Source organism: Bradyrhizobium sp. cf659 (genome assembly GCF_900113725.1).
GTDB lineage: Bacteria > Pseudomonadota > Alphaproteobacteria > Rhizobiales > Xanthobacteraceae > Bradyrhizobium.
In genome coordinates this window covers 1-56462 of the sequence record NZ_FOQJ01000007.1, presented here as the reverse complement: position 1 = coordinate 56462, position 56462 = coordinate 1, and the positions used below count along the sequence as shown (strand labels likewise).

General features: G+C 67.0%; 54 protein-coding genes and 3 riboswitches (1 of these 57 running past the window's edge). Of the genes, 36 read left to right on the top strand and 18 right to left on the bottom strand.

The genetic code is table 11. The features are described 5' to 3' along the window. Positions 1–258 carry the end of a ShlB/FhaC/HecB family hemolysin secretion/activation protein gene (locus BM118_RS26090; protein WP_092188710.1) on the top strand. Its footprint begins 1437 nt before the window's first position, so 258 of the gene's 1695 nt are visible here — the last part of the coding sequence; its start codon lies off the left edge, out of view; its stop codon occupies positions 256–258. A gap of 129 nt (positions 259–387) precedes the next feature. Here the strand turns inward: BM118_RS26090 and bluB are convergent, their stop codons facing one another. Genes bluB through cobU form a run of 3 tightly spaced genes read right to left on the bottom strand, consistent with a single transcriptional unit; the run spans position 388 to position 2307 of the window. After that, entirely contained in the window at positions 388–1020 is a 633-nt protein-coding gene (bluB, locus tag BM118_RS26085; RefSeq protein WP_092188708.1) for a 5,6-dimethylbenzimidazole synthase, read from the bottom strand. A gap of 4 nt (positions 1021–1024) precedes the next feature. Beyond that, the gene (gene cobS / locus BM118_RS26080) at positions 1025–1807 is read right to left on the bottom strand and encodes an adenosylcobinamide-GDP ribazoletransferase (protein ID WP_092188706.1); all 783 of its coding nucleotides are present in this window, start codon (positions 1805–1807) and stop codon (positions 1025–1027) included. After that, entirely contained in the window at positions 1804–2307 is a 504-nt protein-coding gene (gene cobU / locus BM118_RS26075) for a bifunctional adenosylcobinamide kinase/adenosylcobinamide-phosphate guanylyltransferase (RefSeq protein ID WP_027549028.1), read from the bottom strand. The genes cobS and cobU overlap by 4 nt, the downstream gene beginning before the upstream one ends. A 127-nt stretch (positions 2308–2434) precedes the next feature. On the opposite strand from cobU, the gene cbiB reads away from it, so the two are divergent. Beyond that, entirely contained in the window at positions 2435–3376 is a 942-nt protein-coding gene (gene cbiB, locus BM118_RS26070) for an adenosylcobinamide-phosphate synthase CbiB (RefSeq protein WP_177234696.1), read from the top strand. An 11-nt stretch (positions 3377–3387) separates the two neighbouring features. Then, positions 3388–4353 (top strand): threonine-phosphate decarboxylase CobD, encoded by a 966-nt coding sequence (cobD, locus tag BM118_RS26065; RefSeq protein ID WP_177234695.1) that lies wholly within the window; start codon positions 3388–3390, stop codon positions 4351–4353. Here the strand turns inward: cobD and BM118_RS26060 are convergent. Next, positions 4342–5790 (bottom strand): cobyric acid synthase, encoded by a 1449-nt coding sequence (locus tag BM118_RS26060; protein WP_092188700.1) that lies wholly within the window; start codon positions 5788–5790, stop codon positions 4342–4344. The two genes, cobD and BM118_RS26060, sit on opposite strands and share 12 nt — an antisense overlap. Positions 5791–5801: 11 nt before the next feature. Further along, positions 5802–6437, bottom strand: coding sequence for a cob(I)yrinic acid a,c-diamide adenosyltransferase (cobO, locus tag BM118_RS26055; RefSeq protein ID WP_092188698.1), 636 nt, complete (start codon positions 6435–6437; stop codon positions 5802–5804). A gap of 40 nt (positions 6438–6477) precedes the next feature. Further along, positions 6478–6697, top strand: a riboswitch (cobalamin riboswitch). Between the two features lie 96 nt (positions 6698–6793). Here cobO and BM118_RS26050 point away from each other — a divergent pair. The 7 genes from BM118_RS26050 to cobJ are packed head-to-tail and all read left to right on the top strand — an operon-like array spanning position 6794 to position 14715. Further along, entirely contained in the window at positions 6794–7168 is a 375-nt protein-coding gene (locus BM118_RS26050) for a DUF1636 family protein (RefSeq protein WP_092188696.1), read from the top strand. Further along, positions 7165–8214 (top strand): cobalamin biosynthesis protein CobW, encoded by a 1050-nt coding sequence (cobW, locus tag BM118_RS26045; RefSeq protein WP_092188694.1) that lies wholly within the window; start codon positions 7165–7167, stop codon positions 8212–8214. Before BM118_RS26050 ends, cobW begins: the two co-directional genes overlap by 4 nt. Beyond that, positions 8214–11462 (top strand): cobaltochelatase subunit CobN, encoded by a 3249-nt coding sequence (gene cobN / locus BM118_RS26040; RefSeq protein ID WP_092188692.1) that lies wholly within the window; start codon positions 8214–8216, stop codon positions 11460–11462. Before cobW ends, cobN begins: the two co-directional genes overlap by 1 nt. Beyond that, positions 11459–12622: a precorrin-3B synthase gene (cobG, locus tag BM118_RS26035; protein WP_092188690.1), complete on the top strand. Its 1164-nt coding sequence runs from the start codon at positions 11459–11461 to the stop codon at positions 12620–12622. Before cobN ends, cobG begins: the two co-directional genes overlap by 4 nt. Further along, positions 12622–13251, top strand: coding sequence for a precorrin-8X methylmutase (locus tag BM118_RS26030; protein WP_092188687.1), 630 nt, complete (start codon positions 12622–12624; stop codon positions 13249–13251). Before cobG ends, BM118_RS26030 begins: the two co-directional genes overlap by 1 nt. A gap of 1 nt (position 13252) precedes the next feature. Then, entirely contained in the window at positions 13253–13984 is a 732-nt protein-coding gene (locus BM118_RS26025) for a precorrin-2 C(20)-methyltransferase (RefSeq protein ID WP_092188685.1), read from the top strand. Continuing rightward, positions 13981–14715 (top strand): precorrin-3B C(17)-methyltransferase, encoded by a 735-nt coding sequence (gene cobJ, locus BM118_RS26020; protein ID WP_092188683.1) that lies wholly within the window; start codon positions 13981–13983, stop codon positions 14713–14715. The genes BM118_RS26025 and cobJ overlap by 4 nt, the downstream gene beginning before the upstream one ends. Here the strand turns inward: cobJ and BM118_RS26015 are convergent. Continuing rightward, a complete protein-coding gene (locus tag BM118_RS26015; protein WP_092188681.1) occupies positions 14691–15437 on the bottom strand; it encodes a cobalt-precorrin-6A reductase in 747 nt (248 codons plus the stop codon). The two genes, cobJ and BM118_RS26015, sit on opposite strands and share 25 nt — an antisense overlap. Here BM118_RS26015 and cbiT point away from each other — a divergent pair. The 8 genes from cbiT (at position 15436) to cobT (ending at position 22638) form a co-directional block, all read left to right on the top strand. Further along, positions 15436–16617 (top strand): precorrin-6Y C5,15-methyltransferase (decarboxylating) subunit CbiT, encoded by a 1182-nt coding sequence (gene cbiT / locus BM118_RS26010; RefSeq protein ID WP_092188679.1) that lies wholly within the window; start codon positions 15436–15438, stop codon positions 16615–16617. The two genes, BM118_RS26015 and cbiT, sit on opposite strands and share 2 nt — an antisense overlap. After that, positions 16614–16982: a cobalamin biosynthesis protein gene (locus BM118_RS26005; RefSeq protein WP_177234694.1), complete on the top strand. Its 369-nt coding sequence runs from the start codon at positions 16614–16616 to the stop codon at positions 16980–16982. Before cbiT ends, BM118_RS26005 begins: the two co-directional genes overlap by 4 nt. Then, positions 16979–17761 carry a precorrin-4 C(11)-methyltransferase gene (gene cobM / locus BM118_RS26000; protein WP_092188675.1) on the top strand — a complete coding sequence of 261 codons (783 nt, stop codon included), beginning with the start codon at positions 16979–16981 and terminating at the stop codon, positions 17759–17761. Before BM118_RS26005 ends, cobM begins: the two co-directional genes overlap by 4 nt. After that, positions 17761–19071 carry a cobyrinate a,c-diamide synthase gene (locus BM118_RS25995; protein WP_092188673.1) on the top strand — a complete coding sequence of 437 codons (1311 nt, stop codon included), beginning with the start codon at positions 17761–17763 and terminating at the stop codon, positions 19069–19071. Before cobM ends, BM118_RS25995 begins: the two co-directional genes overlap by 1 nt. Further along, entirely contained in the window at positions 19068–19799 is a 732-nt protein-coding gene (gene cobA, locus BM118_RS25990; RefSeq protein WP_092188671.1) for a uroporphyrinogen-III C-methyltransferase, read from the top strand. The genes BM118_RS25995 and cobA overlap by 4 nt, the downstream gene beginning before the upstream one ends. Positions 19800–19844: 45 nt before the next feature. After that, a riboswitch (cobalamin riboswitch) is annotated at positions 19845–20064 on the top strand. A 37-nt stretch (positions 20065–20101) separates the two neighbouring features. Then, positions 20102–20779 carry an energy-coupling factor ABC transporter permease gene (locus tag BM118_RS25985; RefSeq protein WP_092188669.1) on the top strand — a complete coding sequence of 226 codons (678 nt, stop codon included), beginning with the start codon at positions 20102–20104 and terminating at the stop codon, positions 20777–20779. Positions 20780–20825: 46 nt separating this feature from the next. Further along, a complete protein-coding gene (gene cobF, locus BM118_RS25980) occupies positions 20826–21575 on the top strand; it encodes a precorrin-6A synthase (deacetylating) (RefSeq protein WP_092188667.1) in 750 nt (249 codons plus the stop codon). A gap of 10 nt (positions 21576–21585) precedes the next feature. Beyond that, on the top strand, positions 21586–22638 hold the full coding sequence (gene cobT / locus BM118_RS25975) for a nicotinate-nucleotide--dimethylbenzimidazole phosphoribosyltransferase (RefSeq protein ID WP_092188665.1): 1053 nt from the start codon (positions 21586–21588) through the stop codon (positions 22636–22638). A 6-nt stretch (positions 22639–22644) separates the two neighbouring features. Here the strand turns inward: cobT and BM118_RS25970 are convergent, their stop codons facing one another. Beyond that, positions 22645–23217 carry a histidine phosphatase family protein gene (locus BM118_RS25970; protein WP_177234693.1) on the bottom strand — a complete coding sequence of 191 codons (573 nt, stop codon included), beginning with the start codon at positions 23215–23217 and terminating at the stop codon, positions 22645–22647. 72 nt (positions 23218–23289) lie between these two features. After that, positions 23290–23491: riboswitch (cobalamin riboswitch) on the top strand. 113 nt (positions 23492–23604) lie between these two features. Between BM118_RS25970 and BM118_RS41715 the strand changes: the two genes are divergently transcribed. Both BM118_RS41715 and BM118_RS25955 read left to right on the top strand, forming a co-directional pair. Further along, on the top strand, positions 23605–25962 hold the full coding sequence (locus BM118_RS41715; RefSeq protein WP_177234692.1) for a TonB-dependent receptor: 2358 nt from the start codon (positions 23605–23607) through the stop codon (positions 25960–25962). Positions 25963–25974: 12 nt separating this feature from the next. Continuing rightward, complete coding sequence (locus BM118_RS25955; RefSeq protein WP_092188659.1) at positions 25975–27396, top strand: PepSY domain-containing protein; 1422 nt, start codon at positions 25975–25977, stop codon at positions 27394–27396. Positions 27397–27550: 154 nt separating this feature from the next. Here BM118_RS25955 and BM118_RS25950 read toward each other — a convergent pair whose 3' ends face one another. Then, positions 27551–28918, bottom strand: coding sequence for an amidase (locus BM118_RS25950; protein ID WP_092188657.1), 1368 nt, complete (start codon positions 28916–28918; stop codon positions 27551–27553). Beyond that, positions 28899–30089 carry an MFS transporter gene (locus BM118_RS25945; protein ID WP_092188655.1) on the bottom strand — a complete coding sequence of 397 codons (1191 nt, stop codon included), beginning with the start codon at positions 30087–30089 and terminating at the stop codon, positions 28899–28901. The genes BM118_RS25950 and BM118_RS25945 overlap by 20 nt, the downstream gene beginning before the upstream one ends. A gap of 26 nt (positions 30090–30115) precedes the next feature. On the opposite strand from BM118_RS25945, the gene BM118_RS25940 reads away from it, so the two are divergent. Further along, positions 30116–30451, top strand: a complete 336-nt coding sequence (locus BM118_RS25940) for a hydroxyisourate hydrolase (protein WP_177234736.1) — start codon at positions 30116–30118, stop codon at positions 30449–30451. On the opposite strand, the gene BM118_RS25935 is transcribed toward BM118_RS25940, so the two are convergent. Genes BM118_RS25935 through BM118_RS25920 form a run of 4 tightly spaced genes read right to left on the bottom strand, consistent with a single transcriptional unit; the run spans position 30452 to position 34318 of the window. Continuing rightward, on the bottom strand, positions 30452–31267 hold the full coding sequence (locus BM118_RS25935) for an ABC transporter permease (protein ID WP_177234691.1): 816 nt from the start codon (positions 31265–31267) through the stop codon (positions 30452–30454). Next, the gene (locus BM118_RS25930; RefSeq protein WP_092188649.1) at positions 31267–32130 is read right to left on the bottom strand and encodes an ABC transporter permease; all 864 of its coding nucleotides are present in this window, start codon (positions 32128–32130) and stop codon (positions 31267–31269) included. Before BM118_RS25930 ends, BM118_RS25935 begins: the two co-directional genes overlap by 1 nt. A gap of 19 nt (positions 32131–32149) precedes the next feature. Next, positions 32150–33196, bottom strand: coding sequence for an ABC transporter substrate-binding protein (locus BM118_RS25925; protein WP_092188647.1), 1047 nt, complete (start codon positions 33194–33196; stop codon positions 32150–32152). Positions 33197–33226: 30 nt separating this feature from the next. Next, a complete protein-coding gene (locus BM118_RS25920; RefSeq protein WP_092188645.1) occupies positions 33227–34318 on the bottom strand; it encodes an ABC transporter ATP-binding protein in 1092 nt (363 codons plus the stop codon). A gap of 88 nt (positions 34319–34406) precedes the next feature. On the opposite strand from BM118_RS25920, the gene BM118_RS25915 reads away from it, so the two are divergent. After that, entirely contained in the window at positions 34407–35786 is a 1380-nt protein-coding gene (locus BM118_RS25915) for an amidase (protein WP_092188643.1), read from the top strand. Here BM118_RS25915 and BM118_RS25910 read toward each other — a convergent pair whose 3' ends face one another. Together BM118_RS25910 and BM118_RS25905 are read right to left on the bottom strand one after the other, a co-directional pair. After that, positions 35787–36536 carry an aspartate/glutamate racemase family protein gene (locus BM118_RS25910; protein WP_177234735.1) on the bottom strand — a complete coding sequence of 250 codons (750 nt, stop codon included), beginning with the start codon at positions 36534–36536 and terminating at the stop codon, positions 35787–35789. A 2-nt stretch (positions 36537–36538) separates the two neighbouring features. Continuing rightward, complete coding sequence (locus tag BM118_RS25905) at positions 36539–37273, bottom strand: GntR family transcriptional regulator (protein WP_244550256.1); 735 nt, start codon at positions 37271–37273, stop codon at positions 36539–36541. Between the two features lie 174 nt (positions 37274–37447). On the opposite strand from BM118_RS25905, the gene BM118_RS25900 reads away from it, so the two are divergent. The 5 genes from BM118_RS25900 to hydA are packed head-to-tail and all read left to right on the top strand — an operon-like array spanning position 37448 to position 42225. Then, positions 37448–38452: an ABC transporter substrate-binding protein gene (locus BM118_RS25900; protein WP_092188637.1), complete on the top strand. Its 1005-nt coding sequence runs from the start codon at positions 37448–37450 to the stop codon at positions 38450–38452. Further along, entirely contained in the window at positions 38436–39287 is an 852-nt protein-coding gene (locus tag BM118_RS25895; RefSeq protein ID WP_092188634.1) for an ABC transporter permease, read from the top strand. Before BM118_RS25900 ends, BM118_RS25895 begins: the two co-directional genes overlap by 17 nt. Continuing rightward, positions 39287–40063: an ABC transporter ATP-binding protein gene (locus BM118_RS25890; RefSeq protein WP_092188632.1), complete on the top strand. Its 777-nt coding sequence runs from the start codon at positions 39287–39289 to the stop codon at positions 40061–40063. Before BM118_RS25895 ends, BM118_RS25890 begins: the two co-directional genes overlap by 1 nt. 3 nt (positions 40064–40066) lie before the next feature. Then, a complete protein-coding gene (locus BM118_RS25885) occupies positions 40067–40804 on the top strand; it encodes a maleate cis-trans isomerase family protein (RefSeq protein WP_092188630.1) in 738 nt (245 codons plus the stop codon). An 11-nt stretch (positions 40805–40815) separates the two neighbouring features. After that, complete coding sequence (gene hydA, locus BM118_RS25880) at positions 40816–42225, top strand: dihydropyrimidinase (RefSeq protein WP_177234690.1); 1410 nt, start codon at positions 40816–40818, stop codon at positions 42223–42225. A gap of 25 nt (positions 42226–42250) precedes the next feature. On the opposite strand, the gene BM118_RS25875 is transcribed toward hydA, so the two are convergent. Continuing rightward, positions 42251–43291, bottom strand: coding sequence for a Bug family tripartite tricarboxylate transporter substrate binding protein (locus BM118_RS25875; RefSeq protein ID WP_092188626.1), 1041 nt, complete (start codon positions 43289–43291; stop codon positions 42251–42253). A 212-nt stretch (positions 43292–43503) separates the two neighbouring features. After that, on the bottom strand, positions 43504–44475 hold the full coding sequence (locus BM118_RS25870; protein WP_177234733.1) for a LysR family transcriptional regulator: 972 nt from the start codon (positions 44473–44475) through the stop codon (positions 43504–43506). 174 nt (positions 44476–44649) lie between these two features. Between BM118_RS25870 and BM118_RS25865 the strand changes: the two genes are divergently transcribed. The 9 genes from BM118_RS25865 to BM118_RS25825 all read left to right on the top strand — a co-directional run bounded on the left by BM118_RS25865 (position 44650) and on the right by BM118_RS25825 (position 55946). Next, complete coding sequence (locus tag BM118_RS25865) at positions 44650–45267, top strand: UbiX family flavin prenyltransferase (RefSeq protein ID WP_092188622.1); 618 nt, start codon at positions 44650–44652, stop codon at positions 45265–45267. A gap of 25 nt (positions 45268–45292) precedes the next feature. After that, positions 45293–46714 (top strand): UbiD family decarboxylase, encoded by a 1422-nt coding sequence (locus BM118_RS25860; protein WP_092188620.1) that lies wholly within the window; start codon positions 45293–45295, stop codon positions 46712–46714. 124 nt (positions 46715–46838) lie between these two features. After that, entirely contained in the window at positions 46839–47678 is an 840-nt protein-coding gene (locus tag BM118_RS25855) for a helix-turn-helix transcriptional regulator (protein WP_092188618.1), read from the top strand. 143 nt (positions 47679–47821) lie between these two features. Beyond that, complete coding sequence (locus BM118_RS25850; RefSeq protein ID WP_177234689.1) at positions 47822–50839, top strand: xanthine dehydrogenase family protein molybdopterin-binding subunit; 3018 nt, start codon at positions 47822–47824, stop codon at positions 50837–50839. Further along, positions 50836–51651, top strand: a complete 816-nt coding sequence (locus BM118_RS25845) for an FAD binding domain-containing protein (protein WP_092188613.1) — start codon at positions 50836–50838, stop codon at positions 51649–51651. Before BM118_RS25850 ends, BM118_RS25845 begins: the two co-directional genes overlap by 4 nt. Continuing rightward, the gene (locus BM118_RS25840; RefSeq protein ID WP_092188611.1) at positions 51648–52166 is read left to right on the top strand and encodes a (2Fe-2S)-binding protein; all 519 of its coding nucleotides are present in this window, start codon (positions 51648–51650) and stop codon (positions 52164–52166) included. Before BM118_RS25845 ends, BM118_RS25840 begins: the two co-directional genes overlap by 4 nt. After that, positions 52159–53703: an AMP-binding protein gene (locus tag BM118_RS25835; RefSeq protein WP_092188609.1), complete on the top strand. Its 1545-nt coding sequence runs from the start codon at positions 52159–52161 to the stop codon at positions 53701–53703. The genes BM118_RS25840 and BM118_RS25835 overlap by 8 nt, the downstream gene beginning before the upstream one ends. 28 nt (positions 53704–53731) lie before the next feature. Next, complete coding sequence (locus BM118_RS25830) at positions 53732–54538, top strand: enoyl-CoA hydratase/isomerase family protein (RefSeq protein ID WP_092188607.1); 807 nt, start codon at positions 53732–53734, stop codon at positions 54536–54538. Between the two features lie 76 nt (positions 54539–54614). Next, positions 54615–55946, top strand: a complete 1332-nt coding sequence (locus BM118_RS25825; RefSeq protein ID WP_092188605.1) for an MFS transporter — start codon at positions 54615–54617, stop codon at positions 55944–55946. Positions 55947–56176: 230 nt separating this feature from the next. On the opposite strand, the gene BM118_RS25820 is transcribed toward BM118_RS25825, so the two are convergent. Beyond that, a partial coding sequence (locus BM118_RS25820; RefSeq protein WP_143099525.1) for a transposase occupies positions 56177–56462 on the bottom strand: 286 nt, incomplete at its 5' end.

Below are 56462 nucleotides of genomic sequence, written 5' to 3'. Positions count from 1 at the left end.
ATCTTCACCGACTGGGGCGCGGTGTATTCGACATTCCCCGGCGTCACTGAACTCGGCTCGGTCGGCGTCGGTTTCTCCTGGACCTACGCGCCATTCATGACGTTCGAGGCAAATTATGCGACGCCGCTGAAGATGGCGGTCTCGACCCAGAACCATTATGAGGCCTATGGCCGCGTCATCTTCCGGCCGCTGTTGATGTTCCAGAAGCAGGAAAGCGCTGCGCCTGTGGCGGCGGTTGCCGGCAAGAGCAAGTCGTAGCGGGAGGCTGCGCCGCTTCTCTCCGTCGTCATTGCGAGGAGCTCTTGCGACGAAGCAATCCAGACTACCTCCGCGGCAGAATTCTGGATTGCTTCGCTGCGCTCGCAATGACGGAGGAGGGCGCGTTTGTCAGCGCCGCAGCGTGAATTCCTCCGCGCCGCGCCGGTGCTCCCACTTCGCCTGCTCCAGCTCGGGCTGGTCGCATTCGGTCTCGGGATAGCCGATGCAGAGATAGGCGATGAATTTCCAGGTATCAGGCACGTCGAGAATGGTGTGGATGCGATCCGGATGCAGGATCGACACCCAGCCGAGCCCGATGCCCTCGGCGCGCGCGGCGAGCCACATCGCGGTGATCGCGGCAACCACGGAATATTCCGTCGTCTCCGGCATGGTCGCGCGGCCGAGGCCGTGCCCGATGTCGCTGGTCTTGTCCGCGAACACGGCGAGGTGGCCAGGGGCCTGTTCGAGGCCCGACAGTTTCAGCGTCGCATAGCGCGCCGCGCGCTCGCCGGAGTAGCAAGCGAGCGCATCGGCGTTGCACGCCCTGAAGTCATCGATCACGTTGCGGCGCCGTGCGGCATCGTCGACGGTGACGAAGCGCCAGGGCTGGCTCAGGCCGACCGAGGGCGAGAGGCAGGCGGTTTCGACCAGGCGTTCCACGGCGCCGTCCGGCAGCGGATCGGTGCGAAAGCGGCGTACGTCACGGCGCCACACGAACAGCTCGCGCAGATGTCGGCGGAAGGTGTCGTCGAACTCGACCATGGGGTCAGTGTCCCATCTGGAAAGCCGCGGCAACGAGCAGGATCACGATCTCGCCGGTCTGCTCGAAGGCGCCGAGGATGTCGCCGGTCTGCCCGCCGATCTGGCGGATGGCAAGCCGTGCCAGGATCAGGCCGGCGAGCGACAGCAGGATCAGGCCGACGAGGGCCTTGCCCGGTCCAAGTGCGAGGGTCAGCGCGAGAGTTCCAACGGCAAAGGCGATGGCGACGCTGCGGCCCGGCGGCGCTCCGGCGCTTGCCGACAGACCGTCAGGCCGCGCCGGCGGTACCAGCGACATGAAGGCCGGCACGCCCGCGCGGGCTGCGCAATGCGCAGCGCACAGCGCCAGCGTCACCAGCCACGGATTGGCGATCGTTGCGAGCGCGCTCCAGCGCAGGCCGAACGACAGGATCAGCGCGCAGATGCCATAGGTTCCGATCCGGCTGTCGCGCATGATCTCCAGCTTGCGCTCGCGCGTTCGGCCGCCGCCGAGCCCGTCGGCGGTATCGGCGAGGCCGTCCTCGTGCAGCGCGCCGGTGATGAGCGCGGTCGTGGCCAGTGCGAGCAGGGCGGCAAGGTTCGGCGTCAGTCCGAGCCGGCTGGAGATCTTGTAGACCAAAGCGCCTGCAAGTCCGACCAGCAAGCCGGCGACCGGCAGCGCCCAGGTCGCGCGCGCGATGGCGCCGTCGGCCGCAGGCTTTGACGATCCGACCGGCAGCAGCGTGACAAACGACGCCGCGATCCTGAGATCGGCGATGACATCCCGGATTGTCTCGGCGCCCGGCATCATTTCAGCTTCATCGGCAGCCCGGCGACCACGAACTCGACTTCGTCGGCAACGCCGGCGAATGTCTGGTTCATGATCCCGGCAGCATCGCGGTAGGCGCGCGCCAGCGCGTTGTCGGGCACGATGCCGAGGCCGACCTCGTTGGTGACCATGATGACCGGACTCCGCAAGCGAGGGAGAACCTCAGCGAGGTGCGTCACCTCGCGCGACCAGTCGCGCTCGGAATGCAGCAGGTTGGACAGCCAGAGCGTCAGGCAATCGACCAGTCTCGCGCCGCCGCCCTCGGTTTCGACCAAAGCCTGCACCAGGTCGAGCGGAACCTCGCGCTCGATCCAGTCGGCTCCGCGTCGCGCGCGATGCTTTGCGATGCGATCCTCCATTTCGGCGTCGAGCGCCTCGGCCGTGGCAATGTAAACGGGCCGCCCGGGAAAGGCCTGCGTGCGCGTCTCCGCCCGCCGGCTCTTGCCCGATCGCGCTCCGCCCGTGATCAAGATGACGGCCATAAAAGTCTCCTGCCGGCCAGCACTAATCACCAAACGGGGCCAAAGACAAAGCCGAAATCAGGCGGGCAGGGGCTTGCGCTCGGCCGGGGCTTTGCGCAACAGGGGCGGAGCGAGACGGGAGATTTGCGTGGGCTTTGCGGGTGCGATGGCGGTGGCGATGGCGGTGGATGCCCTGTTGGGCTGGCCGGCGCCGCTGTTCGCGCGGATCGGCCATCCCGTGACCTGGCTCGGCCGGCTGATTACGAGGGTCGACACCGCCTGGAATCGGCCGTCAGATCCGCCGGCGTTCCGCCGCGCTGCGGGCGTTGCCGGCGCGCTCGTGGTGATTGCAGTCTCTGCCGCTATCGGCTGGGTCCTTCAGTCCGTGCTCGCGCTGGGCTGGATCCAATTCGTGCTGGTCGGCATCCTGGCGTGGCCGCTGGTTGCGCTACGCTCGCTCGATGATCACGTGGCCGCCGTCGCAGGCCCCTTGCAGGCCGGCGACATCGCCGGCGCACGCGCGGCAGTCTCGCGCATCGTCGGCCGCGATCCCGCGACGCTCGATGAAGCCGGCATCGCGCGCGCGGCGATCGAGAGCCTCGCCGAAAACGCCTCCGACGGCATCGTGGCGCCGGTGTTCTGGGGCGCGCTGTTCGGCCTGCCCGGCATCTTCGGCTACAAGGCCATCAACACGCTGGACTCCATGATCGGCCATCGCAGCGAGCGACACGAAGCCTTTGGCTGGGCGGCGGCGCGGATCGACGATGTCGCCAACTTCATTCCGGCGCGCCTGACCGGGTTTCTGTTCGTGCTGCTGGCGCCGCGCCGGACGGAGGCATTGTCGTGCATGACGCGCGATGCGCGCCGGCACCGCTCGCCCAATGCCGGCTGGCCGGAAGCGGCGATGGCCGGCGCGCTCGGCGTGCGGCTCAGCGGTCCCCGGATCTACCACGGCAGCATCACCAACGAGCCCTGGCTCAACGAAGGCGCGCGCGATCCGCTCGCCGCCGATATCACGCAAGGGTTGACCGTCTACCGCCGCGCCATGCTGCTGCTCGCAGGCCTCCTTGCGATCCTCGGCTTCGCGTGAAAGAACAGGACATGCGTGAGCACGGTGGAAATCTCGATCTGGCCCAGCAGCGTTTCGGCGGACATGCCGAGGACTGGATCGATCTGTCGACGGGGATCAACCGGCTGCCTTATCCGGCGGGCGAGGTCAGCATGCGCGCGTGGAGCGCGCTGCCGTCGCGTGCCGAGATCGACGCCCTGCATCAGGCGGCGCAGCACGCTTACCGCACCAACGCGGCGCTCGTTGCGATGGGCGGGGCGCAAGCCGCCATTCAATTGCTGCCGCAACTTGGGCCGCGCGGCCACGCCCGCATCCTTGCGCCGACCTACAACGAATATTCCGGGGTCCTGTCGGCTGCGGGCTGGGACGTCCAGGAGGTCGCGGATCTTGACGCGCTGGCGGACGCGGACCTCGCTATCGTCGTCAATCCCAACAACCCCGATGGCCGGTGCCATACGCCGAAGGACTTGCTGGCATTGCTGCCGCGCGTCGGCCGTCTCGTCATCGACGAGAGCTTTGCCGATGCCGTTCCGCAGCTGTCGCTTGCGCCGGAAGCGGATCGAACGGGGCTGCTGATCCTGCGGTCCTTTGGGAAGTTTTATGGTCTGGCTGGCCTGCGGCTTGGGTTTGCGATCGGTGGCGCGGCCGACATCGCAGGGATCGCCGCGATGTCGGGGCCATGGCCGGTCTCGGGGGCGGCGATCGCGATCGGCTGCCGCGCATTGCGCGACGATGCCTGGGCGAAATCCACCTCAGCGCGGCTTGTGCGCGACTGTGCCCGTCTCGACGACATGGCGCACGTAAAAGGCTGGACGCTCGTCGGCGGCACGCCGCTGTTTCGTCTTTACGAAACGCCTGATGCGCTGGCCGCGCAGGAGAAGATGGCGCGTGGCCAGATCTGGTCGCGCGCCTTCACGCAAAAGCCGACATGGCTGCGGCTCGGACTTCCCGGCAGCGAAGCCGAATGGACGCGCCTTGCCGAGGTCCTAGCGCGCTAGCGAAAGCAGGCCTTCGACGTCGAGATGCTTTTCGATGTGGTCGGCGAGCGCATCAAGCGCGCTCTCGACCCTGGCATGATAAGGCTCGTCGCCTGCGGGAATGTCGAGCTTGGCCAAGTACGCCTTGCGGAAATCATCCGACGTGAACAGGCCGTGCAAGTAGCTGCCCTGCACACGGCTATCGCTGGAGATCGCGCCTTCCGGCTCGCCGTTCAATGTCGCGAACGGCCGCGCGCGATCGGGCCCGTCGGTGCGGCCGATGTGGATCTCGTAAGCCTCGATCGGCTGGTCCGTGGCGGCGTGCACGGCCGCAACACGCGTCAGCGTCTTCTGCGGGCTCATCACCGTCTCGACATTCAGGAGTCCGAGGCCCGGCGTGTCGCCGGCAGGGCCTTCGATGCCGTCAGGGTCGGCGACACTGCGTCCGAGCATCTGATAGCCGCCGCAGAGGCCGAGGATGTGGCCGCCGCGGCGATAATGCGCCAGGAGATCAATGTCCCAGCCCTGCGCGCGCAGGAAAGCGAGGTCGCCGCGGGTCGATTTGGAGCCGGGGACGATGACGAGACGCACGTCGCCGGGGATCGCTTCACCCTGGCGCACCATCACGAGATCGACGCCGGGTTCGAGCTTGAGCGGATCGAGATCGTCGAAATTGGCGATCCGTGACAACGCGAGACAGGCGATCTTGCATTGGCCCGGCTTTCGCGCGTCGCTGAGGCCCAGCGCGTCCTCGGCCGGCAGCTCGCCGGCGCGCGCAAACCAGGGCAGCACGCCAAAGCCGCGCCAGGACGTCTTCTGCTCGATCAGCTTGTAGCCGTCATCGAACAGCGTGGGATCGCCGCGAAACTTGTTGATGACAAAACCCTGGATCATCGCGGCATCGTCGGGGTCGATCACTGTCTTGATGCCGACGAGCTGGGCGATGACGCCGCCGCGGTCGATGTCGCCGACCAGCACAACCGGCACATCAGCCTTTCGGGCAAAGCCCATATTGGCGATGTCGGCCTTGCGCAGGTTCACCTCGGCGGGACTGCCGGCGCCTTCGACCAGCACGAGATTGGCCCGCGCCTTCAGCCGCTCGAAGCTCTCCAGCACGGAGCCCATCAGCTGTGGCTTCATCGCCGCATAGTCACGCGCACGCGCAGTTGCGATGCGCTTGCCATGCACGATGACCTGCGCGCCGACATCGGTCTCCGGCTTCAGCAGTACCGGATTCATGTCGGTGTGTGGCTCGACGCCGGCGGCGAGGGCTTGCAGTGCTTGTGCGCGGCCGATCTCGCCGCCATCGACGGTCACGGCCGCGTTGTTCGACATGTTCTGCGGCTTGAAGGGAAGCACGCGCAGGCCGCGCCGCGTGAAGGCGCGCGCAAGACCGGCGACGATGAGCGACTTGCCCACGTCCGAGCCGGCCCCCTGGATCATCAATGCGCGCGCCATCGCGTGTGTCTTCAGAACTCGACGCCGGCCTGCGCCTTGATGCCGGAGCGGAACGGATGCTTCACCAGCGTCATCTCGGTGACGAGGTCGGCGATCTCGATCAGCTCGTCCTTGGCATTGCGCCCGGTGAGCACGACATGCGTCATCGCAGGCTTTTGCGTGCTGAGGAATTCGACGACCTCAGCAATATCGAGATAGTCGTAGCGCAGCGCGATGTTGATCTCGTCCAGCACGACCATGCGCAGGCTGGGATCGAGGATCAGCTCCTTCGCCTTCTCCCAGCCAGCGCGTGCGGCGGCGATGTCGCGGGCGCGGTCCTGCGTCTCCCAGGTGAAACCTTCGCCCATCGCATGGAACTGGCAGAGATCGCCGAAATGGCCGGTGAGCAGGCGCCGTTCGCCGGTGTCCCAGGCGCCCTTGATGAACTGCACGACCGCGCAGGGGAAGCCATGGGCGACGCAGCGCACGATCATGCCGAAGGCCGAGGACGACTTTCCCTTGCCGGCGCCGGTATGGACGATGATGAGGCCCTTTTCGCCGCTCTTGGTCGCCATGATCTTGTCGCGGGCGGCCTTCTTCTTCGCCATTTTCTGGGCGTGGCGGGCGTCGGTTTCCTCGCCCGTTTGGGTATCCGGTTCAGGCGTCATCGTACCTGGTCCTTCGGCTTGACAAGAGGCGGCCGGGGGCAAATGGTGGCCCGGCGTTGGTTCCTGTCCTATGACAGGCGAAGAGGGAATGCGATAGGGTCCGAATCGGCAAGATTTGGGTCCAAAATGCAGCCGCCCCCGCGACCGTGACCGGAGAGATGCCCGAAGCCACTGACCCCTGACGGGATCGGGAAGGCGGGGATCGAAGGGCAAAACCCTGCTCCGCAAGCCGGGAGACCTGCCAGCGCGGACGATTTTTGGACCGGCGGACGGGGTGTTCCGCGACGGGGAAACGGACCCTCGCAAGATCGGTTCGTGGGCCTCTTCGCCTCCCGCTGTTTATTCTGGAAGAGGCGATGACCGTCACACTTCACGTCTGCATTACCTGCCGTGCCGGCGAGACGCCGGGCGAGGGAGAAGTCACGCCGGGCAAGCGCCTTCACGGTGCGATCGTCGACGCCGGCGTGCCCGATGGTGTCAATGTGGTTCCCGTCGAATGCCTGTCGGCATGTAGCCAGGGCTGCTCGGTCGCGCTGAGCGCGCCCGGCCGCTGGTCCTATGTCTATGGCCGCCTGTCGGATGCCAACGCGCGCGACGTGGTCGCGGGCGCCGCGGCCTATGCGGCCGCGCCCGACGGCCTCGTGCCCTGGCGCAGCCGTCCCGAGATCTTCCGCAAGCAGTCGCTTGCCCGCATTCCCCCCATTGCCGTCGTGCCGGAGGCCGCCGAATGAATTCGCTCGCAAAAATCCCGGTCACGGTGGTGACCGGCTTTCTCGGCTCCGGCAAGACGACACTGATCCAGCATCTGCTCGCCAACCCCAACGGCAAGAAGCTCGCGGTGCTCGTCAACGAGTTCGGCAGCGAGGGCGTCGACGGCCAGATCCTGAAGTCGTGCGCCGACGCCAATTGCCCGGAGGAAAACATCGTCGAGCTCGCCAATGGCTGCATCTGCTGCACCGTTGCCGACGATTTCATCCCAACCATGGAGCTGTTGCTGGCACGGCCCGTAAGACCCGATCATATCCTGATCGAGACCTCGGGCCTCGCGCTGCCCAAGCCTTTGCTCAAGGCGTTCGACTGGCCGGAGATCCGTTCGCGCATCACGGTGGACGGCGTGATCGCGCTGGCCGACGCCGAGGCGGTCGCCGCCGGCCGCTTTGCGCCGGATCCGGCTGCAGTGGAAGCGCAGCGTGCGGCGGACGAAAATATCGATCACGAGACGCCGCTGTCGGAAGTGTTCGAGGACCAGATCGCCTGCGCCGACATCGTGCTGCTCACCAAGGCCGATCTTGCGGGAGCTGCAGGGATCGAAGCGGCCAAGGCTGCCATCACCGCCGAGATGCCGCGCCGCGTGCCGATGCTCCCCATCACTGACGGTGCGATCGACGCCCGCGTCATCCTCGGCCTCGGTGCCGCCGCCGAGAATGATCTCGCCGCGCGCCCGTCGCATCACGACGGCGAAGAGGAGCATGAACACGACGACTTTGCCTCCGTCGTGATCGACCTTCCGGAGGTGGCGGATATCGACACACTGGTCGCCTCGGTTCAGCGCCTGTCGCGCGAGCAGAACGTGCTGCGCGTCAAGGGTTACATCGCGGTCGCGGGCAAGCCGATGCGCCTGCTGCTCCAGGCCGTCGGCGAGCGCGTGCGTCACCAGTTCGACAAGCCCTGGGGGGCGGTCGCGCGGCAGTCAAAGCTCGTCGTGATCGGCGAGCACGGCGATATCGACGAGGCCGCGATAAGAGCGGGACTTGGTCTTTCAGGATCTGGCATCTGATGCACGTCGTCTTCCGCGAGAGCCGCGGTCTGGAAGAGACCGCGACGCCAAGGGACATCGGCCAGGATCCGGCCGATCTCGTGGTGCTCTCGTACTCGGACTCCGATCTCGCCGCGTTTGCGGCCGGCTGGCGCCGAGGCCGCGACAGCCTGCCGTCGCTGCGGCTCGCCAATCTCGCGGAGCTGCGTCATCCGCTTTCGGTCGACATCTACATCGAGCGTACGCTGGCCCAGGCACGCGGCATTCTGGTCCGCCTGATCGGCGGTGAGTCCTATTGGCCCTACGGCCTCGCGGCTCTCCAGCAGCTCGCGAAGGCGCGCGGTATCGTGCTGGCCGTGCTGCCGGCCGATGGCCGCGACGACACACGGCTCGATGCATACTCAACCCTGCCGGTCTCGACGCTGCGCCGGTTGAAGGTGCTCTGCGACACCGGTGGTCCGGTCGCGGCGCAAGCGGCGATCGCGCAGCTTGCGCTGGCTTCGGGACTCTATGCCGGTCCGGTCGTCGGCGAGATGGCCGTGCCCGAGATGGGCTTTTACGATCCCGCGCGCGGCGTCATCGCGGCGATGCCGGACGGCGAGGGGAAGCCGCGCGCGCTGGTGACGTTTTATCGCTCGTACCTCACCGCCGCGGACACCGGCCCGGTCGACGCGCTGATTGCCACGCTGCGCGAGAAGGGGTTTGACGCGTATGGCCTGTTCGTCACCTCGCTGAAGGCCGCGGGCGTTGCGGACTGGCTGCGGGCGCACCTTGCGCAAGATCCTCCGGCCGCCATCGTCAATGCGACCGCGTTCTCCGCGGTCGGCGATGACGGCACGACACCGTTCGATGCTGCATCGTGTCCCGTGTTCCAGGTCGCGCTCTCCACGGCGCGTCGCGAAGATTGGGCGGAATCGCTGCGCGGCCTGTCGCCCGGCGATCTTGCGATGCATGTGGTGCTGCCCGAGGTCGACGGCCGCCTGTTCGCGGGCGTGGTGAGTTTTAAGTCGGCTGCGGAACGTGATCCTGATTTGCAGTTTTCGCACCTTGCGCATCGGGCTGACGAGCAATGCGTGAAGGCCGTTGCCGCGCGTGTCGCGGCTTGGCAGAATCTTGCGGTGAAGCCGGCCGGTGAGAAGCGGCTGGCGATCGTGCTGTCGAACTATCCGGGCCGCCCGCACCAGATCGCGCACGCGGTGGGGCTCGACGCGTTGGCCTCGGTCGAGGCCTTGGTGTCAGATCTCGCGGAGACTGGCTTCTGTGTCGCACCGGTTCATGCGCTCGGCGAGACGCTGCTGAGACAGCAACTCACCTGGAGCGTCGCCGATTATCGCGCGGCGCTCTCGTGCCTTCCGCAACCCTTGCAGGATGATCTCGCGCAGGCCTGGGGCACGCCTGAGAGCGATCCGAGCTGCCGCGACGGCGCATTCCACTTCGCCGCGATCCAGTGCGGCAAGTCGATCATCGCGGTTCAGCCCGAACGCGGCGATGCAACCACGCGCGACGCCGACTATCACGATCTCGCCCGCACGCCACGCCATGCCTATGTCGCGTTCTATCTCTGGCTCCGCGAGCAGGCCGTTGATGCTGTCGTGCACATGGGCGCGCATGGCACACTGGAATGGCTGCCCGGAAAATCCGTGGCGCTGTCATCGAGCTGCTGGCCGGAAGCCCTGATCGGCGATCTGCCTGTCATCTATCCCTTCATCGTCAATGATCCCGGCGAGGCCGCACAGGCCAAGCGGCGCATCGGCGCCGTCACCATCGGCCATCTGCCGCCGCCGCTGGCAAGCTCGGCCGTGCCGGACGGCTTGCGCCGGCTTGAGCAGCTCCTCGACGAATATTCGACAGCCGATGGTCTCGATCCCGCCCGCCGCCAGCGTCTGATCGCCGCGATCCGCGAGGAAGCGCGCGCGGCAGGACTGGAGGACGACCTCGGTCTCGATGCATCGGCAGCACCAGCCGAGGCGATCCCGCGGATCGATCGCTTTGTCTGCGATCTCAAGGAAAGCCAGTTCGGCGACGGCCTGCACGTGTTCGGCCGCGGCGCCTGCGGCGAAGCGGAGCGGGACGCGCTGCGTGCCGCGCTTGCGGGGAAGCGCATTGCACCGGGGCCGTCAGGCTCGCCCTATCGCGGGCGCCAGGATGTGCTGCCGACGGGACGCAATCTCTTCGCTGTCGATCCGCGCGCCGTGCCGACACCGTCGGCGCATGCGCAAGGCATCAAGCTCGCGGAAGAGCTGCTTCGCCGCCACTTGCAGGATCACGGTGACTGGCCGAAGGGCCTCGTGGTCGATCTCTGGGGCTCGGCGACGATGCGTACCGCCGGCGAGGAATTCGCGATGGCGCTGCATCTGGCGGGGCTTGCGCCGCGCTGGGATCACGCCTCCGGCCGTGTGACCGGCTATGACATCATCGCGCCGGCCGAGCTCGGTCGCCCCCGCATCGACGTCACGCTGCGGGTGTCGGGCCTGTTCCGCGATGTCTTCTCCGGCCTTGCGCAATTGTTCGAAGCTGCGGCCGAGGCGCTCGCCGCGCGCGAGGAGGAGGGCGACGAGAATCCGTACCGCCACCGTACGTCCCGTGTGTTCGCGCCGCGCCCCGGGCAATACGGCGTCGGCCTCTCCGCGATTCCTGATGCCTTCACGCCTGAGACGCGCGATGCGGCCGGCGAAGCCTGGCTGTCGGCATCGTCCTGGGCGTTCTCCGCCGACGGCGCGATCAAGCCCGATCGCGCCGGCATCGAACAGCGGCTCGCGTCGGCCGATGCTTTCGTTCATGTCCAGGACTTGCCGGAGACTGATCTTCTGCTCGCCGCCGACTATGCCGCGCATGAAGCCGGCGTTGCCGCGGCCGCGTCACATCTCGGCGCAGTTGCGCCGTCACTCTATCATCTCGACGCGACGCGTCCCGACCAGCCGCATGCGCGCACGCTGACCGAGGAAATCTCACGCGTGGTTCGCGCGCGCGCGGCCAATCCGGCCTGGATCGCCGGCATGATGCGCCATGGTTTTCGCGGCGCCGCCGAGATCACCGCGACACTCGAGCACATGGCCGCCTTCGCCCATCTGGCGGACGGCGTGCCGCCGCATCTGTTCGATCTCTATTATGCCGCGACGCTCGGCAACGATGACGTCCGCGCCTTCATGGCCCGCGAAAATCCTGCGGCGCTTGCCGCGATGGAGACGTGCTTCACCCGTCTGCATGAGGCTTCACTCTGGCGAACGCGTCGCAATTCGATCGCGGCGGCGTTGCGGGAGGCGTCATGAGTGCGGCCATGGTCAAGGGCTGGTGCCCCGGCGCGCTGCGGCCGATGCAATCGGGCGACGGGCTCGTGGTCCGCGTGCGCCCGTTCGGCGGCCGTCTCGATGCGGCGCAGATCTCCGGACTGGCGCGTCTGGCCGAACGCCATGGCAACGGCCTGATCGATGTCACCAGCCGCGCCAATCTCCAGATCAGAGGCGTCAGCGAAAGCAGTCACCGGCTGCTGCTCGACGGTCTTTCGCAACTGGCGCTGCTCGATCCCGACGCCGACACCGAATCTCGGCGCAACATTCTGGTGACGCCGTTCTGGCGCGCGGGCGACGAGACCCAGGCGCTCGCTGGTGAGCTCGAAGAGGCGCTCGAGAACAGCGCGCTCGCGCTTCCGACGAAATTCGGCTTTGCCATCGATGACGGCACGTCGCGCGTGCTCGCCGGCGATTCCGCGGATGTGCGGATCGAGCGCGATCGCGCCGGCGGACTGCTGGTGCGGGCCAATGGCGCCAGCCTCGGCCGTTCCGTTGGACGCGGCGAGGCTGTGACCGCTGCGCTCGCACTCGCAAATTGGTTCGTGACATCAGGCGGTGCCAGCGGCGGGCGAGGGCGGATGGCGACGCATCTTGCTGCTGGCGCGTCCCTGCCTGAGGCGTTGCGCGGCGAGGCCGAACCGGGCCCGATCATGGCTGCGGCGCGTCCCGGCCTTTATCCGCAGGGCGCGATGGTCGGTGTCGCCTTCGGGCAAATGCAGCATGCGACGCTCAGCCAGTTCGCCGGCTGTGGACATGCGCTGCGCATGACGCCGTGGCGGATGGTTCTGAGCGAAGGCAAGCGGACGATGCCGTCCACGGCCGGTCTCATTACCGAGGCCTATGATCCGGCGCTGCGCGTCATCGCCTGCAGCGGCGCGCCGCGCTGCCGCGAGGCGCATGCCGATACCCGCGCGCTGGCGGCAGCGCTCGCCCCGAACATCGGCGCGGCCGCACGGCTTCACGTCTCCGGCTGCGCCAAGGGCTGCGCTCATTCCGGTGCGGCCGCGATCACGCTGGTCGCGACCGGTGCCGGCTTCGATCTCGTGCGCGGCGGGTCGACGCGCGACGAACCCATCCTGCGCGGCTTGAACCGCGACGACATCGTCGGCAATCCCTCCATCCTGATGGGAGGGCACTGATGCCGCATGTCTACGAGACCGACGGCGCGGCGATCTACCGGCAATCCTTTGCGACCATCCGGTCCGAGGCGGATCTTGCCCGCTTTACGCCCGATGAGGAACAGGTCGTCGTGCGGATGATCCATGCCGCCGGCATGGTGGGCCTGGAAGCGCATATCCGCTTCACATCAGGCATGGCGACCGCCGCGCGTGCAGCGTTGCAGAAGGGGGCGCCGATCCTGTGCGATGCGCGCATGGTCTCCGAGGGAATTACGCGCGCGAGACTTCCCGCGGCCAATGCCGTCGTCTGCACGCTGGGCGATGCTGCCGTCCCGGCGCTGGCGAAATCCATGCGCAACACGCGTTCGGCCGCGGCGCTTGAGCTGTGGCGGCCGCATCTGGGTGGCGCGATCGTCGCGATCGGCAACGCGCCGACCGCGCTGTTTCATCTCCTCAACATGCTGGAGGACCGCGACTGCCCGCGGCCGGCGGCGATCATCGGCTGCCCCGTCGGCTTCGTCGGCGCGGCAGAATCCAAGGCCGCGCTGATGGCCGATCCGCCGGTGCCGGCGCTGACGGTCGAGGGCCGTCTCGGCGGCTCCGCGATCACCGTTGCGGCCGTGAATGCGCTGGCGAGCTGGAGCGAATAGAATGGGACGCATCATCTGCTGCGGTCTCGGCCCTGGCGATCCCGATATGATGAGCGTGCGCGCCGATCGCACCGTGCGCGGCGCACAGCACGTGGCCTATTTCCGCAAGAAGGGCCGGCCGGGCCAGGCGCGCCGTATCGTCGAGGGCATGCTCGCCGGCGGCGTCACCGAATATCCCATGGAATACCCTGTCACGACCGAGATCGCTTTCGACAGCGCGGAATATGTCCAACTGCTTGCGGGCTTCTACGACGAATGGGCCGAGCGCCTGGCGCGGCTGGCGCGCGCGGTCGACGTGGTCGTGCTCTGCGAAGGCGATCCCTATTTCTACGGCTCCTTCATGCATCTGCACACGCGCCTGCAGGGACGCGTCGAGATCGAGGTGATCGCCGGCATTCCCGGCATGGTCGGCTGCTGGAATGCCGTGGGACAGCCGATCGCGCTCGGCGATGACGTGACGACGGTATTGATGGGCACGCTCGCGGAGGACGAGCTCGAGCGCCGCATGCGGGACTCCGATGCGCTGGTCATCATGAAGACCGGCCGCAATCTTGCAAAGGTGCGCCGCGCGCTTGCGGCCGCCGGCCGACTGGACGATGCCTGGCTGGTCGAGCGCGGCACGATGCCGGGCGAGCGCGTCGCGCGGCTCGCCGGGATCGACGTCGCCGACTGCCCCTATTTCGCGATCGTGCTCGTGCACGGCAAGGGCCGGCATCTGGACGCCGCCGAATGACGGGCACGCTGACCATCGCGGGCCTCGGGCCGGGCAGTGACGCGCTGGTGACGCCCGAGGTCTCCGCCGCGCTGGCCTCCGCCACGGATATTCTGGGCTACGCGCCCTATGTCGCGCGCGTGCCGCCGCGACCGGGGCTCACGCTGCATCCATCCGACAACCGCGAAGAGCTCGCGCGAGCGAGCGAGGCGTTGCGTATGGCGGCCGAAGGCGGGCAAGTCGTGGTCGTGTCCTCCGGCGACCCGGGTGTGTTTGCCATGGCGTCGGCCGTGTTCGAGGCGCTCGAACTGGCGCCGCAATATCGCGAACTCCCGATCCGCGTGCTGCCCGGCATCACTGCGATGCTGGCGGCGGCCGCGCGTGCCGGCGCGCCGCTCGGCCATGATTTCTGCGCGATCAATCTCTCCGACAATCTCAAGCCATGGGCAGTGATCGAGAAGCGGCTGCGGCTGGCTGCGGAAGCCGATTTTGCCATCGCGCTATACAATCCGCGTTCGGCCAGCCGGCCGGAAGGATTTGGCCGCGCGCTCGCGGTGCTGAGGGACGCCGGCTGCGGCGAGCGGCTCGTGATCTTTGCGCGCGCGATCAGCGCATCCGACGAGAAGATCGAGACCGTCACGCTCAACGCGGCGCGGCCCGAGATGGCCGACATGCGCACGCTGGTGATCGTCGGCAACTCGCAGACGCGCCGTGTCGGCCGTTGGGTCTATGCGCCGAGGCAGGTGCGATGACCGAGCCACTGCATGATCTCGGCCACGCTCTCGACCCGCTGGCGCCCGGGCAATTCGGGCCGCGCGATCATGATCACGGGCAGTCCGAGCGTGCGGGCCGCGTCGATCTTGGCGCGCGCGCCATCGCCGCCGGAATTGCGGGCGACGATCGACATGATGCCGCGCGTGCGCAGCATGTTCAGCTCGCCATCAAGCGTGAACGGTCCGCGCGACACGATCACGTCAGCCGGGAAGGGCAGCGGCGCTTCGGGCGGATCGACGAAGCGCAGCGTGTAGGCGTGTTGCGGCTTGGTCGCGAACGGCGCGATGTGCTGGCGGCCGATGGCGAGGAACACTTTTGCCGGCAAGTCGGGCAAAGCGGCGACCGCTGCATTGACGTCGGCGACATCGATCCAGTTGTCACCGGGCGCCTTGGCCCAGGGAGTGCGCTCGAGCGCGATCAACGGCGTGCCCGCTTCCGCGCACGCCGCGACGGCATTGCGGCTCATCTCGGCGGCAAAGGGATGCGTCGCGTCGATCACATGCGTGATGCCTTCGCGGCGCATGTAATCGGTGAGCCCGCTCACGCCACCGAAGCCGCCGATGCGGGTCGGCAGCGGCTGCTCAGCCGGCGCACGGGTGCGGCCGCCATAGGAATAGACGGCATCAAGCCCGGCGCGCGCGATCTCCGCCGCGAGCTGGCTTGCATCGCTCGTTCCGCCCAGAATGAGGGCGCGTGTCATGGCTGATCCCTGGCTGACCATCATCGGTATCGGCGAAGATGGCCTTGCCGGGCTGTCCGAGGCAAGCCGAAAGGCGCTGCGTGAAGCCGAAACCGTCTTCGGCGGCGAGCGTCACCTCGCGCTTGCGGGTGTGACCGGGCGCGGCCACCCGTGGCCGGTGCCGTTCGATGCGGAGGTCGTGCTCGGCCGCCGTGGCCGGCCGACGGTGGTGCTCGCCTCCGGCGATCCGTTCTGGCACGGCGCCGGCGCAAGCCTTGCCGAGAAGCTCGAGGCGGTGGAGTGGGTCGCACATTCTGCGCCGTCGACATTCTCGCTTGCCGCGGCGCGGCTCGGCTGGCGCCTCGAAGTCGTTGCCTGTCTCGGTCTGCATGCTGCGCCCTTCGAGCGCCTCGTGCCGCACCTTGCGCCTGGCGCGCGCATCATTTGCCTCGTACGAGATGGCAAGGCCGCGGGACACCTCGCAAAGTGGCTGAGCGAGCGCGGATGGGGCGCCTCGGCATTCTGGAGTCTCACCGCGCTGGGCGGACCGCGCGAAAGCATTGCGGAATATCGTGCCGATGGATTTGCCGGCGATCTCGCCGCAAACCTGGTCGCGGTGGCCGTGGAAGCGAGGGGAGCTCAGGGCATTCCTCGCAGCGCAGGACTTTCAGACGATCTCTTTGCCCATGACGGCCAGATCACCAAGCGGCCGGTACGTGCGCTCGCGATTTCGGCGCTGGCACCGCGCCCGGGCGAACGGTTGTGGGATGTCGGCGCCGGTTCGGGGTCGATCTCGGTCGAGTGGGCGCTCTGCGGCGGGACAGCGACCGCGATCGAGATGCGCGAGGATCGCGCCGCGAATATCCGCAGCAATGCGTCGGCGTTCGGATTGGCGCATCGGATCGCTGTTGTCACAGGCAGTGCGCCTGAAGCTCTTGCTGGGCTGGACGCACCGGATGCCGTCTTCATTGGCGGTGGTCTCGATAGCGCGATGTTCGATGCCATCTGGTCGCGGCTCGCGCCGGGGGCGCGGCTGGTCGCACATTCCGTGACGCTGGAGACGGAAGCGCTGCTTGGCGAACTGCACCAGCGCCACGGCGGCGAACTGATGCGGGTCGAGATCGCCCATGCCGGCCCGCTCGGCCGCTACCGATCCTGGGAGGCGGCGCGTCCCGTGGTGCAGTGGAGTGCGGTCCGATGAAGGTCGCCGGGCTCGGATTCAGGCAGGATGTCACCCTGGCCTCGTTGCGTGAGGCGCTGCTGGCGGCGGGCGGCGCTGAAGGCCTTGCGGCGGTCGCGACTATCAGTGACAAGGCCGACGCGGAGGCGCTGAAGCAGCTCGCGCGCGAATGCGGTGTGCCGATCAAGGCGGTGCCGCCCGATGTGCTTGCCGGCATCGACACGCCGACGCAGTCAAGACTCATCACGGAAAAATTCGGCACGGGATCGGTCGCCGAAGCCGCGGCGCTCGCTGCGGCCGGCCCTCGCGCGCGATTGATTGCGACCCGGGCGGTCTCGCAGGATCGCACCGCGACGGCCGCGATCGCGGAAGGAGACGGCGCATGACGGTGCATTTCATCGGCGCCGGGCCGGGCGCTCCCGATCTGCTGACGTTGCGCGGGCGCGACCTGATCGCGGCCTGTCCGGTCTGCCTCTATGCCGGCTCGCTGGTGCCTGAGGGCGTGCTGGCGCATTGCCCGCCGGGCGCGCGCATCGTCAACACCGCGCCGTTGTCGCTCGACGAGATCATCGCGGAGATTTCCGCCGCACATGCCGACGGCAAGGACGTCGCGCGCCTGCATTCCGGCGATCTCTCGATCTGGTCGGCGATGGGCGAGCAGCTCCGCCGTCTCCGTGCGCTCGACATTCCCTTCACCGTGACGCCCGGCGTTCCGTCCTTCTCCGCCGCCGCAGCAGCGCTCGAAGCGGAGCTGACTTTGCCGGGGCTCGCACAGACCGTCGTGCTGACGCGCACGCCGGGGCGCGCCAGCGCGATGCCCGAGGGCGAGAAGCTCGCCGCCTTCGCCGCGACCGGCGCGGTACTTGCCATTCACCTTTCGATCCATCTGCTCGACCAGGTGATTGCCGAGCTGATGCCTCACTACGGCGCGGATTGCCCCGTCGCCATCGTCTGGCGCGCGAGCTGGCCGGACCAGCGCATCGTCCGCGCCACGCTTGCAACGCTCGATGCGGCCGTCGGTGGCGAGATGGAGCGCACCGCGCTCATTCTGGTCGGCAAGACATTGGGCTCGGCTGATTTCGACGAGAGCCGTCTCTATGCCGCTGATTACGATCGCCGCTATCGGCCGGTCGGCGCCGAGCCGCGCTTTCCGGAGGCCTCCTGATGCCGGCAGGGCTCGTCATCTCCGCGCCTGCCTCCGGTGTCGGCAAGACGACGCTGACGCTGGCGCTCGCGCGCGCCTGGCGCAATCGCGGATTGAACGTGCAGTGCTTCAAGAGCGGGCCCGACTATATCGATCCCGCCTTTCATGCTGCCGCTACGGGCCGCGCCTCCGTCAATGTCGATAGCTGGGCGATGGACCGCGCGACGATCAGCCATCTCGTCGGCCGTGGCGCGGACGCTGACGTTGTCCTCGCAGAAGGCTCGATGGGCCTGTTCGACGGCGTCGCCGCGCGTGGCGTCTCGGGTACCGGCGCCACCGCCGACATTGCGGAGATGCTGGGCTGGCCGGTGCTGCTGGTGATCGATCCTTCGGGACAAGCGCAGACGGCGGCGGCGATCGCTGCAGGCCTTCGCGATTACCGCCCTGGCGTGCGCCTTGCTGGCGTCGTGCTCAACCGGGTCGCCAGCCCGCGCCATGAAGACCTCGTACGGCGTGCGCTTGACGACGCCGGCATCGCCGTGTTCGGCGCGCTGCCGCGCCATGCCGAGATCAACCTGCCGAAGCGTCATCTCGGCCTGGTGCAGGCCGAGGAGCAGGCCGAGATCGGCAAGCTGATCGACGAGGCCGCGCGCTTCGTCGCCGAGCATGTCGATCTCGATGCGGTATTGCGATCGGCAGCCGGCTGGTCGCCGCAACCCGCCGCGAACGGCCTGAACGTGACGCCGCCCGGGCAGCGCATTGCGCTTGCCCGCGATGCCGCGTTCTCCTTCGTCTACCCGCATATGCTGGAAGCCTGGCGCGCGGCGGGCGCCGACATCTCGACCTTCTCGCCGCTTGCCGATGAAGCGCCCGACGCGAGCGCCGATGTCTGCTGGCTGCCCGGCGGCTATCCCGAGCTTCATGCCGGGAAGATCGCGGCCAACGCGCGCTTTCGCAGCGGCTTGCGCGCCTTCGCCGAGACGCGACCGGTGCACGGTGAATGCGGAGGCTATATGGTGCTGGGAACCGCTTTGACCGACGCCGACGGTGTCTGCCATGAGATGGCGGGCCTGCTCGGCCTGGAGACCAGCTTTGCCAAACGCCGCATGCATCTGGGCTATCGTCTCGCCGAACTCGCCGCGCCGATGCCGGGACATCGCGCCGGCGCACGCCTGCGCGGCCATGAGTTCCACTATTCGACCATTCTTGCCCAGCCCGACACGCCGCTCGCGGTCGTGCACGACGCGACCGGTGCGGTCATCGCCGAGACCGGTTCGCGCCGGGGCAATGCCACCGGCACATTCTTCCATCTGATCGCGGAGGACCGGTGAACGGTTTTGTCTCCTTCATCTCCGCCGGTCCCGGCGACCCCGAGCTTCTCACGCTCAGGGGTGCCGCCCGGCTGCGCGAGGCCGATGTTGTGCTTTATGATGACCTCGCGTCCGGCGCGATCCTTGATCTCGCCCGGCCCGGCGCCAATCTCGTTGCGGTCGGGAAGCGGGCCGGGCGGCCCTCGACCAAGCAGCATCATGTCAACCGCCTGCTGGTCGACTATGCCGCGACTGGCGCGCGCGTGGTGCGGTTGAAGTCCGGCGATGCCGGCATCTTTGGACGGCTCGAGGAGGAGCTCGAAACGCTGCGCGAAGCCGGCATCGGCTACGAGATCGTTCCCGGCGTCACCTCGGCCTGCGTGGCCGCTGCGCAAGCCGGCATCCCCTTGACCCGGCGCCACACCTCGCGCCGGGTGCAGTTCGTGACCGGAGCCGACGTCACCGGCGAGCTGCCGCAAAACCTGAACTGGGCGGCGCTGGCCGACCCGGAGGCGACCACCGTGGTCTATATGGGCCGCCGCACCTTTCCGGCCCTTGCCGCAAAATTGATCGCGCACGGCCTCGCGCCGACCACCCCCGCGCTGTTCGCCGAATCCCTCGGCCGGCCCGACGAGCGGCTGGTCCGCACCACCATTGTCGAGCTTGCCGAGCAGCTTGCGCGGGGCGGGGCTGCTTCGACGGCTGCCGTGATCCTGTTCGGCGCACTGGCGGGAGAATACCCGTCATGATGGTCTCAATCGCCCTTCAGCCCTTGACGCCCGGCTGGCGAAAGGGGCACACAGGACGGGCATGGTGCTCGATGCGGCGCAAAGCGCCGGAGTATAATCGGGAATGGGGATGGGCGGACCCAGTTGCGGCGCCCAAAACCCCAGCCGCCCCCGCGACTGTAAGCGGTGAGGGGCTCCGAACCGCCACTGGGCCGCAAGGCCCGGGAAGGCCGGAGATCCCCACTGAACCGCGAGCCAGGAGACCGGCCGTGCACGTTTTGAGGCCAAGGCCGTCGGGTGTGACGGCAGGAAGGATCTGAGCCATGCATATCGAACCCGGAGTCGTGACGGGCGCCAAGCTCGTGTTGAGTTACGCAACCGGCATCGCCGCAGGCAGCGTTGCGCTGAAGCTCGCGGCCGAGACCGTGCGCGAGCAGGGCATCACATCGTTCGCGGCGCGCACGCTCGCCACCACGGGCCTCGTGTTCACCTTCTTCGAGATCCTGCCGCACTTCCCGGTCGGCGTCTCCGAAGTGCACTTCATCCTCGGCTCGACCTTGTTTCTGCTGTTCGGTGCTGCGCCCGCGGCCTTCGGCCTCGCGCTCGGACTCCTGTTCCAGGGAGTGTTCTTCGAGCCGGCCGACCTGCCGCAATACGGCATGAACGTCACCACGCTGCTGGTGCCGCTGTTCGCGATCCAGGCGATCGCCACGCGGATCATTGCCCGCAACACCGCCTATGTCGATCTCAGATATCGCCAGGCGCTGGCGCTCTCGACGACCTATCAGGCCGGCGTCATCGCCTGGGTGGCGTTCTGGGCGCTCTATGGCTCCGGTTTTGCCGTGACCAACCTCGTCAACATCGCGACCTTCGCGGCCTCCTATGCGCTCGTCATCGTGATCGAGCCGCTGGCCGATCTCGCCGTGCTGGCGCTGGCGAAGTCGCTGCGCGGCGTCACCGCGCCCGGCCTCGTGACCTCGCGCCTGCACAACGCGGCCTAAGAGACAAGCGAAAGGGCGGCCATGATGGCCGCCCTTCGCGAACGTGATGCTCACGCTCTCCCTGATAGGCATCGGTTGCGGCGATCCCGAGCAGCTCACGCGCGCCGCGACCCGCGCCATCAACGCGGCCGATCTCGTCCTGATCCCGCGCAAGGGGAGGGCGAAATCCGATCTCGCCGATCTCAGGCGGACGATCTGCGCGGATGTGCTCACCAGCGACACCACGCGCATCGCCGAGTTCGATCTTCCCGTCCGCGACGCAGGCGAGACGGACTACCGCAAGGGTGTGGACGATTGGCACGATGCGGTCGCCGCAGCGTGGTCGCGGACAATCACAAGCCATCTCGAAGGTGACGGCAAGGTCGCGCTGCTGATCTGGGGCGATCCTTCGCTCTACGATTCCTCGCTGCGCATTGCGCGACGGCTCGATCCCCTGCCGGAGATCGAGGTCATTCCCGGTATCACGTCGATCCAGGCGCTGTGCGCGGCGCATGCGCTGCCGCTCAACGACATCGGCGAGCCCTTTCTGGTCACGACGGGACGGCGCTTGCGTGAAGGCGGCTGGCCGCAGGGCGTCGACACCGTGGTCGTGATGCTCGATGGCGGCACCGCGTTCCAGTCGCTCGATCCGGCCGGGCTCGACATCTGGTGGGGCGCCTATCTCGGCATGCCCGATCAGATCGTCATGTCCGGCGCGCTTGCCGAGGTGGGTCCGCGCATCGCCGCGCTGCGGCAGCAGGCGCGCGAGCGGCATGGCTGGATCATGGACAGCTACATTCTCAAGCGCAGGCCGTAAGCGAGGCAGCATGCTCCCCGAATGGGTCTACCGAAAGTGCCCCGAAATCTCCGCGGCCCATCGCGAGGCGGCGATCGCGCGGCAGGCGCAACTGACGAAGCCGACCGGCGCGCTCGGCCGGCTCGAGCAGCTCGCGATCGAGCTCGCGGGCCTGCAGGCAACCGTGCAGCCACGCGCGGCACGCGTGCCGATCATCATCTTCGCCGGCGATCACGGCATCGTCGCGCAAGGCGTGTCGGCCTATCCGCAAGGGGTGACCATCGCGATGATGGCGAACTTTGCCTCCGGTGGCGCTGCGATCTCGGTGCTGGCGCGTGAGCTTGGTTCGAGCCTTGAGGTGGTTGACGCCGGCACGTTGGCGCCGGAGGCGGTAGCGGGCATCGTCATCGACAAGCCGAGCAGCGGCACACGCGATTTCAGTGTCGAGGCTGCGCTCGCACCGTCCGAGCTGGCCTTCGCCTTCGAAGCCGGTCAGCGCGCCGTCGCGCGCGCGGAAGCCAGCCAGCCCGATCTTCTGATCTTCGGCGAGATGGGCATCGGCAACACCACGACCTCGGCGGCGATCGCGGCGAGCCTGCTTGGCGTGAGCGCGGAGGAAATCGCGGGCAGCGGGACCGGCGTCGACGCCGCCGGCCGTGCGCACAAGGCGCGCGTGATCGATGCTGCGATTGCGCGCCATGGCGTTGCGGGTGCGTCGCCCGAGAAAATCCTGTGCGCCGTCGGCGGCCTCGAGATCGCGGCCATCTGCGGCGCCATCATTGCCGCCGCGCAAGCCCGCATTCCCGTATTGATCGACGGCTTCATCGTGTCGGTCGCGGCGCTGGCGGCCGTGCGCCTCAATCCGTCGTGCCAACCGTACCTTTTGCCGTCGCATCAATCGGCGGAGCAGGGGCATCGGCTGGTGCTGCGCGCGCTGAACGCGCAGCCGCTCATCAGCCTCGATCTCAGGCTCGGGGAGGGATCGGGCGCTGCCATCGCGCTGCCGCTGGTGCGTCTCGCCTGCAGCCTTCACAACGGCATGGCGACCTTCGCACAGGCCAATGTGCCGGATCGCACGGCCTGATCCGGCTCACGCCACGCGCTGATTGACCGACACGACGCGCCAGCCGGTCGCGAGCCGGTCGATCCTGGTGAGCGACAGCGGATCGATCACGAAGCGCAGGGCGGCTTGCGGCGTGAGATCCAGCGCGATGCACAGTGCGGCGCGGATCGTGCCGGAATGCACGACGAGCGTTGCGCGTCCAGCTTCGATCCGTGACAGCCCATGTCGGACGCGCGCGACCTGATCCTCGAAGCTTTCACCTCCCGGTGGCCGTGCGCGCGCCGGATCGCCCCAGAATTGCGCGTAGGCATCGCCGCCCATCGCTGCGAGGTCGTCATGCCGCCGGCCGGTCCAATCGCCGAAATCCTGTTCGCCGAACTCGCCCACCAGCTCCGGTTCGAGCCCCAGCGCGCGTGCCGTCTCGACCGTGCGCCGCGCCGGGCTGGCATAGATCGCAGAGCCCTGCGGCAAGCGCTGCCGCAGCGCCTCCAGTTGCGCGCGATCGCCGAGATCGGCGGGCGCGTCTGGCGCGTGGATCGTCCCCGCGACGCCGGCGACGGGCGCATGACGGATCAGCCAGAGGAAGGTCTCGCCTTCCATGCTCATCTCCAAGGAAGTTGGTCGCTGTGGCAATAACGCCGCAACTGGCACATTGACTCTGTCTAGGTCGTAATCCTAGATGCTCGCGACGGTTTCCCCCGAGAGGGGATGAAAAGGGAATGCGGTGCGGGGATGTTTCCCCAACGCCGCGGCTGCCCCCGCAACTGTAAGCGGATAATCCTTCGTCAGAAGCCACTGGGTCCTCGGTCCCGGGAAGGCGACGAAGTGGTGACGACCCGCGAGCCAGGAGACCTGCCGTCAGCCGTGGTCACACGCGAAGATGTCGGTCGGGGAGTACAGACATTCGGCTTCATCGGACGGCTGACAAGCCAAAGGTGAGACCTCGTTCGCTGTGACGTGCCACTGACGTCATACCGAGGTCCCGCTGTGTCTTCTATCCGTATTGGACGATCGCGCCGTTTCCTGCTTGCCTCCGCTGCTTTCACGTCGTTTACGGTCGCCGATCTGTCCGCCGCGCTGGCGCAGCAGGTCCGCGAACCGCTGCCACCCGTCGAGGTGTCGCCCAACCAATCCCGCAAGCAAGCCAAGCCGGCCGGGCGGGACGCGCAGAGTGCGCGCCGCGCAACGCCGCGCCGGCCAGCGGCCGCACCGGCGGCGCCTAAGCCTGCCGTGCCGGCCGCGGCGGCGCCAACGCCGCTCAACAGCAACGCGGTGGCCGAGAGTGCCTCGCGTCTCGGCCTCACCGTGCGCGAGACGCCCGCGACCGTCGAGGTGATCTCGGCCGCGACCATGCGCGAGCAGGGTTATCGCACCGTGTCCGAGGTCGCCCAAGGTGCGGTCGGTGTCACCTCCGGCGACGCTCCGGGGGAGCCGGCAGGCTTCTCGATGCGCGGCTTCACCAACAGCCAGATCAACACGCTCTACAACGGCATCAAGATCGGCCCGCAGAACATGACCTCGCGGATCATGGACACGGCCAATCTGGAGGCCGTGGAATTCCTGAAGGGCCCGGCCTCGCTGATCTCGGGCGAGGGCGCCGCCGGCGGCTCGATCAACCTCGTCACCAAGCAGCCGCACACCGGAGCGATCCGCAACGAGGCGGACTTCTCGTACGACTCCCTGAATTCGTTCCGCGCGCATTACGGCTCGGGCGGCAGCACCAACGTTCAGGGACTCGACTACCGCTTCGACATCAGCCGCTCCTCGCTCAATGGTTTTGTCGACGACACCAACACCAAGACGCTCGACGTGTCCGGCCAGCTCAACTACCGCGTCTCCGACAGTCTCAAGGTCTGGGGCGCGATCGAGTACCGCGAGGATCGCGGAAAGGCCTATTGGGGCGCGCCGCTGGTGCCGGTCGCCTATAGCGGCTCGCATGCGACGACGGGGATTGTCTCGGGCAACTACGTCTCGAACTTCAACAAAACCAATCTTGGTGCGGTCACGATCGACGACCGCACGTTCAACACCAACTACAACGTTCTCGATAACCGCAATGTCGCGCAAGAAGTCTGGCTGCGCGGCGGCTTCGAGTTGAAACTCGCGCCCGACCTGACGCTGAAGAGCCAGGTCTATGGCTATGGTGCGGAGCGGACGTGGTTCAACAACGAGGTCGAAGCGTTCAATTCGACCACGAACATGGTGGATCGTGAGCGCTTCTATGTCGCGCACAGCCAGCGCCTCGTCGGGAACATCACCGACCTGACCTGGGATGCGAATATCGCAGGTTTTGACAATCGCCTGGTCACGACGCTGTCCTCGAGCTATCTCGATTTTGTCAGGCCGGGGGCCGCAAATTTCCCCGGTGACTCCGTTTCGCTGGTCAATCCCGACCGCGGCTTTTACGGCCTGCTCACGACGCAGCAGCAGACCGCGCGCATCGACAACGAGGCGCTGTCGTTCGAGGACCGGCTGAAGCTGACGCGCAGCTTCGCGCTGATCGGCGGCCTGCGCGTCGAACATATCGGACTCGACCGCAACTCGACCGACAAGAACGGACTGGAGAAGACCGGCTTCCCGTTCACGCAGGACTGGGCGCCGGTGACGGGCCGCATCGGCTACACCTGGGAGGCCGTTCCCGGCCTGACCTTCTTCAGCCAGTACGCCACCGGCGCCGACGTATCGGCCAACAACATCTTCCTGCTGTTGCCGACCCAGCCGCTGGACCTGACGACGTCGCGCACCTATGAGACCGGCGTCAAGCATCTGTTCTGGGACAACAGGGCGGAGTGGTCGTTCTCGGCCTACGACATCCTGCGCAAGAACGTCTATGCGGCGGCCGGCGGGCAGGCGCTCAATATTGCGGGACGGCAGGAATCGAAGGGCGTCGAGCTCGCCGCCTCGGTGCGGCCGATCGAGCCCCTTCGGCTGTGGGGCAACATCGCTTATGTCGATGCACGCTATGCCGACTACAATTTCGTCGGCGGCTCGTTCTCGGGCAACACGCCGCCGAACGTGCCGCGCATCGTCGCGAATGCCGGTGCGTCGTACCGGTTCTTCACGCCGTGGCCGGTGGAGCTCGGCATCGTCGGCCGCCACGTCGGCGATCGCTACAACACCGACGCCAACACGGTGACGATGAACGCCTACACGGTCGGCGACATCTACGCCTTCGTCGACATTCCCAAGACGGTCTTCAATGCCGTCGATCAGGCTCGCCTGACCTTCCGGGTGCGCAACTTCACCGACAAGCGCTACGCGATCTGGGGCGATCCGTTCTATCCCGACCAGATCCTCCTGGGCGCGCCGCGCACCTACGAGATCTCGGCGGCGTTCAAATGGTAGGGCGCTGAGCGCATGATGGGCGCGATCGTCCTGCTGCATCGCTGGCTCGGGATCGCGTTCTGCCTGCTGTTCGCGATGTGGTTCGCGACGGGCATCGTGATGCATTTCGTTCCGTTTCCGTCATTGACGGAAGCGGAACGTTTTGCCGGCCTTGCTCCGGTGGAGCGCGTGCGGGCCGCCATTGCGGTTGCCGATGCCGTGGTTGCGAGCGGGATCGCGGACGCTACGCGCGTGCGCCTGATCCAGCGGAGCGACGGACCGGTCTACGTCGTGGCGGGGCCCTCGCGTTCGCGCGCGGTCCGCGCTTCCGACGGGCAGGATGCGTCTGTGTCGTCGCCCGAGATCGCGCTCGCCATCGCGCAGGCGCATGCGCGCCAGCGCGGGCTGGATGCCGCGCTTGCGGCGATCGTTGCGCACGCGGACTACGACCAGTGGAGCGTACCGAACGGCTTTGATCGCCACCGGCCGCTGTTTCGCGTGGCCCTCGGCGATGCCGCCGGAACGGAGGTCTACGTCTCGTCGCGTACCGGCGAAATCGTCCTGGATACGACGCGGAGCGAGCGCGGCTGGAATCTCGTCGGCAGCGTGCTGCATTGGATCTACCCGACCGTTCTGAGAAGCAACTGGGCGCTGTGGGACGGCGTGGTCTGGACGCTATCGCTGCTGGCCCTGATCGCGGCGATGTTGGGGGCGGTGCTCGGGATCGCGCGGGTGAGGATGCAGGGACGTCGGATCTCCTCGCCTTATCGCGGCTGGCATGCTCTGCATCACGTCGTCGGCCTGGCGGCAACGGCCTTCGTGCTGACCTGGATCTTCAGCGGCTGGCTCTCGATGGACCACGGCCGGCTGTTCTCGCGCGGGCAGTTGAGCCCGGCTGAGGCCGGCGTGACGAACGCCTTGCCGGACTGGAAGACGGCCGCCTCGCTCGATCGGAAGCCGGTATCGTCCTCGGCCCACGAAGTCGAATGGCTTGGCTTTAACGGCATGGTCTATCGACGCGAGCGGATTGGTCTCGACCAACAGGTCTTGGTTCGGCTGAACGCCCGAGAGGCAGGAGTGTTCAGCGCGCAAGAGGTCGAGAGTCTGGTGACGCGCCTTGCGGCCGGCTGCGGCGCGCCGTCCGTTCTTGCGGTCAATGACGACTATCCCGCGCAATCCATCGTCGCGGGGGCACCCGTCTACCGTGCCCGCTGCGGCGATCTCTGGTTCGACATCGACAGCGCCGACGGCAGCGTCCTGCAAAGGCTGGATGCGTCGCGGCGAGCCTATCGCTGGTTCTATAGCGCGCTGCACACGCTCGATTTTCCAACCCTCGTCGCGCATCCGCGCTTGCGCGATGTCCTGATCGTCGGCCTGTGCGCGATCGGGCTGGTGTTCTCGATCACCGGAATTGTCATCGGCTGGCGGCGGCTGCGTCTGTCTTTCGTCAGCTAGACTTGCTCGCGCGACGCCCGATCAAACAAAAAGTGCGAAAACAACCCCATGCACAGTAGCCGGTGATAATGAAATCAACGGCTTACGCAGGCGTTGGGGTGATTTGACCCGTCGGGCAAAACAGGGGTATGCTGCTATTATTCCGAAATCGCCGCTACGCCTGCAACAGCGCCTCGATCTGCCGGGCGGCGCGCAGCAGCGTGCGGTCCTGGCCGCGCCGGGCGATGATCTGGAGGCCGAACGGAAGCCCGCGTCCGTCGGTCCCGCACGGAATCGAGATCGCCGGCAATCGGGCGTGATTGACGAACGGTGTGAACACGGCATGCCCGCGCGGGCTTGCCGCACGGCCGTCGATCATGTCGGGCCCGAGCTGGCTGAACGGCCATGCGACGCAGGGGACGGTTGGCGTGAGCAGCAGGTCGACCTCGGTGAAGAAGGCCGCGAAGGCATTGGCGATCGCGGCGCTTGCGACCAGCGCACCAGCGACGTCCGCGCCTGACCAGGCGAGGCCGCGCTCGATCTGCTTGGCGATGTCGGGGTCGAAGACCGTCGGGTCCTTGCGGAAGGCGTCGCCATAGAGCGCGGCGAGGCCGGCGTGCTGAAGCGGCATGATGGCGTCTTCCGTCGCGCCGGCGGGCCAGACGGGATCGCGCTGCGAAATAGGCAAGCCTGCAGCGGCTAGCCGCGCGATGGCGGAAACGATGCCTTCGGCGACGACCTCGTCGACCGCGGCGTCGAGTCCGAGGCGCGGCGAGAAAGCGATGCGCAGGCCGGCAGGATCATCGGCTCCTCGCGCGATGGCGGCGGAATCTGGATCGCGCGGATCGATGCCGGCCATCGTCTCGAACGCCAGCGCGATATCGGCAACGTCGGCGGCGATCGGCGCGATGACGGAGAGGCCGAAGAACGGCTCGGCGAAACCGGGCCCATAGGGGATCGCGCCATAGGACGGCTTGAAGCCGGCGACGCCGACATGGGCCGGCGGCCTGCGGCTGGAGCCGCCTGCATCGGTGCCGATCGCGAGCGGCACGAGGCCGGCGGCAACCGCAGTGGCCGGGCCGCCCGATGAGCCACCGGGCGTCAACGCGGGATCGAGCGGATGCCGCGTTGGCCCGAACAGTAGCGAGGTGGTGACGCCCTTGCTGGCGAACTCGGACGTCGCGCCTATGCCGGCGACGACCGCGCCGGCCTTGCGCAGCCGCTCGATCGCAATCGCATTTTGTGGCGCGATGAAATCGGCGAACAGGCGCGAGCCCTGCGTGATACGCCAGCCGCTGACCCAGATGTTGTCCTTGACGACGATGGGCACGCCGGCGAGCGGCATGGTCTCGCCGGCACGCAGGCGCTCGTCGACCGCGGCGGCATCGGCCAGCGTGCGCGCGGGATCGATCGTGACCACTGCGTTCAACGCCTTGGCTGCCTCGATGCGGTCGAGGGCAGCCCTGGCGGTCTCGACGGCGCCCGTCCGTCCAGCCGCGACATCGGCTGCGATCTCGCGGGCGCTATGTGCTGGCTTTGTCATGGCCTCCCCAGATCAGCGCCACTGTGCCGCAGAGAGCGAGGCAGGCCAAGGCGAAGAACGCCGCGCCAAGGCCGGCCACACCGTCCAGGATCGACACCACGGCCGGCGCCGCCAGCAGGCCGGCATAGGACGCGGTCAGCACCGCGCCGGTGGTCTCGCCGATCCGGTCCTGCGGGGCGAGGCGGGCGATCTCGGCGATGAAGACGCCGTTCCAGCCCGATGCCGTCAGGCCGAACAGCGCCGCCACTGCGAACTGCCAGGTGCGGCTGAGCGATCCGCCGTCGAGGCCGAGCAGCGCAGCGCAGAAGGCCATGCCGAGGCCGATGACGACGAGCACGGCGCGGGAGGCGTCGAGGCGCATGGCGACGTAGCCCCAGCCGAGCCGGCCGATCAGGCCGCCGGCTTGCGCGCAGGCGAGCGCCATGCCGGCCTCGATGTGGCTGAGGCCGAGCTCGCGCGTGCCGAGCGTGACGAAGACCGTGTTGAGCGACACCTGCATTGCGCTGAACGGCATCGAGGCCAGCGCCAGCATCGCGATGCGCCGGTCCGCCGTCATCAGCGCCAGCCGCGCGCGGAGATCGAGTTTCGGGGGCGGGACGAGCTTGCCGGCGTAGGCCGGCCGCAGCCACTCGAACAGCGCGATCGCGAGCAGAGCCAGGGCGGCAACGGCCGCATAGCACCAGGCCGGCCCGAACGCGATGGCGATCGCGGGCAGGGCCAGCGAGCCGCAGACCGCGCCGATCTGGTTGCCGGTCTGGCGCACCGAGAAGACGAAGGCGCGGCGCTCGGCGGTCACCAGCCGCGCCAGCAGCGCCGCGCTTGCGGGCGTCTCGGGCCCCATGGCGAGGCCGAGGCAGAGGCCTGCGGCCAGCAGGGCGGCGCTCGATCCGAGTGAAGCCAGTGCCATGCCGACGACGATGGCCGCCGCGCAGAGGCTCGCGATCCGCAGCGAGCCGACCCGCGCGATGAAGCCGCCGCCCCAGAACGAGGCGGGGATGCCGACAGCGAACACCGCGCATGAGAACATCGAGAGCTGCCAGACCTCGATATGGGCGCGCGGCGCGACCACGCCGGGCGCGAACAAGGCGAGAGCGACCAGCGCCTGGAGCCAGGTCATCGCGCCCAGGGCTGGCAGCAGTGCTGGCCGAGCGGCAGCGTTTCCGTCTATCATGGTGGCGCGCTCAGCGGAGGAACATGGTGGCAGGCGGTATTTCCATTCACGCGGTCGATGTGGCAAGCGGACGGCCCGCGCAGGGGCTGCGCGTCGAAATCTGGCGGATCGATCCCGACTCCTCCCGCATTGCCGACGGGCGGCTCGGCGCCAATGGCGTGCTCGATCACCCTATTGCGCAAGGCGCCGGCGTGACGGCCGGCGAGTACGAGGTCCTGTTTCATCTCGGCGAGTTCTTTAGCGACAGCGGCGGTTTTCTCACGGTGACGCCGTTCCGCTTCCGCATCAAGGAGGTCGACGAGCATTTTCACCTGCCGCTGAAATTCACGCGCTGGGGTTATTCGCTGTTCCGCGGCGCCTGATCAATTCGTCAGCCGCCGCGACAGGCCCGTGACGCGCTCCATGACCGCGACCAGCGCGACGGTCGCGATGATCAGCACGCCCGACAGCGCGGCGATGGTGACATCCAACTTGCCTTCGAGATCCTGCCACATCCGGATCGGCAGCATGTCGGTGGCGGCATCGCGCAGGAACAGCGAGACCGGCACGTTGTCGAAGGACGACATGAAGGCGATGAAGGCGCCGGCGATGATGCCCGGCCGGATCAGCGGCAGCACGATGCGGCGGAACGTGTAGAGGCGGCTCGCGCCCAGCACCGCCGAGCTCTCCAGCAGGGTCGGCTCGAGCTGGGCGAGTGCTGCGATCGTGTTGCGCACCACATAGGGGACGCAGACCACGGTGTGGCCGATCACCAGCGTCAGCGGCGACACCGGCAGGCCGACCAGTGAGAACAGCATCAGGGCGGCAAGCCCGAAGGCCAGCGCCGGCAGAACCAGCGGCGACATGAACAGCGAATCGAGCAGCCGTGCCGACAGCGCCCGCGAGCGCGAGATCGCAAGCGCTGCGGCGACGCCGAGGACGACGGACAGGCCCGTCGCCCACAGCGCGACGATGAGGCTGTTCTTGGCCGCGAAGTGCAGCTGCCAGGCATTCCACAGTTCGGCGTACCATCGCAGCGAATAGCCCGGCGGCGGGAAACGCAGCGAGAAGCCGCTGGTAAAGGAAACGATCAGCACCACCAGCGACGGCGCGATGATGATGATCAGCGCGACCACCGCGATCACGGTCATGACCAGCTCGAAGCTGATCGCCTCCAGGGTACGCTTGCGACTGCTCATCACGCGCCTCCATAGCCGCGCGACATGCGGCCGAGCGTGGTGAAGACGGAGACGACCGCGAGCACCGCGAGCAGGAAGATGATGGAAATCGCCGAGGCGAACGGCCAGTTCTGCAGCGTCGAGGCCTGCTGATAGAGATACATCGGCATGAACAGCATCTGCCCGCCGCCGATCAGCGACTGGGTGATGAACGCCGTGATCGCGGCGGCATAGGTCAGCGTGCAGCCGGCGATCACGCCCGGCAGCGACAGCGGCAGCACGATCCTGAAGAAGGTGCGCCAGCTCCCGGCGCCGAGCGAGCAGGAGGCATCGTCGAGATTGGGGTCGATGCGGCCGAGCGCGGTGATCAGCGGCAGCGTCATCAGCGGCATCTGCACCTGCGCCAGCGCAATCACGACGCCGAACTGGGTGTAGAGCAGCTTCAAGGGCGTATTGATGATGCCGAGCGATTGCAGCGTCGCGTTGATGATACCCTGGCGGCCGAGGATGACGATCCAGGCGAAGGTGCGCACCACGACGCTGGTCAGGAGCGGCAGCAGCACGATCAGGATGATGATGGTCTGGAGCTTTGGCCCGACCCGCTGATAGAGCCAGGCGATGGGAAAGCCGAGCACGAGGCAGACGGCCGTGACCTCCGCGCCCAGCAGCAGCGTCGAGCCGAGCACCCCTAAGCTGAAGGGATCGGTGAGGAAGTGCAGGTACTGGCCGAGCCCCCAATGGAGCCCGGCCGTGTCGTTGTGCAGCGAGAGCCAGAGCAGTTGCAGCAGCGGCGCCACGAAGAAGACCAGGAAGAACAGCGCCAGCGGCACTGCCAATCCCATCCCGTAGGAGGTCACGTCCCGTGATGCCGGTGCTGCACCCATCGTCAGGTCCTTAACGCTCTCAGATCTTGATCTCGCGGTTGAAACGCTCGATCCAGGCCGAGCGCTGCTCGTTGATCTTCTTCCAGTCCTGGAACACGAACTTCTGCTTCAGTTCGGCCGTGTCCTTGGCGAGCACGCGCGCGATCTCGCCGCCCATCGTCACCTTGGAATTGGTGGGTACGATCAGGTAGGGCGGGTTCATCAGCGTGGTCTGCACCTCCGGCGTCAGCGCGGCCTCGATCAGCTTGAAGGCAAGCTCGCGGTTGGGCGAGTTCTTGACGATATGGATCGTGGTCTTGAAGGCGATGGCGCCTTCCTTCGGCGCCACGAACTCGACCGGCACGCCGCGCGCTTTCAGGATCTGGATGGCGTTGAAATTGCCGGGCGAGATGTCGATCTGGCCTTGCTGGAACAGGGTGGCGAGCGCGCCGGGATTGGCGGCCACGGCCGCGAGATTGGGCTTCAGCTCCTCGAGCGCCTTGAAGCCGGGATCGACATTGGCCTCCGAGCCGCCGCGCATCTTGGCGATCTCGACCAGCCAGCCGGTGCCGAGCGTCGAGTTGAGGTTGGTGATGCCGACGCGGCCCTTGAATTCCGGCTTCCAGAGATCGGCCCAGGAGGTCGGCGGCGTCTTGACGGCCTCCGGATTGTAGGTGAGGCCGACGACCTGGAAGAACGGGGCGGGGCCCATCGGCTCCTGCGCCTCGGCGATCAGGTCCTTGTAAGAGGCGCTCTTCTCGACCGGATAGGGCTCGACCAGATCCTGGCCGATCGCGACGAGGGCGGGGCCGGGATCGTGCAGCATGACGTCGATCGGCGGATTGGCCTTGGCGGCATTGACCTTCGCGATCTGGTCGACCGAGAGCATGGGATCGAGCACCATCGCGGCGTCCGCGTTGGCTTTGCGGAAGGCCGGCACCAGCACGGCCTTGTGCGCTTCCTCCCAGCTTCCGGTGAAGGTCGCAAACACCAGCGGGCGGGCCTGGGCGAAGCTCAGGCCCGGAAACGCCTTCATGGCGCCGAGTGTGAGTGCGGTCGTCATCAGGCTTCGGCGGTTGAGGATCATGTCGAACTCCGTGTGAACTATGGACTGGATCTAAAGCGTTGCGGGAAAGGCGTTGGCGAGCGACGGGGCGAGCGGCGCGAGGCGCACCGCGGCGCCGTTCTCCAGCGCGCGCGTCTCGCCGATGCGCGCCTGCGAGACCTTGACTCCGGAGCCGTCGGCGGTCGTGACCTCGTGCACGACGGTGGCGCCCAGCGGCAGCGACATGCCGACCACGCCGGCAAACCCGGTTTCGTCGCCGACGAATTGCAGGTGTTCGGGCCGGATGCAGACGGTGACGCGGCCGCCTTCAGCGAGCGCGCCTGCGGGCCGTGCGATGATCTCCGCGCCGGCATCGAGACGCACCTTGGCGGCGGTGCGGTCCGCCGCGACCACGACACCGGGCATGCGGTTGGTGGAGCCGACGAAGGTGTTGACGAACAGCGTCTGCGGACGGTCGTAGACGTCGGACGGCGAGCCGAACTGCTCGAGCTTGCCGTGGCTCAGCACGGCGACGCGGTCGGCCATCGACAGCGCTTCTTCCTGGTCGTGCGTCACGATCAGCGTGGTGATGCCGGAGACGCGTTGCAGCCGCTTGACCTCGATCTGCATGTCGAGCCGCAAATTCTTATCGAGCGCGGCAAAGGGCTCGTCGAGCAGCAGGATCGACGGCTTGATCGCCAGCGCGCGGGCCAGCGCGACGCGCTGCTGCTGACCGCCGGAGAGCTGCCGCGGCAGCCGCTCGGCCATCGCAGGCAATTGCACCAGCTCCAGCAGGCGCTGCGCCTCGCGCTGCCGCGTCGCCTTGTCGATGCCGCGCGCGGCGAGCCCGTAGGCGACGTTCTCGCTGATCGACAGGTGTGGAAACAGCGCGTAGTTCTGGAACACGATGCCGACAGCGCGACGGTTCGGCGGCAGCGTATCGACGATGTCGTCGCCGATGATGATCCGCCCTTGCGTCTGCGCGATGAAGCCGGCGATGATCCGCAGCAGGGTGGTCTTGCCGCAGCCGGACGGGCCGAGCAGGGCGATGATCTCGCCGCCCTTGATGTCGAGATTGATGTTCTCGACCGCGAGTGCGCCGCTCGGATAGCGGTGCGTGACGGCGTCGACGACGAGCGAACGTCCGCTTGGCGCATCAGCCATGGTGTTGCCTCCCGTTGCTCCAGAAGAGAAAGCAAGTCTCGTGCCCGAAGCGCTCGCCTTTCGATGCGCGATTTGGCATGGTGGCCCGATGACATCGGTTTGCGACCTCACGGCCACGGAGCTTGCGCGCGCCATCGCCAGGGGCGAGCTGTCCTCGCGTGAAGCCGTCGAGGCGCACCTCGCGCGGATCGCGAGCCTCGATACCCAATTGGCGGCGTTTGTCACGGTCGATGCGGAGGGTGCCCGCCGTGCGGTGGAAATCTGCGATGCGGCGCCCGCGCCGATCGGACCTCTGCATGGTGTGCCGATAGGGATCAAGGACCTCACCGATACCGGCGGGATCACGACAACTTACGGATCGGCTCTGTTCCGCGATCACGTCCCGGCGGAGGACGATCTCGTGGTGGCCCGGCTGCGGCGCGCCGGTGCGATCATTCTGGGAAAGACCAACACGCCGGAATTCGGCTTCGGTGCGGTCTGCACCAACCGGTTGCGTGGGCCGACGCGCAATCCCTTCGATCCCGCGCTGACCTCCGGCGGATCGTCCGGCGGCTCCGCCGTCGCGGTCGCGGCCGGCATGGTGCCGCTGGCGCATGGCACCGATTTCGGCGGCTCCGTGCGGACGCCCGCCAGCTTCTGCGACGTCGCCTCGATCCGGCCGACGCCCGGCCGCATTCCGTCGCCGCGCCGTCCGCTCGGCTGGGACATGCTGGCCACCCACGGCTTCCTCGCCCGCGGCGTCGACGACCTCGAACTTGCGCTGTCGGTATGCGCGGGAAGCGACGCACACGATCCGCTCTCGGCCGGCGTTGTCAGTGACGACCGGCCACTTGCGGGACGTCCCCGGATCGCCGTCACGCCTGACTTTGGCGTCGCGCCGGTTTCGCGCGACGTTCGAGCCCGCTTCGCCTCCGCCTGCGACGAGCTCGCACGCATTGCCGATCTCGTGCCAGCCTCGCCCGAATGCGGCGGCGCGATCGAGACCTTTCGGACGTTGCGCGCCGCTCACATTGCCAACAATTATGGTGAGCTGCTGAGAACGCGCCGCGCCGAGCTCACGCCCACCGTGATCTGGAATATCGAGGCGGGCGCAAAGCTCTCCGCCGAAGATTATCTCAATGCCGAGCGCCGCCGCACGGCGATCTACCGCAGCTTTCGCGAGCTGTTCACGCGCGCCGACGTCCTGGTCGCGCCGGCGGCATCGGTCTTGCCGTGGCCGAACGAGATCAGCGACGTCACCGCAATCGACGGCGCGCCGCTGGAGACGCCGATCGACTATCTCGCCGTTACCTTCATCGTGTCGCTGGTCGGGTTTCCGGTCCTGACCCTGCCGGCGCGGCGTCAGGTGAACGAGCTGCCGTTCGGAATCCAGATCATCGCGCCGCCGGGATGCGAATCCCGCTTGTTTGCCTTCGGCCGTATCATCGAGAACGAATTGGGTTTTTCGCATCGCCGGCCGCCTCTCTGATCAGCTGTCGCGATGCTCGAGCCGGGCGGCGAGCGCGGCGGCAAGACCGATGGTCGGCTTGGCGGCGGGCCGGCGGAACGTGCCCACCGTCGCCTTGCGCAGGCGCAGCGTCACCAGCGCCTCGGCCTGCTTCACGGCGGCAATGACCTGATCGACCACGGGGACGGGGATCCGGTCGGCGACGCGTTCGGCAAGGCCCGAAAGCGGCGCGCCGGCGAAGATCAGCACGTCGGCCTCGTCCTCGACAATGGCGCGCTGCGCGAGATCGACCAGCACATCCTCCTTCTCGGTGCCGACCTCGGAGATCGCCTGGAACGGCGTGTCGAGCATGCGGATACCGGCGCAGCGCTCCCACAGCCCGTGGGCGCGGACGCATTCTTCGTACCAGGGCCCCAGCGCCTGGGCGAAGGTGACGATGGCGAAGCGGCGGCCGGCCATGCACGCCGTCAGCATCGCCGCTTCCGCCATGCCGACCACGGGAATGTCGAAGGTTTCGCGCGCGGCGAACAGGCCGGGATCGCCGAAGGCGGCGATGATCGCGGCATCGACCTTCTTGTGCTGCTCGGCCAGCATCTCCAGCGCGATGGCGCCGCCGATCTGCGCCTCGGTCCGTGTCGCGATATAGGGCACGCCGCGGGTCGCGGTGCAGGGGATCAGCTCCGTGCCGGGCGAAACCGCGCGTTGCCCGACCCGCATCATCAGCTGCGTGACTTCGGTGCTGGTGTTGGGGTTGAGCAGCAGCAGCTTCATGGTCACGCCGCCGTCTGCTTGGCTTGAGAGGTGGCGATCACTTCGAGCAGGGCGGTGCCGGTGCGCCGGACATGGGCGCCGAGCAGGCGGCCGGCCGTTTCGCTGTCGCGCGCCTCGAGCGCTGCCAGGATGTCGGCGTGCTCGTCGACCGAATTGCTCCAGCGGCTGTTAGCGCCGAGCGCGAGGTAACGCGCGCGTTCGGCGCGGGAGATCAGCGTCTCGTGCGCCTCGCGCAGCGGCGTGTTGCGCGCCATGCGGACGATGGTGTTGTGGATCTCGCCGTTGATGGCGAAGTAATCGTCGAGCTTGCCGTTGCGGTGATGACCCTCCATACGGGTCTGAAGCGTGCGCAGGCGGGCGAGATCGCGCTCGGTGGCGCGCTCCGCAGCAAGCTCTGCGGCCAGCCGCTCGATGCCGGCCAGCGCCTCGAACAATTCCGAGATGCCGTCGACGGCGATGTCGGCGATGCGCGGGCTACGATTGGGGCGCAGCTCGATCAACCCTTCCGCCGCCAGCACCTTCATCGCCTCACGTAAGGGCGTGCGCGAGACGCCCAGCTCCTTCGACAGCCTGGTTTCCTGGGTCTGCGATCCCGGTGGCAGCTCGCCACGGATGATCATCGTCCGCATCCGCGCGGCGGCGCGCTCATGCAGGCCCATCCGCTTGAGTTTGGGCGACTTTCGTCCCTTCGGCGCTTCCGATTTCTGCTGCACGGGTGCCTCACTGCTTCCGCTCATCCTAGCCGTTTCCAGCCCTTTGACCTGCCCAAAATACCGACGCATCTCGCTGAAAACAATGGCACAACGCGCAAATTGTATGCAGCATGCAGAATCCCCGTTGCGCTGCCGCAAAGGCCGACCGATGATCTTCGGCGACGCGCGAGACCTCGCGCCTTCGAAACGGAGTAAGCGATGCGGACGAGTTTGCGATTGGGCCTCGTGGTGATGGCGGCGATGTTCGGTGGAAGCGATCCCGCCTCCGCGCAGACCGCCAAGATCAAGCTCGGTTACGCCAAATGTGCGCACTGCCTGCCGATGTCGCTGATTTCCGGCATGGCGAAGGGTGTCGAGGTCGAGGCCACCGGCTTCAACTCGGGCAATGACGTCCTCACCGCTTTGGTGTCGAAGAGCATCGACGTCGCGCAGGTCACCTATCTCCACTACATCACCGCGCTCGACAAAGGCTTTGACGTCGTCGCCGTGTCCGGCCAGATCAACGGCGGCTCGGAATGCCTCTCCTCGGCGAAGCTGAACCTTCCGCCGGAGGACTGGGCTACGTTCAAGGCGACCGCTCTGAAAGCGAAGAGCGACGGTCAGCCGCTGAAGGTCGCAGCGTCCCGCGGCAATGCGCAGGACATCCACATGCGCGGCGCGTTTCTCAAGCAGGGCGTCGATCCCAACAAGGACATCCAGTTCATCAATATTCCCAATCCGTCGGACCATCTCGCAGCCTTGCAGCGCGGCGAGGTCGACATGATCTGCTCGGTCGAGCCGTTCGCCTCGCAGATCAGGCTCGCCGGCGCCGGCAAGCACTTCGTGCTGCCGTATGAGCAGGCCGCGGGGAATCTCACCAACCTGATCGTCACCCGATCCGACGTGATCGCCAGCCAGCGCGCCGGCGTCCAGGGCGTCGTCAGCGCCGTGGTCGAGCTCGACAACAAGCTGATCGCCGACAAGGGGCCGTGGATCGAGGTCATCAACAAGCTCACCGGCCTCGACAAGACGGTGGCGACCGAAGCGCTGAAAAATGCCGCGCCGGATCCGGCGATCCATCGCTCGCAGACGCTCGCGATCGCGGCGATGATGCGCGACCTCAAATACATCTCGAAGGACGTCTCCGCGGACGCAGCGAAGAACATGGACTATTCGTTCCTCGAGCAGGCCACGGGAAAAGCCAAGAATGACCTCGGTTATTGACGCCGCGCCGGCCAAGCCGGCGTTCCGGCTGACACGGGCGTTTCAGGGGCTCGAACGCGTCGTCGTCCCCGCGCTGCTGATCGCCGGTTGGGAAGCCGTTGCCCGCAGCGGCATGCTGCCGCCGGCGCTGCTGCCGGCGCCGAGCGCGGTGCTGCATGCGCTCGGCGACTGGGTGTTCGGCTTCGACGAGACCACGCAGACCTATTCCGGGCACTGGCTGCGCGATGCGCTCGCCAGTGCCTTGCGAGTGTTCGGCGGCTTTGCGCTGGCTAGCTTCCTCGGCATTCTCGCCGGTGTCGCCATCGGCTGGTCGCGCCTGTTCGAGAAGACGCTGGAGCCGACGCTCCAGATGCTGCGGCCGATCCCGCCGGTATCCTGGATTCCGCTGGCGATCATCTGGTTCGGCATTGCCGACAAGCCGGCGATCTTCCTGGTCTTCCTCGGCGCCTTCTTTCCCGTGCTGATGAACAGCATTCACGGCGTGAAGACCGTGGACCACAATCTCGTGCGTGCCGGCGCGATGATGGGCGCAAGCCAGCGGCAGATGCTGACCGACATCGTGCTGCCGGCGGCATTGCCCTCGATCTTCGCAGGCCTGCGCATCGCGGTCGGATCGGCCTGGATGCTGACGGTCACCGCCGAGATGGTCGCGGTCAAGAGCGGCCTCGGCTACGTGCTGTGGGATTCCTACTACTTCCTGCGCTACGACATCGTGCTGGCGGCGATGATCTCGATCGGGCTGCTCGGCTATCTCTCCGATCTCGGCCTCAAGGCGATCATGGCGCGCACGCTGCGCTGGCAGCAGACCACCACCGTGCAGGGCAGGGCAGGCTGATGGCGGCAATCGAGCTTCGCAACATCGTCAAGGTGTTTTCAGACAAGCGGCGCGGCCGCGACCTGCTGACGCTGGACAACATCAATCTCGACATCGAGGCCAATGACTTCGTCTGTCTGCTCGGTCCGTCCGGCTGCGGCAAGTCGACCCTGCTCAACATCATCGCCGGTTTCGAGCAGGCGACCTCCGGGCGTACGCTGGTTGGCGGCAAGCAGGTGGAGCGGCCCGGCTCGGACCGCGGCGTGGTGTTCCAGCAGCCGACCCTGATGCCGTGGCTGACGGCCATCGACAACATCGCGTTCCATCTCAAGCTCAAGGGCGTCGGCAAGGCCGAGCGGCACCACCGCGCCATGGAGTTCATCGACCTCGTCGGCCTCAGCGGTTTCGAGCATCATCATCCTTCCGAAATGTCCGGCGGCATGAACCAGCGGGTCGGCATCGCCCGCGCGCTGCTGATGAACCCGAGCGTCATCCTGATGGACGAGCCGTTCGCGGCGCTGGACGCCCAGACCAAGCTCGAAATGCAGGAGGAGCTGGTCGCGATCTGGCAGAAGCGCCGCTGCACCATCGTGTTCGTCACCCACAGCGTCGACGAGGCGCTGGTGCTCGGCAACAAGATCGTGGTGATGACGAAGCGGCCGGGCCGGATCCGCGAGGCCGTCAATTTCGACCTGCCGCGCCCGCGGGACATCACCAGCCCCGAATTCAACGACGCCAAGCGCCACATCCTGGCTTTGATCCGCGAGGAGTCGACGCGCCTCGCGCAGGCGTCGTAGAGTATGGTCATGCGCAAGCGTCTCGGCATGATCACGCCATCCTCCAACTCGGTGCTCGAGCCCGTCACCAGCGCCATGCTGCATGGCGTGGCTGATATCACCGCGCATTTCTCGCGCTTCCGCGTCACCGAGATTGCACTGGACGCCGCTGCGCTGAGCCAGTTCGACGCCTCCGCCATGTTGCCGGCGGCGGACCTGCTGGCTGATGCGAAAGTCGACGCCATCGCCTGGAACGGCACGTCCGCAAGCTGGCTCGGCGTCGGCCGCGACCGGAGCCTTTGCGAGGCGATCACGGAACGCACAGGCGTGCCCGCCACCACGTCGACGCTCGCCTGCATCGATGCCGCCCGTGCGCTCGGCGCCAAACGGGTCGGCGTCGTCTCGCCCTACACCGACGATGTGCAGCGACGGATCGGCGATGTCTGGGCCGAGGCGGGGATCGCCCCGCACACGGAGCGGCACCTCGGGCTGCGCGACAATTTCTCCTTCGGCGAGGTCGCGCCTGCGACCATTGCCGGCATGATCCGTGCGGTGGCGGCTGAGGGCGCCGACGCGGTCGTCATCCTTTGCACCAATCTTGACGGCGCGGCGCTTGCGGCTTCGCTCGAGCGGGAACTGGATGTTGCGGTGCTGGACTCGGTTGCGGTCACGCTCTGGCGAACCCTGAGCCTCGCCGGCGGCGACATCAGGGCTCTTGCGCCGTGGGGCCGGATCTTCCAGACATCAGCGGTCATCAAGTGACGGAGACGCAAGTGACCCAGCTCGATCTCGCCATTCGCGGCGGCACCATCGTGACGGCCAGCGACGAATTTCGTGCCGATATCGGCATCCGCGACGGCCGCATCGTCAGCATCGCGGACAGCATCGAGGGCGCGGCGCGCGAGATCGACGCGACGGGCCTGCTGGCACTGCCGGGCGGGATCGATAGCCACGTCCACATCTCCCAGCCCTCCGGCCCGGACGTGGTGATGGCCGACGACTTTGCCTCGGCGACGCGCGCGGCGGCGGCCGGCGGCAACACCATGGTGCTGCCCTTCGCGCTCCAGGAGAAGGGCACCTCGCTGCGGACCTGCGTCGAGAACTACCGCAGGCTCGCCGAAGGCGAGTGCTACATCGACACCGCCTTCCATCTCATCATTTCCGATCCGACCGCGGTCGTGCTCGGTCAGGAGCTGCCGGCCCTCGTCAAGGACGGCTACACCTCGTTCAAGGTGTTTATGACCTATGACGACCTCGTGCTCAGCGACAAGCAGCTGCTCGAGGTCTTCGACGTCGCGCGCCGCGAGGAGGCGCTGGTGATGGTCCATTGCGAGGGCTACGACGCCATCCGTTTCCTCACCTCCAAGCTGGAGCGCGAAGGCCATATCGCGCCCTATTATCACGGCGTCTCGCGGCCCCAGGCCGTCGAGCGCGAGGCGACGCATCGCGCCATCAGCCATGCCGAAATCGTCGGCGTTCCCATCATGATCGTGCACGTCTCCGGGCGCGAGGCGATGGAGCAGGTGCGCTGGGCGCAGCAGCGCGGCCTGCCGGTGCATGCCGAGACCTGTCCGCAATACATCACGCTGACGGCCGACGACATGAAGGGCCTGAACATGGACATGTCAGGCGCGAAATACGTCTGTTCGCCGCCGCCGCGCGATGCCGAGAGCCAGCAGGCGATCTGGGAAGGCATCACGTCAGGCGTGTTCCAGACCTTCTCGTCCGACCACTGCCCGTTCCGCTACGACGATCCCAGGGGCAAGCTGACGCCGAACGCACGCACTTCGTTCCGCTGGGTGCCGAACGGCATCCCCGGTGTCGAGACGCGGCTGCCGATCCTGTTCTCCGAGGGCGTGTCGAAGGGACGGATCAGCTTGCAAAAATTCGTCGAGCTGACCGCGACCAACCATGCGCGCATCTACGGCCTCTATCCGCGCAAGGGTTCGATCGGCGTCGGCTTCGATGCCGATATCGCCCTGTGGGACCCCAAATTAAAGAAGCCGATCCGGCAGGCCGATCTGCATCACGGCGCGGACTATACGCCGTGGGAGGGCTTTGACGTCACCGGCTGGCCCGTCACCACCATCGCGCGGGGCCGGGTGGTGTACGAGCAGGGCAAGATCGTCGGCGACAAGGGCGCGGGCGAAGTGCTGAGCCGCGGCAAGTCGAGCCTGGTGTGATCCTCGCATCGACCCGACGTGAGAGTCACATCGGCTCGATGCCGATCTTCTTGATGATCCCGGCCCATTTCGTGGTCTCGGAGGTCATGAAATCCTTCAGGCCTTGCGGGTCCATCACCAGGGGCTCGGCGCCCTGCTCGACGAACAGGGTGCGTACCTTCGGATCGTTCACGGCTTCCACCATCGCCGCATAGAGCTTATCGATCACGGGTTTGCCGGTGCTCGCGGGCGCGAGCAGAGCAAGCCATGCGGCGCTCTCGTAATCCTTCAGACCGGCCTCGGCCGCGGTCGGCACGTCCGGAAGTGCGGTCATGCGCTTGTCGCTGGCCACCGCGAGCGGGCGCGCATCGCCGTTCCTGATCAGGCCGATGACGTTCGGCAACAGCTGGAAGCCGAGCGGCACTTGCCCTGCGATGAAGTCCGGCGTGTAGGCTGCGATGTTGCGGTAGGGAACGTGGGTGATCTCGGTGCCGGTGAGCTGCTCGAAATAGGCGGCCGCCAGGTGCTGCGACGAGCCGACGCCGACGGTGCCGTAGTTCAGCTCGCGCGGATGCGCCTTGGCGTAGTCGATCAGCTCGTGCAGCGATTTCGGCGGCAGCCGCGAATTGATCACGACGACATTCGGCAAGGTCGCGAACAGGCCGATCGGCGCGAGATCCTTCTGCGGATCGTAGGGGAGCTCCTTGTAGAGCGACTTGTTCGCAGCCAGCGGGCCGGAGGTGCTCATCAGCAAGGTGTAACCGTCGGGCGCCGCATGCGCCGCGGCCGCGGTGCCGATATTGCCGCCGGCACCGGGGCGGTTGTCGACCACGAAGGCCTGTCCGAGTGACGTGGCCATGCGGTTGAGCAGGATACGCGTGATGACGTCGCTGGCGCTGCCCCCGGCAAAGGGAACGAGCACCTGGACCGGCCGGGTCGGATAGTCTTGCGCCTGTGCAGGAAGCAGCCCGGTGGCGGCGAGAGCCGCGCCTGCGCCGAGCGACAGCAAAGACCTGCGGTCCGGGTGAAATCCCTCAGCGTGCCGCGCTGTGCTGTCCGTGATCTTGCCGCGACCGAACCTTGCCATCTCGCACTGAATCTCCCGACCGTGTCTTGTTCCGCGCGCCCAGGGATCGTCGGGGACAAGAGTCGTCCGGGATGAGCGCCAGGTCGCGATTTTCTGCGCCTGGACCGTAGTTAGCGGCTTGATGCGACCGTCATGCCGGCTGGTCTCAAAACTTACCAACCCGTCTCATTTTGCAGTGGGCGCGACATCTTGTCCGCGCGGAAATTCTGCATTCAAGAGCGCGTTTTCCGCCGCGGCGTCTTTCGCGCCTTGCGGTACGACGAGTTCGCGCCACGCAAAGCAGGCTCCACGAACTCCTTCGCGGTGGCGGCGGCCTGCGCTAGGTCGTGGGTGATGACGTCGAGCACGGCCTTCGCCGCGACGGACACCGTTCGCCGCGGGTGGTGCACCCACGCGATCGAGCGCACGACGCGCTGCTCGTCGAAGCGGTGCGCCCGGATGGTACCGCTCGCCAGCGATTGCCGGAGCGCAATGGTCGGCAGCACGGTGGCGAAATCCGTGGTCGCAATCACATCGCAGAGAGCAGGGAGCGTGTCGAGCTCGAGCCGGGGTCTCAAGTCGATGCCGAGAGCCGCCGCATGCTCGTCCAGGATCAACCGCAGGCCGTGCCGCTTCGAGGGCAGGACGAGGTCGAAATTCGCGATGTGATCGAAGCGCAATTTTGCCGGCGGCTTGATCGGGCAGTCCTTGCGGCAGGCGAACACCATCTCCTCGTCCATGACGTGATGGGCAGCAAGGGGCGTCTTCCGGCGTGGCACGTTGATCAGCGCGAAGTCGAGCTGGCCGGTGTTGACCCAGTCGACCAGCGTCTCGGTGTAGCCCTCGCAGGCGGACAGCGCGATCTCGGGATAGCGGCTGGCGACAGTCGCTGACGAACTCGCCATGGTGCTCTGCGCCACCGACGTGATGAGGCCGACCGAGACCCGGCCCGAGATGCGTCCACCGAGCTGCGCCATCTCCTGCCGCGCATATTCGGCATCGCGCACGATCGGCGCCGTCAGCCGCACGAGCGCCTCGCCGGCGCTGGTCAGCGTCATGCCCTGGACGCTGCGATCGAACAGTTTCTGGCCAAGCTCGGCCTCGAGCTTGGAGATCTGCATGCTCAGTGCCGGCTGCACGATGTTGAGCTGGCGGGCCGCGCGGGTGACGTTCTTCTCCTCGGCGAGGCACAGGAAATATTGCATCTGCCTGAGTTCCACGGACCTGTCCTTCGTTCGCCAATCTTGGTTTCGGGCCATCATCTCAGATGATGAATTCTATAATCAATCATTATTTGTGGTGATGGATGGGATTGCCTAGTCTTCCGGCGAACCGCATGGCCCCGATGGGCGCGCGTGCCCGGGAGCAAAATCAGAGTCATGCAGGACACGCCCAAGCGGATGATCATCGGCATTTCCGGCGCCTCGGGCGTCACGTACGGCGTGCGCCTGCTTCAGCTCCTGCGCAATGCCGGCGTCGAGACCCATCTGGTCATGTCGAAGACCGCCGAGCAGACCTTTGCCTATGAGACCGATCTGAAGATCGCGGAGGTGAGGGCGCTCGCCAATGTCAGCCATGCGATCGACGACATGGCGTCGGCGATATCGAGCGGCTCGTTCCGCACCGCCGGGATGATCGTCGCGCCGTGTTCGATGCGCTCGATGTCCGAGATCGCCTCCGGCGTAACCACCACATTGCTCACCCGCGCCGCCGACGTTGTCCTCAAGGAGCGCCGGCGCCTGGTGCTGATGGTGCGCGAGACCCCGCTGCATACCGGTCATCTCAGGACCATGACGGCGCTGTCGGAAATGGGCGCGATCATCGCACCGCCCGTGCCGGCCTTCTACGCCAAGCCTGAAAACCTCGACGATATGGTTGAGCACACCGTCGGCCGCGTGCTCGATCTCTTTAACATCGATATCGGCGTCGTGCGCCGCTGGGGCGAGGATGAAGCGCTCAAGCGCCGCTCGCCGTCGCTGCGCAAGATCGCGCCCTGACTTTAGAGACCAAGGAATGACTCGTATGCGAATGGAAAATGTTGCGAGCAAAGGGGCGAACGCGCCCGCCGATCTGCGCGCCTGGCTCGCTTGTCTCGCCGAACGCGGCAAGCTGGCGATTGCTCGTGAGGGCATTGGACTTGCCGACGAGCTCGCCGCCGTCGCCAAGCGGCTCGAGCGCGACAGCGCCGTGCTGTTCCCGCGCCCCGACGGGCACGAAATCCCCGTCGTCGCCAATCTGTTTGCCGGGCGTGACTGGGTTGCGGACTCCATCGGCGCGACCGAGGACCAGTTGCTGCCGCGGTTTCTGGCCGCCGCAAGCAATCCGCTGCCGACCCACGAAGTGGCAAGTGGGCCTGTCCAGGAGGTGGTCCACGAGGATGTCGATCTGCTCCGTCAGCTTCCGGTCCCCAAGCACAATGAACGCGACAGCGGCCCCTACATCACGGCCGGCCTGCTGATCGCCCGCAATCCGAAGACCGGCGTGCAGAACGTCTCGATTCATCGCTGCCAGATCAGCAGCAGGAACCGTATCGGCGTGTTGCTGCTGCCGCGGCACACCTTCTCCTACTATCGGCTCGCCGAAGAGATGGGCCAGGCGCTGGAGATCGCGATCGTGATCGGCGCGCATCCGGCGCTGCTGCTGGCCTCGCAGGCGATCGCAGCGCTGGACGAGGATGAGATGGCGATCGCGGGAGCGCTGCTCGGTTCGCCTGTGGACGTCGTCAAATGCCGCACCAATTCGGTCCGCGTGCCCGCGCACGCGGAGATCGTGATCGAGGGACGCATTCTGCAAGGCGTCCGCGAGCCGGAGGGACCGTTCGGCGAATTCCCTCAATATTACGGCCCGCGTGCCAACCGCGAGGTGATCGAGGTCGATGCGATCACGCATCGTGCCAAGCCGATCTTCCACACCATCGTCGGTGGCGGCTTCGAGCATCTGATCCTCGGCGGAGTGCCGCGCGAGGCGACGCTGCTCCAGCATCTGCGGCGCAGCTTTCCTGGCGTGATCGACGTCCGCCTGACGCGCGGCGGCACCTGCCGCTATCATCTCGCGATCAGACTCGACAAGACCAATGACGGTGAGCCGAAGAACGTCATGATGTGCGCCTTCGGCGCCCATTACGACATCAAGCAGGTGGTCGTGGTGGACAAGGACGTCGACATCTCCTCGTCCGAGGAGGTCGAGTGGGCGGTGGCGACGCGCTTCCAGGCCGACCGCGACCTCATGGTGGTTGCAGGTGCACTGGGCTCGAAGCTGGATCCGACTTCCGACAACGGCATCAGCGCCAAGATGGGCCTGGATGCGACCGCGCCCGTGAGCGCACCCGAGCTCGCCTTCAAGCGCATCCGCGTCAAGGGCGAGGAGGCGGTCGACCTGGCCACTGCCTTGCAGGCTGACCCAGGCGCTGCGGTCGCGTGGTTGCTCGCGGAGGCGCGGACATGAGCAGGTTACCGCCCGAGAGCAACTTGCGTCCCTTTGCACCGTTGGAATATGTAGCGGGTGCTGCATATAGTGCCGCGCCAACAAGCCAATCGTTTTGCAGCGCAATGCTGGGAGGAAGGAACTGATGTCGACGGCCCTGCGCATCGCTCATGGCGCTTTCGGCAGGGTCGCTCTGCTCGACATGGACCGTTCGCTGGTCCGCCACGCCCATCATCACTGCCATGTCCTGCTCAAGGTCGAGGGCGCCGACACGCAGTTTCTCGTGGGCGACCAGGTCACGCCGCTGACGGACACCGCCGCCGTTCTCGTCGACGGCTGGAAGCCGCACGCTTACGTGCATGACGTCAATCGTCCGCGCACCCTCATCATGGCGCTCTATATCGAGCCGGAGTGGCTGAAGGAGTTTCGCCCCGGCTGGGCGGCGAGCGGTGCACCCGGCTTTTTCGAGCGGCCCTCGGGCGAGGTGTCGCCGCGCATCCGCCAGCTCACGCTGCACCTTGCGGCCGAGATGATGGCGAATCCGGATGCGGTGCGGACCCATGAGCAGACGCTGTCCGACCTGATGATCGCGGTGATCGAGCGCTTCACGCCCTGGCGCAGCTTTCCGACCTCGATCCGCGGCATGAGCGCGGTGAGCTGCGACTGGCGCATCCGGCGCGCGATGGATGCGATGCGGGTGCACGACTCCTATGCCAATGTCGACCAGTTCGTGAAGGGCGCGGGCCTGTCGCGCGCGCAGTTCTTCCGCCTGTTCGAGACCTCGCTCGGCGTCTCGCCAAAGCTCTATCTCAACGTCGTTCGCATGGAGCGCGCGCTCGATGCCGTGATGCGCGAGGACACGCCGCTCGGCGAGCTCAGCGAGCGTTTTGGTTTTCCGGAGCCCGCGCATTTCACGCGCTTCTTCCGCGACCACGCCGGCGTCAGCCCGCGCGAGTTTCGCAACGTCTCGCGTCTTGCAGGTTGATTCTTGCAGGCTGATATTGCGCTGCACGTGCTCGAATGAGACGATTTGGTAAGTCGTGAGAGCGGGCGGTATGGCCCGCACCGCCCCTGTCCTGACAACTGTCGCCGTCGCGTCAAAGAACGCGTCGGGAGGCATGCCGGGACATGGTGCAGGCTGCGGTCAAGTCCGCAAAGTCGGTCGATCAGGACAAGAGCGGCGACAGGCCATGGGTCGGACGCTCGATCGAGCGCGTCGAGGATGCCGCGCTGCTCAGCGGCCGCGGCCGCTTCATCGACGATCTCGGCGTCCAGCCCGGCACGCTGCATGCGACGATCCTGCGCTCGCCGCATGCGCACGCGGATATTGTCTCGATCGATGTTGAAGCCGCAATGCGGCTGCCGGGCGTCACGGCGGTTCTGATCGGCAGCGACGTCAAGGCCGTCACGACGAGCCTGGTCGTCGGCGTGAAGGCCCCGGTCGAGTGCTGGCCGATCGCGATGGACCGTGTGCGCTATGTCGGCGAACCCGTGGCGGTGGTCGTGGCGAGCGACCGCGCCCGCGCCGAGGATGGAGCCGAACTGATCAACGTCGCGTATCGTCCGCGCGGCGCCGTCATCGACCCGCTTGGTGCGCTCGCGCCGGACGCGCCCGTGCTGCACGACGGCTTTCCCGGCAATCTCGCCAGCGATCGCAGCTTCCGCTACGGCGACCCTGAAAACGCCTTTGCGGGCGCGCCGCATCGCTTCTCGATCGACATCAAATATCCCCGCAACTCCTGCACGCCGATCGAGACCTATGGCGTCGTTGCCTCGCACGATGCAGCCGAAGATGCCTTCGAGGTCCTCGCCAATTTCCAGGGCCCGTTCAGCATCCACACCGTGATTGCGCGCGCGCTGAAAGTGCCGGGCAACCGGCTGCGGCTGCGCACGCCGCCGGATTCCGGCGGCAGCTTCGGCGTCAAGCAGGGCGTCTTTCCCTATATCGTGCTGATCGCCGCCGCAGCGCGCGTCACGGGGCGGCCCGTCAAGTGGATCGAGGACCGGCTCGAGCATCTCACCGCCTCGGTGTCGGCCACCAACCGCGCGACAACCTTGGCGGCTGCGGTTGCGGCCGACGGCAAGATTCTCGCGCTCGATTGGGACCAGGTCGAGGATTGCGGCGCGCACCTGCGTGCTCCCGAGCCCGCCACGCTCTACCGCATGCACGGCAATCTCACCGGCGCCTACGACATCCGCCACGTCAAGATCCGCAACCGCGTCGTCGTCACCAACAAGACGCCGACCGGCCTCAACCGCGGCTTCGGCGGACCGCAGGTCTATTTTGCGCTGGAACGGCTGGTGCAGCGGATCGCGATCGGCCTCGGCCTCGATCCGCTCGATGTCATCAGACGCAATCTGATCGACGCCGGCGCCTTTCCCTATCGCACCGCGACCGGCGCCTTGCTCGATTCCGGCAACTATCAGGAAGCGATCGCGCGCGCTGTCGAGCAGGGCAGGCTTGCCGAACTCAAGGTGCGGCGGGACGCGGCGCGGGAGCAGGGGCGTCTCTACGGCATCGGCTTCACCGCGGTGGTCGAGCCTAGCGTATCGAACATGGGCTACATAACGACCGTGCTCACGGCTGCCGAACGCCGCAAGGCCGGGCCGAAGAACGGCGCGCAGGCGACCGCCACGGTCGGCCTTGACCCGGTCGGCAGCGTCACCGTTCACGTCGCCTCCGTGCCGCAGGGGCAGGGCCATCGCACCGTGCTGTCGCAGGTCGTTGCCGACGTTTTCGGCCTCGCGCCGAAGGACATCCGCGTCAACACCGAGATCGACACGGCGAAAGATGCCTGGTCGATCGCATCGGGCAATTACGCCAGCCGCTTCGCGGCAGCCGTGGCCGGCACGGCAAAGCTGGCGGCCGAGCGCGTCGTCGCCCGACTCGCGCGCATCGCTGCCGGCCAGTTGAACGTCGAGGCGTCGGATATCGTGTTTGCGAAGGGCTTCGTCGCCTCAAAACGCAATCCGGAGAACCGCATTGCGTTCTCGCGCGTCGCCGCGCTCAGCCACTGGTCGCCGGGCTCGCTGCCCGAGGATGCCGGCCAGACCATCCGCGAGACCGTGTTCTGGACGCCGCGGGAGCTGACGCCGCCCGATGACGACGACCGCATCAACTCCTCGCTCTGCCACGGCTTTATCTTCGACTTCTGCGGCGTCGAGGTCGATCGCACCACGCTGGAGACGCGGATCGACCGCTACGTCACCATGCATGATTGCGGCACCATCTTGCATCCCGGCATGGTGAACGGCCAGATCCGGGGCGGCTTTGCGCAGGCACTGGGGGCCGCGCTCTACGAGGAATACGCCTACGCCGATGACGGCAGCTTTCTCACGGGAACGCTCGCCGATTATCTGCTGCCGACCACGACGGAGGTGCCCGAGCCGCAGATCATTCATATGGAGACGCCGTCGCCGTTCACGCCGCTCGGTGCCAAGGGCGTCGGCGAAGGCAATTGCATGTCGACGCCGGTTTGCCTCGCCAATGCGGTGGCGGATGCGCTTGGCGTCGCCGATATCACCTTGCCGCTGGTGCCGGCGCGGCTTGCCGAGCTCGTGCGTGGCTCCGAGCCGCCGCCTCCGGCAGGCGGTGTGACCGCGGCGCCGGTGCGCGAAGGCGACCGGCGGCTTCGCGGGGAAGGGCACGCCTCGGTGAAGGGCGCGCCCGGGCAGGTCTGGGCCATGCTGCTCGATCCCGCGACGCTGCAATCCGTCATTCCCGGCTGCCAGCGCGTCGACAAGATCACCGATACGCATTTCCGTGCCGACGTAACGCTCGGCATCGGCCCCGTCACCGGACGTTATCGTGCCGAGGTCGAGCTGTTCGATCTCGACCCGCCGCACGCAGTGACACTGCGCGGCGGGGCCACCGGTGCGCTCGGCTTCGGGAGTGCCGAGGGACGCATCACGCTCGCGCCCGACGGCAATGGCGGCACGCTGTTGACCTACAGCTACGACGCCGCCATCGGCGGCAAGGTCGCGAGCATCGGCGGCCGTCTGCTCGACGGCGCGACGCGCGTGATCATCGGCCAATTCTTCACTGCGCTCGCCCGCAAGGCCGGCGGCGGTGGCGCGGCGGGCGGTGGCTTCTCGTTGTTCGGCCTGTTGGCGAAGGCAGCCGGCCTGTTCGGAGGGCGCCGATGAAGCCGCCCGCATTCGACTATCTCCGCGCCGAAACCGTCGGCGACGTCCTCGATGGGCTCGCACAGGAAGGCGGCGACGCGCGCGTGCTCGCCGGCGGGCAGTCGTTGATGGCGATGCTCAACATGCGCCTCGCCAGGCCGAAGCTGCTGATCGACATCATGCGCCTCAAGGAGCTGCGCAAGATCGAGCGGCAGAAGGCCGCCGTCGTCATCGGCGCCGGTGTACGTCAGGCCGATCTGTTGGCTTGGCCGGACCTCGCCGAGACGTTGCCGCTGGTGGCGCTGGCGCTGCCCTGGGTCGGGCACGTCCAGACCCGCAGCCGCGGCACGATCTGCGGCTCTCTCGCGCATGCCGATCCCAGCGCCGAGATGCCGCTGACGCTGGTCGCGCTTGGCGGCGAGGTGTTTTTGCGCAGCGCTAAGCGCCGTCGCCGCGTCGCAGCCAGAGAGTTTTTCGCCGGCATGATGCTGACCGCGCGTGCGGACGACGAGCTGATCGAAGGCATCTCGCTGCCGGTCGTCAAGGGATCGCGTTTCGCCTTTCGCGAGGTCGCGCGCCGCCACGGCGATTTTGCCATCGTCGCCTGCGCTGCGATGAAGACGCCAACCGGTGTTCGCCTCGCTGTCGGTGGTGTCGCTGACGTCCCGACCGCGCGCGACTGGCCGCGTCTGGAGGGAAGTGCGCTCGATGATGCCTTGAATGCCTTCGCCTACGAACTCGGTGCGCGCGACGATGTCCACGCCACCGCGCGCTACCGCCGCGACCTCGTGCGCATGATCGGCCGCGATCTGGTCGGCGAGGTGCTGCAATGACCCGTCTCAAATCCGACGCCCGCCATGCCATCCGCTTCACGCTGAACGGCAATCCGGTCGAGGGGGAGGCCGAGCCGCGCATGCTGCTCTCGGATTTCATCCGCCATCAACTTGGCGCGACCGGCACCCATGTCGGTTGCGAGCATGGCGTCTGCGGCGCATGCACCGTGGTCGTTGACGGCATGCTGACCCGGTCCTGCCTGACGCTCGCCGCGCAAGCCGATGGCTGCGACGTCAAGACGGTCGAAGGACTCGCTCCCTCGGCGGACCGGCTCGGCGTGCTGCAACAGGCCTTCCGCCGCAACCACGCGCTCCAGTGCGGCTTCTGCACAGCCGGCATCTTGATGTCGCTCGACCATTATCTGGGCCGCAACCCGTCGCCGACGGAAGCGGACATCCGCGATCTCCTCAGCGGGCACCTGTGCCGCTGCACCGGCTACACCCCGATCATCCAGGCGGCGCTGGAAGCCGCCGCCCAGCTTGCTTCATCCACAAAAGAGACGTCGAATGCTTGATCTCGCCAGCAGCTTCATTGCCAGCGCCGCGCGCGATCCCAACGCCATCGCGCTGGTCGACGGCGATCTCCGCCTGACCTACCGGCAGTGGTACGACAAGATCTCAGCCCTCGTGGCCTCCTTCGACCGCCTCGACCTCAAGCCCGGCGATCACGTCGTCACCTTGCTGCAAAACCGCTGGGAAGCCGCAACCCTGCACTGGGCCTGCCAGTTCGCAGGTCTCGTGATCACGCCGATCAACTGGCGCGCCAAGGCCGATGAGCTCGACTACTGCATCGAGAACGCCGAGGCCTGTGCGGTCTTCTATCAGGACATCTCCGCCGAGGCCGTGCGGGGCTCATCGCTCGCAGGCCGATTGCTCCGTGCTTCCGTCGATCCCGGGACGGGCGAGGCGACCTCCTTTGCCGATCTGATCGGAGACAGCGCGCCGGACGCTGCGCCCCGCGTCGGTGCCGATGCGTGGTCGATCATGCTCTACACATCCGGCACGACCTCGCGGCCGAAGGGTGTGCCGCGCCGGCATCGTGCCGAACGCGCCGCGGCGATCGCCCATGTCGCGCAAAACCTCTACGGCCGCGGCGAGCGCACGCTCGGCGTGATGCCGCTCTACCACACCATGGGCGTCCGCTCGCTGCTGGCGATGTCGCTGATCGGCGGCACCTTCATCTGCCTGCCGCGCTATGACAGCCGCCAGGCGCTGGCGCTGATCGAGCAGGAAGCAATCACGAATCTCTATCTGGTGCCGACGCTCTATCACGATCTCGTCCATCACGAGGCCTTCGCCGAGACCGACGTCTCCAGCGTGCGCAAGCTCGGATTCGCCGGCGCGTCGATGACCGATGGCCTTCTCAAGAAGCTGGACGAGGCGTTCAGGCCAGACCTGTTCGTCAATCATTACGGCAGCTCCGAGATCTACACTTTCACGATCGACCAGAACGCGGCGGCAAAGCCCGGCTCGGCCGGCAGGGCCGGGCTGAACCAGCACGTCAGGGTCGTGCGCATCGGCGCACGTTCGGTGGCGGAGCTTGCTGCGGTCGGCGAGGAGGGCGAGATCATCGCCACGCTCGCCGGTGACGAGGCGTTCGAAGGTTATTGGCGGCGCCCCGAGGCCGACGCCAGGTCGCTGCGCGAAGGCTGGTACTTCACCGGCGACACCGGCTTCGTCGATCCCGACGGCGACCTCTTCGTCACCGGCCGCGTCGACGACATGATCATCACCGGCGGCGAGAACGTCTCGCCGGTCGAGATCGAGAGCTGCCTGTCGCTGCACCCCGCCGTCGACGAGGTCGCGGTGGTCGGCGTCGCCGATGAGAAATGGGGCAAGGTCGTCGCCGCCTTCGTCAAGCGCAATCGCCAGGTCTCCGAGGTCGAGCTGGAGCAGTTCTGCCGCACCTCGGGCCTTGCCAATTTCAAGCGGCCGCGCCGCTACGTCTTCGTCGACGCGATCCCGAAATCGCCCGTCGGCAAGCTGCTGCGGCGGCTGCTCGTTGCCGGAGAATACGAGGCCGAGCGCCTGCCACCATCGGACGCCGCCTGATCATCACCATCAACAGAAGGAAGCAAAAATGCCGTCACCCTACAATTTTGCCGATCCCCGGCTGGCCAAGCTCGACGGGTTCAAGGTCGAGATCGACGAGGCGCATGAGCGCGCCGACATCATCCTGGGGCGTCCGCCCTACAACGTCGTGGCGATGCCGCAGCGCGACCAGCTCCGGATGACCTTCGAGACCCTGGACGAGGATCCGCGCGTCCGCATCATCGTGCTGCGCGGCGAGGGTGAGCACTTCTCCAGCGGCGGCAATATCGGCGGCTTCATGGAGGCGAGCCCCGAGCACGTCTCCAAGCTCGCCTGGAACATCGCCGCGCCCGCGCGCTGCGCCAAGCCTGTCATCGTCGCCAACCGCGGCTATTGCTTCGGCGTCGGCTTCGAGCTGTCGCTCGCCTGCGACTTCCGCATCGCCTCGGAAACCACGCAATACGCGCTGCCGGAGCAGAAGCTCGGCCAGATCCCGGGCTCCGGCGGCTCGGCGCGCCTCCAGAAGATGGTCGGCATCACCCGCACCAAGGACATCGTGATGCGCTCCAAGCGCATCTCGGCGAAGCAGGCGCTGGAATGGGGCATCGCCACCGAATGCGTGCCGGATGCCGAGCTGGAGAAGGCGACCGACAAGCTGGTCGACGAGCTCCGCAGCTTCTCGCCGCTGGCGCAGCGCACCGCCAAGAAGCTCCTCAACGATACCGAGGACTCGACGCTGGCGATCGCGATCGAGTTGGAAGGCCATTGCTACAGCCGGCTGCGCCAGTCGGATGACTTCAAGGAGGGCGTCGAGGCCTTCAACGCCAAGCGTCCGCCGAAATTCGTCGGCCGCTGATCAAACACCATAAACATCTGCCGCGGTTCGCGATGGCGCGCACCGCGGCGCTGCTCAAACGGGGAGGGTAAACAAAATGGCTGAGATGGATATGCCGGTCGCGGGCGCCGAGGCGTCGGCCGACAACAAGCAAATGGTCAACGCGATCATTGCATCCGTATTGGGATGGGCGCTCGACCTGTTTGACCTGTTCATTCTGTTGTACGTGGCGCCGGTGGTCGGCGCGCTGTTCTTTCCGTCGAGCAACGCGGCGCTGTCGCTGGCGGCGGTCTACGGCTCGTTCGCCGTCACGCTGTTGATGCGGCCGCTCGGATCGGCGGTGTTCGGCCATTATGCCGACGTGCACGGCCGCAAGCAGGCCATGCTGATTGCCATTATCGGCGTCGGTCTCTCCACGGCGGCGTTCGGCCTGCTGCCGACCATCGCGCAGGTCGGCGTGATCGCGCCGGTGATCTTCCTGGTCCTGCGCCTGGTGCAGGGCGTGTTCGTCGGTGGCGTCGTCGCCTCCACCCATACGATCGGCACGGAATCGGTGCCGCCGCAATGGCGCGGCGCAATGTCGGGCCTGGTCGGCGGCGGCGGCGCCGGCATCGGCGCGCTGCTGGCGTCGTTCATCTTCCTGGTCACGTCCTCGGTTTTCCCCGGCGATGCCTTCGCGGTGTGGGGCTGGCGCTTCATGTTCTTCTCGGGGCTGCTGAGCTCGCTCCTTGGCTGGTTCATCTTCAGGAACCTCGAAGAGTCGCCCTATTTTAAGGAACTCAAGCGCCAGCAGGGCAACAAGCAGGCGAAGGTCTCGAAGGCGCCGGTCAAGGACGTGTTCTCCGGCGAGTATCGCGGCGTGCTGCTGGTCAACCTGCTCATCACCTTCGGCGGCGGCGCCGGCTACTACCTGACCTCGGGCTACCTGCCGAGCTTTCTGAAAGTCATCAACGCGGTTCCGAACCAGACCTCGTCGCTGATCCTGATGGGCGCGAGCGTGTCGGCGTTCTTCTCCGCGGTGCTGGTGGGCGCGCTGAGCGACCGCATCGGCCGCAAGAAGACGTTCCTGTTCATCGGCGTCCTGGCGGCGGTGCTGTTGCCGCTGTGCTATCTCAACCTTGCCGCCACCAAGGACACGATGCAGATCACACTTCTTGCACTGGCCATCGCCTTCATCGGCAATGCCGGTTACGCGCCGGTGCTGATCTTCCTGAACGAGCGTTTCCCGACCGCGCTGCGCGCCAGCGGCACGGGCCTGTCCTGGAACATCGGCTTCGCGCTGGGCGGCATGATGCCGACCTTCGTCTCGCTGGTGAGCGGCAGTCCGGCGGAGATTCCGATGTCGCTGGCATACTTCGCGGTCGGTGTCTTCGCGATCTACCTGATCGGGGCGATCGTGATCCCCGAGACCAAGGGCGACTTCCGCTGAGCTCAACTCCGGCGCGGCCGCACCGCGGTCGCGCGCTCGCAACGACGCGAAGGCAGCCAAGAGCACGACATTATCCCCGTCACCCTGAGGTGGCCGCTTCTTCGGCGGCCCTCGAAGGGCGACGGCCCGGCTGCATCAGCTCGGGCCGTGCATCCTTCGAGGCTCGGCGCGCGCTGCTTCGCACCGCGCGCCGAGCACCTCAGAGCCTGACTCAAAAAGCGTGGGCGTCTTCAGGGTCTGGCCAAGCGGCGAGTTAGGAGCCTCAGATGGGCGGCGAGCAACCAGGCTAGCTCGGTGGCGGCGGAGCCTTCGAAGTCTTTGGAGAGGCGACGACATCTGCCGAACCATGCAAAGGTACGCTCGACGACCCAGCGCCTGGGCAGGAGCTGGAAGCCTTTGACCCCGAGCGGTCGCTCGACGATCTCGATCGTCCATGGTCCGCAGTCGGAGAGTGCGTTGACGAGCTGTTTGCCGCGATAAATCCGATCGGCAAAGACATGCTCAAGCCTTGGGAAG

Bases quoted from the DNA above. Each gene is read 5' to 3' on its own strand.
- bluB (WP_092188708.1), bottom strand. From the start codon at position 1,020: ATGGTCGAGTTCGACGACACCTTCCGCCGACATCTGCGCGAGCTGTTC.
- cobS (WP_092188706.1), bottom strand. From the start codon at position 1,807: ATGATGCCGGGCGCCGAGACAATCCGGGATGTCATCGCCGATCTCAGG.
- cobU (WP_027549028.1), bottom strand. From the start codon at position 2,307: ATGGCCGTCATCTTGATCACGGGCGGAGCGCGATCGGGCAAGAGCCGG.
- cobD (WP_177234695.1), top strand. From the start codon at position 3,388: ATGCGTGAGCACGGTGGAAATCTCGATCTGGCCCAGCAGCGTTTCGGC.
- BM118_RS26060 (WP_092188700.1), bottom strand. From the start codon at position 5,790: ATGGCGCGCGCATTGATGATCCAGGGGGCCGGCTCGGACGTGGGCAAG.
- cobO (WP_092188698.1), bottom strand. From the start codon at position 6,437: ATGACGCCTGAACCGGATACCCAAACGGGCGAGGAAACCGACGCCCGC.
- BM118_RS26050 (WP_092188696.1), top strand. From the start codon at position 6,794: ATGACCGTCACACTTCACGTCTGCATTACCTGCCGTGCCGGCGAGACG.
- cobW (WP_092188694.1), top strand. From the start codon at position 7,165: ATGAATTCGCTCGCAAAAATCCCGGTCACGGTGGTGACCGGCTTTCTC.
- cobN (WP_092188692.1), top strand. From the start codon at position 8,214: ATGCACGTCGTCTTCCGCGAGAGCCGCGGTCTGGAAGAGACCGCGACG.
- cobG (WP_092188690.1), top strand. From the start codon at position 11,459: ATGAGTGCGGCCATGGTCAAGGGCTGGTGCCCCGGCGCGCTGCGGCCG.
- BM118_RS26030 (WP_092188687.1), top strand. From the start codon at position 12,622: ATGCCGCATGTCTACGAGACCGACGGCGCGGCGATCTACCGGCAATCC.
- BM118_RS26025 (WP_092188685.1), top strand. From the start codon at position 13,253: ATGGGACGCATCATCTGCTGCGGTCTCGGCCCTGGCGATCCCGATATG.
- cobJ (WP_092188683.1), top strand. From the start codon at position 13,981: ATGACGGGCACGCTGACCATCGCGGGCCTCGGGCCGGGCAGTGACGCG.
- cbiT (WP_092188679.1), top strand. From the start codon at position 15,436: ATGGCTGATCCCTGGCTGACCATCATCGGTATCGGCGAAGATGGCCTT.
- BM118_RS26015 (WP_092188681.1), bottom strand. From the start codon at position 15,437: ATGACACGCGCCCTCATTCTGGGCGGAACGAGCGATGCAAGCCAGCTC.
- BM118_RS26005 (WP_177234694.1), top strand. From the start codon at position 16,614: ATGAAGGTCGCCGGGCTCGGATTCAGGCAGGATGTCACCCTGGCCTCG.
- cobM (WP_092188675.1), top strand. From the start codon at position 16,979: ATGACGGTGCATTTCATCGGCGCCGGGCCGGGCGCTCCCGATCTGCTG.
- BM118_RS25995 (WP_092188673.1), top strand. From the start codon at position 17,761: ATGCCGGCAGGGCTCGTCATCTCCGCGCCTGCCTCCGGTGTCGGCAAG.
- BM118_RS25985 (WP_092188669.1), top strand. From the start codon at position 20,102: ATGCATATCGAACCCGGAGTCGTGACGGGCGCCAAGCTCGTGTTGAGT.
- cobF (WP_092188667.1), top strand. From the start codon at position 20,826: ATGCTCACGCTCTCCCTGATAGGCATCGGTTGCGGCGATCCCGAGCAG.
- cobT (WP_092188665.1), top strand. From the start codon at position 21,586: ATGCTCCCCGAATGGGTCTACCGAAAGTGCCCCGAAATCTCCGCGGCC.
- BM118_RS25970 (WP_177234693.1), bottom strand. From the start codon at position 23,217: ATGGAAGGCGAGACCTTCCTCTGGCTGATCCGTCATGCGCCCGTCGCC.
- BM118_RS25955 (WP_092188659.1), top strand. From the start codon at position 25,975: ATGATGGGCGCGATCGTCCTGCTGCATCGCTGGCTCGGGATCGCGTTC.
- BM118_RS25950 (WP_092188657.1), bottom strand. From the start codon at position 28,918: ATGACAAAGCCAGCACATAGCGCCCGCGAGATCGCAGCCGATGTCGCG.
- BM118_RS25945 (WP_092188655.1), bottom strand. From the start codon at position 30,089: ATGATAGACGGAAACGCTGCCGCTCGGCCAGCACTGCTGCCAGCCCTG.
- BM118_RS25935 (WP_177234691.1), bottom strand. From the start codon at position 31,267: ATGAGCAGTCGCAAGCGTACCCTGGAGGCGATCAGCTTCGAGCTGGTC.
- BM118_RS25930 (WP_092188649.1), bottom strand. From the start codon at position 32,130: ATGGGTGCAGCACCGGCATCACGGGACGTGACCTCCTACGGGATGGGA.
- BM118_RS25925 (WP_092188647.1), bottom strand. From the start codon at position 33,196: ATGATCCTCAACCGCCGAAGCCTGATGACGACCGCACTCACACTCGGC.
- BM118_RS25920 (WP_092188645.1), bottom strand. From the start codon at position 34,318: ATGGCTGATGCGCCAAGCGGACGTTCGCTCGTCGTCGACGCCGTCACG.
- BM118_RS25915 (WP_092188643.1), top strand. From the start codon at position 34,407: ATGACATCGGTTTGCGACCTCACGGCCACGGAGCTTGCGCGCGCCATC.
- BM118_RS25910 (WP_177234735.1), bottom strand. From the start codon at position 36,536: ATGAAGCTGCTGCTGCTCAACCCCAACACCAGCACCGAAGTCACGCAG.
- BM118_RS25905 (WP_244550256.1), bottom strand. From the start codon at position 37,273: ATGAGCGGAAGCAGTGAGGCACCCGTGCAGCAGAAATCGGAAGCGCCG.
- BM118_RS25900 (WP_092188637.1), top strand. From the start codon at position 37,448: ATGCGGACGAGTTTGCGATTGGGCCTCGTGGTGATGGCGGCGATGTTC.
- BM118_RS25895 (WP_092188634.1), top strand. From the start codon at position 38,436: ATGACCTCGGTTATTGACGCCGCGCCGGCCAAGCCGGCGTTCCGGCTG.
- BM118_RS25890 (WP_092188632.1), top strand. From the start codon at position 39,287: ATGGCGGCAATCGAGCTTCGCAACATCGTCAAGGTGTTTTCAGACAAG.
- BM118_RS25885 (WP_092188630.1), top strand. From the start codon at position 40,067: ATGGTCATGCGCAAGCGTCTCGGCATGATCACGCCATCCTCCAACTCG.
- BM118_RS25875 (WP_092188626.1), bottom strand. From the start codon at position 43,291: ATGGCAAGGTTCGGTCGCGGCAAGATCACGGACAGCACAGCGCGGCAC.
- BM118_RS25870 (WP_177234733.1), bottom strand. From the start codon at position 44,475: ATGCAATATTTCCTGTGCCTCGCCGAGGAGAAGAACGTCACCCGCGCG.
- BM118_RS25865 (WP_092188622.1), top strand. From the start codon at position 44,650: ATGCAGGACACGCCCAAGCGGATGATCATCGGCATTTCCGGCGCCTCG.
- BM118_RS25860 (WP_092188620.1), top strand. From the start codon at position 45,293: ATGCGAATGGAAAATGTTGCGAGCAAAGGGGCGAACGCGCCCGCCGAT.
- BM118_RS25855 (WP_092188618.1), top strand. From the start codon at position 46,839: ATGTCGACGGCCCTGCGCATCGCTCATGGCGCTTTCGGCAGGGTCGCT.
- BM118_RS25850 (WP_177234689.1), top strand. From the start codon at position 47,822: ATGGTGCAGGCTGCGGTCAAGTCCGCAAAGTCGGTCGATCAGGACAAG.
- BM118_RS25845 (WP_092188613.1), top strand. From the start codon at position 50,836: ATGAAGCCGCCCGCATTCGACTATCTCCGCGCCGAAACCGTCGGCGAC.
- BM118_RS25840 (WP_092188611.1), top strand. From the start codon at position 51,648: ATGACCCGTCTCAAATCCGACGCCCGCCATGCCATCCGCTTCACGCTG.
- BM118_RS25835 (WP_092188609.1), top strand. From the start codon at position 52,159: ATGCTTGATCTCGCCAGCAGCTTCATTGCCAGCGCCGCGCGCGATCCC.
- BM118_RS25830 (WP_092188607.1), top strand. From the start codon at position 53,732: ATGCCGTCACCCTACAATTTTGCCGATCCCCGGCTGGCCAAGCTCGAC.
- BM118_RS25825 (WP_092188605.1), top strand. From the start codon at position 54,615: ATGGCTGAGATGGATATGCCGGTCGCGGGCGCCGAGGCGTCGGCCGAC.